At 67.9% G+C, this 55,338-nt stretch carries 57 protein-coding genes (2 of these 57 cut by a window edge); 29 read left to right on the forward strand and 28 right to left on the reverse strand.

What is annotated here, in order from left to right; genetic code table 11:
- Positions 1-196, forward strand: the end of a protein-coding gene (locus tag MTAB308_RS24710; RefSeq protein WP_077102991.1) for a phosphotransferase family protein. Its footprint begins 881 nt before the window's first position; 196 of the gene's 1,077 nt are visible here — the last part of the coding sequence; its start codon lies beyond the left edge, outside the window; the stop codon is at positions 194-196.
- Here MTAB308_RS24710 and MTAB308_RS24715 read toward each other — a convergent pair.
- Genes MTAB308_RS24715 through MTAB308_RS24725 form a run of 3 tightly spaced genes read right to left on the reverse strand, consistent with a single transcriptional unit; the run spans position 193 to position 2,657 of the window.
- Entirely contained in the window at positions 193-618 is a 426-nt protein-coding gene (locus MTAB308_RS24715; RefSeq protein WP_077102993.1) for a pyridoxamine 5'-phosphate oxidase family protein, read from the reverse strand. The genes MTAB308_RS24710 and MTAB308_RS24715 overlap by 4 nt on opposite strands.
- 48 nt (positions 619-666) lie before the next feature.
- A complete protein-coding gene (locus tag MTAB308_RS24720) occupies positions 667-1,488 on the reverse strand; it encodes a mycofactocin-coupled SDR family oxidoreductase (RefSeq protein ID WP_077102995.1) in 822 nt (273 codons plus the stop codon).
- Complete coding sequence (locus MTAB308_RS24725) at positions 1,485-2,657, reverse strand: acyl-CoA dehydrogenase family protein (protein WP_077102997.1); 1,173 nt, start codon at positions 2,655-2,657, stop codon at positions 1,485-1,487. The genes MTAB308_RS24720 and MTAB308_RS24725 overlap by 4 nt, the downstream gene beginning before the upstream one ends.
- A 122-nt stretch (positions 2,658-2,779) precedes the next feature.
- Between MTAB308_RS24725 and fabG the strand changes: the two genes are divergently transcribed.
- The 6 genes from fabG (at position 2,780) to MTAB308_RS24755 (ending at position 8,289) form a co-directional block, all read left to right on the forward strand.
- Entirely contained in the window at positions 2,780-3,529 is a 750-nt protein-coding gene (gene fabG / locus MTAB308_RS24730) for a 3-oxoacyl-ACP reductase FabG (protein ID WP_077102999.1), read from the forward strand.
- A 24-nt stretch (positions 3,530-3,553) separates the two neighbouring features.
- Complete coding sequence (locus MTAB308_RS24735; protein WP_077103001.1) at positions 3,554-4,771, forward strand: acetyl-CoA C-acetyltransferase; 1,218 nt, start codon at positions 3,554-3,556, stop codon at positions 4,769-4,771.
- The gene (locus tag MTAB308_RS24740) at positions 4,768-5,970 is read left to right on the forward strand and encodes a CoA transferase (protein ID WP_077103003.1); all 1,203 of its coding nucleotides are present in this window, start codon (positions 4,768-4,770) and stop codon (positions 5,968-5,970) included. The genes MTAB308_RS24735 and MTAB308_RS24740 overlap by 4 nt, the downstream gene beginning before the upstream one ends.
- Entirely contained in the window at positions 5,967-7,160 is a 1,194-nt protein-coding gene (locus MTAB308_RS24745; RefSeq protein WP_077103005.1) for an acyl-CoA dehydrogenase family protein, read from the forward strand. Before MTAB308_RS24740 ends, MTAB308_RS24745 begins: the two co-directional genes overlap by 4 nt.
- 4 nt (positions 7,161-7,164) lie before the next feature.
- Complete coding sequence (locus tag MTAB308_RS24750) at positions 7,165-7,857, forward strand: GntR family transcriptional regulator (protein WP_077103007.1); 693 nt, start codon at positions 7,165-7,167, stop codon at positions 7,855-7,857.
- A 69-nt stretch (positions 7,858-7,926) separates the two neighbouring features.
- Positions 7,927-8,289: an Rv1352/Rv1906c domain-containing protein gene (locus MTAB308_RS24755; protein WP_077103009.1), complete on the forward strand. Its 363-nt coding sequence runs from the start codon at positions 7,927-7,929 to the stop codon at positions 8,287-8,289.
- On the opposite strand, the gene MTAB308_RS24760 is transcribed toward MTAB308_RS24755, so the two are convergent.
- Genes MTAB308_RS24760 through MTAB308_RS24790 form a run of 7 tightly spaced genes read right to left on the reverse strand, consistent with a single transcriptional unit; the run spans position 8,286 to position 15,933 of the window.
- Positions 8,286-8,948 carry a class I SAM-dependent methyltransferase gene (locus tag MTAB308_RS24760; protein ID WP_077104760.1) on the reverse strand — a complete coding sequence of 221 codons (663 nt, stop codon included), beginning with the start codon at positions 8,946-8,948 and terminating at the stop codon, positions 8,286-8,288. The genes MTAB308_RS24755 and MTAB308_RS24760 overlap by 4 nt on opposite strands.
- An 11-nt stretch (positions 8,949-8,959) precedes the next feature.
- Positions 8,960-10,501 (reverse strand): class I adenylate-forming enzyme family protein, encoded by a 1,542-nt coding sequence (locus MTAB308_RS24765; RefSeq protein ID WP_077103011.1) that lies wholly within the window; start codon positions 10,499-10,501, stop codon positions 8,960-8,962.
- Complete coding sequence (locus MTAB308_RS24770; protein ID WP_077103013.1) at positions 10,494-12,047, reverse strand: class I adenylate-forming enzyme family protein; 1,554 nt, start codon at positions 12,045-12,047, stop codon at positions 10,494-10,496. Before MTAB308_RS24770 ends, MTAB308_RS24765 begins: the two co-directional genes overlap by 8 nt.
- Positions 12,037-13,512, reverse strand: coding sequence for a class I adenylate-forming enzyme family protein (locus MTAB308_RS24775; RefSeq protein WP_077103015.1), 1,476 nt, complete (start codon positions 13,510-13,512; stop codon positions 12,037-12,039). Before MTAB308_RS24775 ends, MTAB308_RS24770 begins: the two co-directional genes overlap by 11 nt.
- Positions 13,512-14,312 (reverse strand): enoyl-CoA hydratase/isomerase family protein, encoded by an 801-nt coding sequence (locus tag MTAB308_RS24780; RefSeq protein WP_077103017.1) that lies wholly within the window; start codon positions 14,310-14,312, stop codon positions 13,512-13,514. The genes MTAB308_RS24775 and MTAB308_RS24780 overlap by 1 nt, the downstream gene beginning before the upstream one ends.
- A complete protein-coding gene (locus MTAB308_RS24785; protein ID WP_077103019.1) occupies positions 14,303-15,115 on the reverse strand; it encodes an enoyl-CoA hydratase/isomerase family protein in 813 nt (270 codons plus the stop codon). The genes MTAB308_RS24780 and MTAB308_RS24785 overlap by 10 nt, the downstream gene beginning before the upstream one ends.
- Positions 15,112-15,933 carry an enoyl-CoA hydratase/isomerase family protein gene (locus MTAB308_RS24790; protein WP_077103021.1) on the reverse strand — a complete coding sequence of 274 codons (822 nt, stop codon included), beginning with the start codon at positions 15,931-15,933 and terminating at the stop codon, positions 15,112-15,114. The genes MTAB308_RS24785 and MTAB308_RS24790 overlap by 4 nt, the downstream gene beginning before the upstream one ends.
- A gap of 128 nt (positions 15,934-16,061) precedes the next feature.
- Between MTAB308_RS24790 and MTAB308_RS24795 the strand changes: the two genes are divergently transcribed.
- Positions 16,062-16,718, forward strand: coding sequence for a hypothetical protein (locus tag MTAB308_RS24795; protein ID WP_077104762.1), 657 nt, complete (start codon positions 16,062-16,064; stop codon positions 16,716-16,718).
- Positions 16,715-17,611, forward strand: a complete 897-nt coding sequence (locus tag MTAB308_RS24800) for an enoyl-CoA hydratase/isomerase family protein (protein WP_077103023.1) — start codon at positions 16,715-16,717, stop codon at positions 17,609-17,611. The genes MTAB308_RS24795 and MTAB308_RS24800 overlap by 4 nt, the downstream gene beginning before the upstream one ends.
- A gap of 124 nt (positions 17,612-17,735) precedes the next feature.
- On the opposite strand, the gene MTAB308_RS24805 is transcribed toward MTAB308_RS24800, so the two are convergent.
- A complete protein-coding gene (locus MTAB308_RS24805) occupies positions 17,736-18,500 on the reverse strand; it encodes a TetR/AcrR family transcriptional regulator (protein ID WP_077103025.1) in 765 nt (254 codons plus the stop codon).
- A gap of 139 nt (positions 18,501-18,639) precedes the next feature.
- On the opposite strand from MTAB308_RS24805, the gene MTAB308_RS24810 reads away from it, so the two are divergent.
- Entirely contained in the window at positions 18,640-19,437 is a 798-nt protein-coding gene (locus MTAB308_RS24810; protein ID WP_077103027.1) for an SDR family NAD(P)-dependent oxidoreductase, read from the forward strand.
- Positions 19,438-19,470: 33 nt separating this feature from the next.
- Positions 19,471-20,487, forward strand: a complete 1,017-nt coding sequence (locus MTAB308_RS24815; RefSeq protein ID WP_077103030.1) for a dihydrodipicolinate synthase family protein — start codon at positions 19,471-19,473, stop codon at positions 20,485-20,487.
- A 62-nt stretch (positions 20,488-20,549) separates the two neighbouring features.
- Here MTAB308_RS24815 and mbp1 read toward each other — a convergent pair whose 3' ends face one another.
- Positions 20,550-20,789, reverse strand: coding sequence for a microaggregate-binding protein 1 (mbp1, locus tag MTAB308_RS24820; RefSeq protein ID WP_077103032.1), 240 nt, complete (start codon positions 20,787-20,789; stop codon positions 20,550-20,552).
- Positions 20,790-20,882: 93 nt separating this feature from the next.
- Positions 20,883-21,095, reverse strand: a complete 213-nt coding sequence (locus tag MTAB308_RS29085) for a hypothetical protein (RefSeq protein WP_173842228.1) — start codon at positions 21,093-21,095, stop codon at positions 20,883-20,885.
- 62 nt (positions 21,096-21,157) lie between these two features.
- Between MTAB308_RS29085 and MTAB308_RS24825 the strand changes: the two genes are divergently transcribed.
- The 8 genes from MTAB308_RS24825 (at position 21,158) to MTAB308_RS24860 (ending at position 30,248) form a co-directional block, all read left to right on the forward strand.
- A complete protein-coding gene (locus MTAB308_RS24825; protein ID WP_077103036.1) occupies positions 21,158-21,430 on the forward strand; it encodes a GlsB/YeaQ/YmgE family stress response membrane protein in 273 nt (90 codons plus the stop codon).
- Positions 21,431-21,588: 158 nt separating this feature from the next.
- Positions 21,589-22,431: an enoyl-CoA hydratase gene (locus MTAB308_RS24830; RefSeq protein WP_077103038.1), complete on the forward strand. Its 843-nt coding sequence runs from the start codon at positions 21,589-21,591 to the stop codon at positions 22,429-22,431.
- 29 nt (positions 22,432-22,460) lie between these two features.
- The gene (locus MTAB308_RS24835) at positions 22,461-23,663 is read left to right on the forward strand and encodes an amidohydrolase family protein (protein WP_077104764.1); all 1,203 of its coding nucleotides are present in this window, start codon (positions 22,461-22,463) and stop codon (positions 23,661-23,663) included.
- Positions 23,664-23,674: 11 nt separating this feature from the next.
- A complete protein-coding gene (locus MTAB308_RS24840) occupies positions 23,675-25,294 on the forward strand; it encodes an acyl-CoA synthetase (RefSeq protein ID WP_077103040.1) in 1,620 nt (539 codons plus the stop codon).
- Positions 25,291-26,121, forward strand: coding sequence for an amidohydrolase family protein (locus MTAB308_RS24845; RefSeq protein ID WP_077103042.1), 831 nt, complete (start codon positions 25,291-25,293; stop codon positions 26,119-26,121). Before MTAB308_RS24840 ends, MTAB308_RS24845 begins: the two co-directional genes overlap by 4 nt.
- Positions 26,122-26,123: 2 nt before the next feature.
- Complete coding sequence (locus MTAB308_RS24850) at positions 26,124-27,182, forward strand: acyl-CoA dehydrogenase family protein (protein WP_077103044.1); 1,059 nt, start codon at positions 26,124-26,126, stop codon at positions 27,180-27,182.
- A 17-nt stretch (positions 27,183-27,199) separates the two neighbouring features.
- Positions 27,200-28,387, forward strand: a complete 1,188-nt coding sequence (locus tag MTAB308_RS24855; protein ID WP_077103046.1) for an acyl-CoA dehydrogenase family protein — start codon at positions 27,200-27,202, stop codon at positions 28,385-28,387.
- A gap of 103 nt (positions 28,388-28,490) precedes the next feature.
- Positions 28,491-30,248 (forward strand): SMP-30/gluconolactonase/LRE family protein, encoded by a 1,758-nt coding sequence (locus MTAB308_RS24860; protein WP_077103048.1) that lies wholly within the window; start codon positions 28,491-28,493, stop codon positions 30,246-30,248.
- Between the two features lie 152 nt (positions 30,249-30,400).
- Here the strand turns inward: MTAB308_RS24860 and MTAB308_RS24865 are convergent, their stop codons facing one another.
- The 11 genes from MTAB308_RS24865 to MTAB308_RS24915 all read right to left on the reverse strand — a co-directional run bounded on the left by MTAB308_RS24865 (position 30,401) and on the right by MTAB308_RS24915 (position 40,908).
- Positions 30,401-31,138 (reverse strand): NAD(P)-dependent oxidoreductase, encoded by a 738-nt coding sequence (locus MTAB308_RS24865; protein WP_077103050.1) that lies wholly within the window; start codon positions 31,136-31,138, stop codon positions 30,401-30,403.
- A gap of 65 nt (positions 31,139-31,203) precedes the next feature.
- The gene (locus MTAB308_RS24870) at positions 31,204-32,352 is read right to left on the reverse strand and encodes a thiolase family protein (protein WP_077103052.1); all 1,149 of its coding nucleotides are present in this window, start codon (positions 32,350-32,352) and stop codon (positions 31,204-31,206) included.
- 25 nt (positions 32,353-32,377) lie between these two features.
- The gene (locus tag MTAB308_RS24875; RefSeq protein WP_077103054.1) at positions 32,378-33,184 is read right to left on the reverse strand and encodes a thioesterase family protein; all 807 of its coding nucleotides are present in this window, start codon (positions 33,182-33,184) and stop codon (positions 32,378-32,380) included.
- Positions 33,181-34,395, reverse strand: a complete 1,215-nt coding sequence (locus tag MTAB308_RS24880) for a CaiB/BaiF CoA transferase family protein (RefSeq protein ID WP_077104766.1) — start codon at positions 34,393-34,395, stop codon at positions 33,181-33,183. Before MTAB308_RS24880 ends, MTAB308_RS24875 begins: the two co-directional genes overlap by 4 nt.
- Before the next feature lie 21 nt (positions 34,396-34,416).
- Positions 34,417-35,628, reverse strand: coding sequence for a cytochrome P450 (locus tag MTAB308_RS24885; protein ID WP_077104768.1), 1,212 nt, complete (start codon positions 35,626-35,628; stop codon positions 34,417-34,419).
- Positions 35,629-35,720: 92 nt separating this feature from the next.
- Complete coding sequence (locus tag MTAB308_RS24890; RefSeq protein WP_077103056.1) at positions 35,721-36,539, reverse strand: SDR family NAD(P)-dependent oxidoreductase; 819 nt, start codon at positions 36,537-36,539, stop codon at positions 35,721-35,723.
- On the reverse strand, positions 36,536-37,045 hold the full coding sequence (locus tag MTAB308_RS24895) for an SRPBCC family protein (RefSeq protein ID WP_245831485.1): 510 nt from the start codon (positions 37,043-37,045) through the stop codon (positions 36,536-36,538). The genes MTAB308_RS24890 and MTAB308_RS24895 overlap by 4 nt, the downstream gene beginning before the upstream one ends.
- Positions 37,015-38,667 carry an acyl-CoA synthetase gene (locus tag MTAB308_RS24900; RefSeq protein ID WP_077103061.1) on the reverse strand — a complete coding sequence of 551 codons (1,653 nt, stop codon included), beginning with the start codon at positions 38,665-38,667 and terminating at the stop codon, positions 37,015-37,017. Before MTAB308_RS24900 ends, MTAB308_RS24895 begins: the two co-directional genes overlap by 31 nt.
- A gap of 8 nt (positions 38,668-38,675) precedes the next feature.
- Positions 38,676-39,290, reverse strand: a complete 615-nt coding sequence (locus tag MTAB308_RS24905; RefSeq protein WP_077104770.1) for a PaaI family thioesterase — start codon at positions 39,288-39,290, stop codon at positions 38,676-38,678.
- The gene (locus tag MTAB308_RS24910) at positions 39,287-39,919 is read right to left on the reverse strand and encodes a cysteine hydrolase family protein (RefSeq protein WP_077103063.1); all 633 of its coding nucleotides are present in this window, start codon (positions 39,917-39,919) and stop codon (positions 39,287-39,289) included. Before MTAB308_RS24910 ends, MTAB308_RS24905 begins: the two co-directional genes overlap by 4 nt.
- On the reverse strand, positions 39,916-40,908 hold the full coding sequence (locus MTAB308_RS24915) for a Rieske 2Fe-2S domain-containing protein (protein WP_077103065.1): 993 nt from the start codon (positions 40,906-40,908) through the stop codon (positions 39,916-39,918). The genes MTAB308_RS24910 and MTAB308_RS24915 overlap by 4 nt, the downstream gene beginning before the upstream one ends.
- An 86-nt stretch (positions 40,909-40,994) precedes the next feature.
- Between MTAB308_RS24915 and MTAB308_RS24920 the strand changes: the two genes are divergently transcribed.
- From MTAB308_RS24920 to MTAB308_RS24935, 4 genes are read left to right on the forward strand one after another with little or no spacing between them, the layout of a single operon-like run.
- Positions 40,995-42,617 (forward strand): flavin-containing monooxygenase, encoded by a 1,623-nt coding sequence (locus MTAB308_RS24920; protein WP_077103067.1) that lies wholly within the window; start codon positions 40,995-40,997, stop codon positions 42,615-42,617.
- On the forward strand, positions 42,617-43,717 hold the full coding sequence (locus MTAB308_RS24925; protein WP_077103069.1) for an alpha/beta fold hydrolase: 1,101 nt from the start codon (positions 42,617-42,619) through the stop codon (positions 43,715-43,717). The genes MTAB308_RS24920 and MTAB308_RS24925 overlap by 1 nt, the downstream gene beginning before the upstream one ends.
- Complete coding sequence (locus MTAB308_RS24930; protein WP_077103071.1) at positions 43,714-44,097, forward strand: nuclear transport factor 2 family protein; 384 nt, start codon at positions 43,714-43,716, stop codon at positions 44,095-44,097. Before MTAB308_RS24925 ends, MTAB308_RS24930 begins: the two co-directional genes overlap by 4 nt.
- The gene (locus MTAB308_RS24935; RefSeq protein WP_077104773.1) at positions 44,094-45,137 is read left to right on the forward strand and encodes a TIGR03857 family LLM class F420-dependent oxidoreductase; all 1,044 of its coding nucleotides are present in this window, start codon (positions 44,094-44,096) and stop codon (positions 45,135-45,137) included. The genes MTAB308_RS24930 and MTAB308_RS24935 overlap by 4 nt, the downstream gene beginning before the upstream one ends.
- A 74-nt stretch (positions 45,138-45,211) precedes the next feature.
- Here the strand turns inward: MTAB308_RS24935 and MTAB308_RS24940 are convergent, their stop codons facing one another.
- Complete coding sequence (locus tag MTAB308_RS24940) at positions 45,212-46,708, reverse strand: acyl-CoA carboxylase subunit beta (protein ID WP_077103073.1); 1,497 nt, start codon at positions 46,706-46,708, stop codon at positions 45,212-45,214.
- A gap of 85 nt (positions 46,709-46,793) precedes the next feature.
- On the opposite strand from MTAB308_RS24940, the gene MTAB308_RS24945 reads away from it, so the two are divergent.
- The 4 genes from MTAB308_RS24945 (at position 46,794) to MTAB308_RS24960 (ending at position 50,264) form a co-directional block, all read left to right on the forward strand.
- A complete protein-coding gene (locus MTAB308_RS24945) occupies positions 46,794-47,816 on the forward strand; it encodes an LLM class F420-dependent oxidoreductase (protein ID WP_077103075.1) in 1,023 nt (340 codons plus the stop codon).
- Between the two features lie 11 nt (positions 47,817-47,827).
- Entirely contained in the window at positions 47,828-49,048 is a 1,221-nt protein-coding gene (locus MTAB308_RS24950; protein WP_077103077.1) for a cytochrome P450, read from the forward strand.
- Between the two features lie 18 nt (positions 49,049-49,066).
- A complete protein-coding gene (locus tag MTAB308_RS24955) occupies positions 49,067-49,894 on the forward strand; it encodes an SDR family NAD(P)-dependent oxidoreductase (RefSeq protein WP_077103079.1) in 828 nt (275 codons plus the stop codon).
- A gap of 106 nt (positions 49,895-50,000) precedes the next feature.
- Positions 50,001-50,264, forward strand: a complete 264-nt coding sequence (locus tag MTAB308_RS24960; protein ID WP_077103081.1) for a dsRBD fold-containing protein — start codon at positions 50,001-50,003, stop codon at positions 50,262-50,264.
- On the opposite strand, the gene MTAB308_RS24965 is transcribed toward MTAB308_RS24960, so the two are convergent.
- The 3 genes from MTAB308_RS24965 to MTAB308_RS24975 all read right to left on the reverse strand — a co-directional run bounded on the left by MTAB308_RS24965 (position 50,230) and on the right by MTAB308_RS24975 (position 54,390).
- The gene (locus tag MTAB308_RS24965; RefSeq protein ID WP_077103083.1) at positions 50,230-51,390 is read right to left on the reverse strand and encodes a PPE family protein; all 1,161 of its coding nucleotides are present in this window, start codon (positions 51,388-51,390) and stop codon (positions 50,230-50,232) included. The genes MTAB308_RS24960 and MTAB308_RS24965 overlap by 35 nt on opposite strands.
- 168 nt (positions 51,391-51,558) lie before the next feature.
- The gene (locus MTAB308_RS24970; RefSeq protein WP_077103085.1) at positions 51,559-52,899 is read right to left on the reverse strand and encodes an FAD-binding oxidoreductase; all 1,341 of its coding nucleotides are present in this window, start codon (positions 52,897-52,899) and stop codon (positions 51,559-51,561) included.
- Positions 52,900-52,917: 18 nt separating this feature from the next.
- Positions 52,918-54,390 carry an APC family permease gene (locus tag MTAB308_RS24975; protein WP_077103087.1) on the reverse strand — a complete coding sequence of 491 codons (1,473 nt, stop codon included), beginning with the start codon at positions 54,388-54,390 and terminating at the stop codon, positions 52,918-52,920.
- Between the two features lie 165 nt (positions 54,391-54,555).
- Between MTAB308_RS24975 and MTAB308_RS24980 the strand changes: the two genes are divergently transcribed.
- Entirely contained in the window at positions 54,556-55,098 is a 543-nt protein-coding gene (locus MTAB308_RS24980) for a TetR/AcrR family transcriptional regulator (protein ID WP_077103089.1), read from the forward strand.
- Positions 55,095-55,338, forward strand: partial view of an MFS transporter gene (locus tag MTAB308_RS24985; RefSeq protein WP_077103091.1) — the beginning only. 1,385 nt of this gene lie beyond the right edge of the window; 244 of the gene's 1,629 nt are visible here — the first part of the coding sequence; its start codon is at positions 55,095-55,097; its stop codon lies beyond the right edge, outside the window. Before MTAB308_RS24980 ends, MTAB308_RS24985 begins: the two co-directional genes overlap by 4 nt.

Genomic DNA, 55,338 nt, shown 5'->3' on the forward strand with positions numbered 1-55,338 from the left:
CTTCGGGGTCACCGGCTACGACCGGGAAACCTGTTGGCGTGACTACCGGCTCGGGGTCATGCAGGCGCCGCTGATCTCGGCGCTGGGGTTCGCGTTCGCGGCCGCCACCGAGCGCGGCGACGACATGGTGCTGGCCATGCTCGGCCGCGGCTGTCAGGCCATCCGCGAGCTGGGCACGCTGGAGCTCATCGCCTAGAGGTCGCCGGTGAAGTCGGCGGACAACCACCTGTCGGGCCGGATGGTGAAGAGCACCTCCTCGACGCCCTCCATGCTGCTGACGAACGCGCTGCCGCCTTCCTCGCCGAGGTAACGGATCGCGATGGCCTCCTGCAGTTCCGGCGGGGCGGGAGTGGTGGTGTCGACGACGCTCCCCTCGACCACCACGTACTGATACGGCGGCTCCTCGCGCTGGACCACCAGCGTCACCGCACCGGTCCGCTCGATGAGCCGGGCCTTGCGGCTGGAGGACCCGGTCATGATCCGGATGTTGCCGCCGGGTGTGTAGTCGTACCAGATCGGGACGCTGGCCGGCGGACGGCCCTCGGCGGCGACGGACAGGACGCCGACGTGCTTATCGCTGAGGAACTGCTGGCGTTCGGTTTCGCTGAAAGCTTTCATGCCGGCTAGAAACGCCGGTCGCTAAGGGCTATTCCCGCCGACGGCCGATCAGTATTGCGTCGAGCCCTGGTCCACCGGGATCCGGGCGGCGGTGATCTTGCGCGACTCGTCGCTGGCCAGCCAGCACACGGTATCGGCGATCTCCTCCGGCTCGGCGGCCCAGTCGGGCAGGAACGGCGTGAGCATGTTGGACAACTGCGGGTTGGTCTCCACCGCTTTGCCCACCGCGGCGACCATGTCGCCCGTGCCCATCGGCGTGTTCACCGGCCCCGGATGCACGCTGTTGACCCGGATCGAATGCTTGCCCAACTCGGCGGCGAAGGCGCGGGCCATCCCGGCGACGGCGTGCTTGCTGGCGGTGTAGTGCACCATGAACGGCTGCATCTTCATCCCGGCCGCGGAACTGATCAGGATGATCGACCCACCGCGGCCGCCTTCGATGATCTTGTCCGCGCCGGCCATCACGGTGTTCCAGGTGCCGGTCACGTTGATGTCCATGACGTCGCGGAAGTTCTCCGGCGTGATCTCGTTCCAGGCCTGCGGGGCGGCGACGCCGGCGTTGGCGACGATGATGTCCAATCGCCCGAGCGCGGCGACTCCCGCGTCGACCACCCGGCGAAGTTCGTCGAAGTCACGAACGTCGGTCGCCGTGGCCAAGATTCGACGGCCCGTCCCTTCGACCAGGCGGACGGTCTCGGCGAGGTCGTCGGGTGTGGCCGAATCGTAGGGGACGCACGACGGGAGCTTGCCCGCGATGTCGACGGCGATGATGTCGGCACCCTCCCAAGCCATCCGAACGGCGTGCGCCCGGCCCTGGCCGCGCGCCGCGCCCGTGATGAACGCGACCCTTCCTTCAAGCCGGCCGCTCATCGCTGCGCCGCCTTCACCAGATTCGACCCGATGATCAGGCGCTGGATCTCGCTGGTGCCCTCGTACAACCGCAGCAGGCGCACATCGCGGTAGATGCGCTCGACGGGGACGCCGTGCATGTAGCCGCTCCCGCCGTGGATCTGCACCGCGAGATCGGCGACCTTTCCGGCCATTTCGGTGCAAAACAGCTTGGCCGCCGACGGCGCCACCCGGCGGTCGGAATTGGTGACCCACAGCCGCGCGGCGTCGCGCACCAGCGCCCGACCGGCCAGCACCCCGGTCTGCTGGTCGGCGAGCATCGCCTGCACCAACTGAAAGCCGCCGATCGGCGTCCCGCCCTGGGTCGCCGTGGCGGCGTACGCCACGGACTCGTCGAGGGCGCGCTGGGCGGCGCCCACCGCGAGGGCGGCGATGTGAACCCGGCCGCGCGCGAGGGAGGTCATCGCCGCCCGGTAGCCGATGTCCTCGCTGCCGCCGATCAGCGCGTCGCTCCCGACGCGGACGTCGTTGAAGCCGACGTCGGCAGTCCACGCGCCCTCCTGGCCCATCTTCGCGTCCTTCGCGCCCACCTGAACGCCCGCGGCGTCCGCCGGCACCAAAAAGACGGCGATCCCCGGGCCCTGGTCGTCGGCCGGCCGGGTGCGCGCGAACACCACGAACAGGTCGGCGACGGGCGCGTTGGTGATGAAGCGCTTGTCACCGGAGATCACCCACTGGTCGCCGTCGCGGACGGCCTTGGTTCGCAGGCCGGCCGGGTTCGACCCCGCGCCGGGTTCGGTCAGCGCGAACGAGGCGACGACCTCGCCGGAGGCCATCGACTCCAGCCAGCGGCGCTTTTGCCCGTCGGTGCCGAACCCGACGAGGACCTGTCCGGCGATGCCGTTGTTGGTGCCGAACATCGACCGAACGGCCAGCGAGGTGTAGCCCAATTCCATTGCCAGCTCGACGTCTTGGACAAGGTTCAGGCCCAGCCCGCCCCACCGCTGCGGGATCGCGTACCCGAACAGGCCCATCTTCTTGGCCTGGTCGCGCAGATCGTCCGGCACCCGGTCGTCGGTCAGGATCTCCTGCTCGCGCGGGACGACGGCGGTCCGCACGAAGTGGCGGGTCTGGGCAAGGATGTCCCGGAAGTCCTCGTCGGGGACTTCCTGGACTTCGGCGGTGGTCATGCGGACGCTCCTCTGTGGCACTCATCGCTCGGGTTCACCCACCCGGCGCCGGAAGCGATCCTATATGAAATATGATATTCGACCGTCGGGTACCCCACGACGCAAGCGAACCCAAGGGAGGCGTGATTCAGGTGTCGTTGCTGAACGGTCAGACGGCGGTCGTCACGGGAGGTGCACAAGGGCTGGGCTTCGCCATCGCCCAGCGATTCGTCGCCGAGGGCGCGCGGGTGGTGCTCGGTGACCTCAACCTGGAGGCCACCGAGGTCGCGGCCAAAGAATTGGGCGGCAGCGAGGTCGCGCTGGCGCAGCGCTGCGACGTCACGCAGGCGGCCGAGGTCGAAGCCTTGATCCAGACCGCCATCGAGCGTTTCGGCGGCCTCGACATCATGGTCAACAACGCCGGAATCACCCGCGACGCGACGATGCGCAAGATGACCGAGGAGCAGTTCGATCAGGTCATCGACGTGCACCTGAAGGGAACCTGGAACGGCATCCGGTTGGCGGCGGCGGTCATGCGCGAAAACAAGCGCGGCGCCATCGTGAACATGTCGTCGGTGTCGGGCAAGGTCGGCATGATCGGCCAGACCAACTATTCGGCGGCCAAGGCCGGAATCGTCGGGATGACCAAGGCCGCGGCCAAAGAGCTTGCGTACCTGGGCGTCCGGGTCAACGCGATCGCCCCCGGCCTGATTCGCTCGGCCATGACGGAAGCCATGCCGCAACGCATTTGGGACGAGAAGGTGGCCGAGATCCCGATGGGTCGCGCCGGTGAGCCCAGCGAAGTCGCCGGCGTCGCGCTGTTCTTGGCCTCCGACCTGTCCTCCTACATGACCGGCACCGTGATGGAAGTTACCGGCGGCCGGCACATCTGACCGGATCTGAACGGAGAAGGGGCAATGCGCGAAACCGTCATCTGCGAGCCCGTACGCACGCCGATTGGCCGCTACGGCGGAATGTTCAAGTCGCTGACCGCCGTCGACCTCGGCGTTGCCGCCCTCCAGGGGCTGCTGGCGCGGACCGGCATTTCGCCCGAGGCGGTCGAGGACGTCATCCTCGGCCACTGCTACCCCAGCAGCGAGGCGCCCGCGATCGGGCGCGTCGTCGCGCTGGATTCCGGCCTGCCGGTGACGGTTCCGGGGATGCAGGTCGACCGGCGCTGCGGGTCGGGGCTGCAGGCGGTGATCCAGGCGTGCCTGCAAGTCGGCAACGGCGACAACGACGTCGTCATCGCCGGCGGCTGCGAAAGCATGAGCAACGTCGCCTTCTATTCCACCGACATGCGCTGGGGCGGAGCCCGTAGCGGCGTCCGGGTGCACGACGGGCTCGCGCGGGGCCGCACGACCGCCGGTGGCCGGCACTACCCGGTGCCGGGCGGGATGCTGGAGACCGCCGAGAATCTGCGCCGCCAGTACGGCATTTCGCGTCTCGAGCAAGACGAGCTCGCGGTGCGCTCGCATCAGCGCGCGGTGGCCGCGCAGAAGGACGGCATCATGGCCGAGGAGATCATCGGAGTCGCGGTGCGCACCCGCCAGGGCGAAGAACTGATCGACACCGACGAGCATCCGCGCGCCGACACCTCGGTGGAGTCGCTGAGCAAGCTCAAACCCGTTCTGCTGGGCGAGGATCCGGAGGCGACCGTCACGGCCGGCAACGCCAGCGGGCAGAACGACGCCGCGTCGATGTGCGTGGTGACCACGCCGGAGAAGGCAGGCGAATTGGGGCTGACGCCGTTGGTCCGCTTGGTGTCCTGGGGTTCGGCCGGCGTGGCCCCGAACATCATGGGCATCGGCCCGGTTCCCGCGACCGAGGTCGCGCTCGCCAAGGCTGGCCTGCGCCTTTCCGACGTCGACCTGATCGAGCTCAACGAAGCCTTCGCGGCACAGGCGCTTGCGGTGATGCGGGAATGGAATTTCGGCGCCGCCGACCATGACCGGACCAACGTGCACGGGTCGGGGATCTCGCTGGGGCATCCCGTCGGGGCGACCGGTGGGAGGATGCTGGCCACCCTGGCCCGCGAACTGGGCCGCCGCCAGGCGCGCTACGGGTTGGAGACCATGTGCATCGGCGGCGGCCAGGGGCTTGCCGCGATCTTCGAACGGGTTGCCCCGGCGTGACCGGCCCCCTGAGCGGCCTCACCGTCGTCGAGGTATCCAGCTTCGTCGCGGCACCGCTGTGCGGCATGACGCTGGGTCAGCTCGGCGCGCAGGTGATTCGCGTCGACCCGATCGGCGGGGCCTCCGACGTCCACCGATGGCCGCTGGCCGCGGGCGGTGGGTCGATCTACTGGACCGGGCTGAACAAGGGAAAGCGTTCGGCCACCATCGATCAGCGTTCGACCGAGGGCCAGCAGCTCGTCCAGCGCCTCATCGTCGAGGGCGACGGCGTCGTCGTCACCAACGCCGCCGGCCTGTCCTGGCTGAGCCATGACGTGCTGGCCGCCAAGCGTTCCGACGTCATCCACGTCCAGTTGCTCGGGCGCGGCGACGGATCCACGGCGGTGGATTACACCGTCAACGCCGGCGTCGGGTACCCGCTCGTCACCGGTCCGGCCGGGCATGCCGGCCCGATCAACCACGTGCTGCCCGCGTGGGACGTGTGTTGCGGCCTGTACGCGGCGCTCGCCGTGGTCACCGCCGTCCGCCACCGCGACCGGGCCGGCGTCGGCGCACGCGTCAGCCTGGCGCTGGAGGACGTGGCGCTGGCCACGGCGGGAAATCTCGGGCTGCTGACCGAGCCTCAGGTCAACGGGACGCAGCGACAACGGCTGGGCAATGCCATCTACGGCCAGTACGGCCAGGACTTCACCAGCCGGGACGGTGCCGCTTTCATGGTGGTCACCTTGACGCGCAGGCACTTTCGCGACCTCGTCGACGTGACCGGCACGGGCGCCGCGGTGTCGGCGCTCGAGGGGGCGCTGGGCGTGGACTTCGGGTCGGAGGGCGACCGCTATCGCTATCGCGACGCGCTGTCGGGACTGTTCGCCACCTGGTTCGCCGACCACACGGGCGACGAGGTCACCGCCGCGCTGTCGGGCACCACCGTGCTGTTCGAGCGGTACAGCACCTTCGCCGACGTCGCGGCGGGCCCGAAGGTGACCGCCAATCCGCTGTTCTCCCGGCTGCACCAGCCCGGCGTCGGGGAGTACTGGGCCCCCGGCTTGCCGGCGGCGTTCGACGGCGCCCACCCCGCCGGTGCGCCCGCGCCCGCGCTGGGGCAAGACACCGCCGACGTGCTCACCCAACGTCTGGGCCTGACGCCCGCGGACATCGCGCGCCTGACGAGCGCACGGACGATAGGAGAAGTCAGCGCATGACCAAACTCGCCCAGACCCTCGGCCTGACCGACTTCCAGACCGAGATCATCGCCACGGTGCGGCAATTCGTCGACAAGGAAGTCATCCCCAACGCGCCGGAACTCGAACGCGGCGACACCTACCCCCAGCACATCGTCGACCAGATGCGCGAAATGGGCTTGTTCGGCCTGATGATCCCCCAGGAGTACGGCGGGCTGGGGGAGTCGCTGTTGACCTACGCGCTGTGCGTCGAGGAGCTGGCGCGCGGGTGGATGAGCGTATCCGGGGTGCTCAACACGCATTTCATCGTGGCGTACATGCTGCGCCAGCACGGCACCGACGCCCAGAAGCAACGGTTCCTGCCGCGGATGGCGACCGGCGAGTCCCGCGGCGCGTTCTCCATGTCCGAGCCGGAGCTGGGCTCCGACGTCGCCGCGATCCGGACCCGGGCCGTGCGCGACCCGGATGGCAACTACACGATCAACGGCCAGAAGATGTGGCTGACCAACGGCGGCAGTTCGACGCTGATCGCCGTGTTGGTGCGCACCGACGAGGGCGCCGACAAGCCGCACCGCAACCTCACCGCGTTCCTCGTCGAAAAGCCGACCGGGTTCGGCGAAGTCGTGCCCGGCCTGGTGATACCCGGCAAGATCGACAAGCTGGGCTACAAGGGCATCGACACCACCGAGCTCATCTTCGACGGCTACCGGGCCGGCGCCGACGACGTCCTCGGCGGCACACCGGGTCAGGGCTTCTTCCAGATGATGGACGGCATCGAGGTCGGCCGGGTCAACGTCTCGGCCCGGGCGTGCGGCATCGGCGTCCGCGCCTTCGAGCTCGCCGTGCGGTACGCCCAGCAGCGGCACACCTTCGGCAAGCCGATCGCCGAGCACCAGGCCATCGCGTTCCAGTTGGCCGAGATGGCGACCAAAGTGGAAGCGGCGCATCTGATGATGGTGAATGCGGCGCGACTGAAAGATTCCGGTGAGCGCAACGACGTCGCCGCCGGAATGGCCAAATACCTTGCCAGTGAATATTGCTCCGAGGTCACCCAGCAGAGCTTCCGGATCCACGGCGGCTACGGCTACTCCAAGGAATACGAGATCGAACGGCTGATGCGCGACGCCCCATTCCTGCTCATCGGCGAGGGGACCAGCGAAATCCAGAAGTCGATCATCAGCAAGCGACTGCTCGCCGAGTATCAGGTGTGACGCGATGACCGTTCCGGATTTCGCCGCGCGAACCCAACTTTCCGACGACGTCGCGCGCCTGATCCGCACCAGGATCTTCGATGGCGGCTACGCCGCGGGGTCCTACATCCGGCTGGATCAACTGGCGGCGGAGCTGGGGATCAGCGTCACACCGGTGCGTGAGGCGCTGTTCGCGCTGCGCGCCGAAGGCTTGATCGCCCAGCAGCCGCACCGCGGCTTTGTGGTGTTGCCGGTGACCGGGCGCGACGTCGCCGACGTGGCGAACGTGCAGGGCTACGTTGGCGGGGAGCTCGCCGCACGGGCCGCGGTCAACATCACCGACGACCAACTGCGCGAACTCAAACAGATCCAGGCGGAGCTCGAAGAAGCCTATGCCGGCGCCGACAACGACAGGACCGTCCGCCTCAACCACGAGTTTCACCGGGCCATCAATGTCGCCGCGGATTCGCCCAAACTCGCGCAGCTGATGTCGCAGATCACCCGTTACGCACCGGAATCGGTGTTTCCCGCGATCGAAGGCTGGCCGGAGCAGTCGATGAGGGATCATCGGCGGATCCTGTCCGCGCTCAAAAAACACGACGACGAGCTCGCGCGGGCGGCGATGTCGCAGCACCTCGCCGCCGGCGCGGTGCCGCTGATCGAGCACCTCGCCGCGCGCGGGGTCGTGGTCGACGGGAGCCATCCGACCTCGGGTTAGCTGTTGTTGCCAGGGCACGTCTGGGCATAGGCTGCGATCGGAGGGGGCAACAACATAGAGCGAGGAAACGTGCCCCGAACTATTTGCGCATCGGCACTGTTCGTTGCATCCGTGGTGGCGATCGCCCTTGCGCCGCCGGCGGTCGCCGACCCGCTCGATCCGATTCCCGGCAACGGTGTTTTTGTGGTAGGGCCTGACATCGCGCCGGGCCTGTACCACACAGGCGGTTCGGGGTCGGCCTTCGGAGTGTGGATCAATAACGTGCCCACCCAGGATTCGATGTGTTCGTGGTTCACCTACAGCACGCCCGACGCGAACAAGGACCATGTGCTCCAGACGAACACCTCGATCGGCCCGATGTTCGCGAACATCAACTCTTCGGTCAAGGCCTTCGAGTCGCAGAACTGCCAACCCTGGACGCGGGTCCCCTAAGCCTGCCGACGGACGGCGCGATAGATGGAGATAGATCCGCTGAGCGTCTCGAAGACGCGCGTCTCCTGGACATCCTCAAACCCGACGTCGGTCATCAGCTCGGGCAGCACGCCTTGAGCGTTCGGCTCGGTGTTGTCGAAGCCGTCGCCCTTCTGGACCATTCGGAACCGACTGCGCATCTTCGGCGTGCGCTGCAAGCCATAGTCCGCGACATGCAAGCTGCCGCCCACCGCGAGCGCCGCGTACATCGACGCCAGTCCGGAGCGCTTCTCCGCCAGCGGGACTTGATGAAACATCAACGAGGACAGCACCTTTGTGACGCGACGACCGCGCAGCAAGTCGGCGCTGTCACGCGCGAAACCGGCCAGCAGCTCCACCGGCGTCCCCACCCCGGCAAGCTTCGCGCGAGCGCGCCGGCGGATCGCGTCGTCGGGATCGATTCCGATCAATCTAGCCGTTGGGCAGGCCCGCGCCAGCAATCGCAGTTGCGTGCCCGTTCCGCACCCGATGTCGGCGATGACGTCGCCCCGCGCGGGTGCCACTTGCTTCAGCAGCGCCGGGCGCCAGTGGCGCGCGCGGGTCAGCAGGAAGCTCAGGACGTCGTACGTCCATAGCTGTGGCGCTGCCGGTACGAAATCCTTGGCGGGTTGCTCGCCCATTCCGGCCATCGCTAAGCCCGCTCCCCGGTTCGATTCGCCGTCATCAACATCTCGCGCAGCCGCCGAACGTCGACCTTGCCAGTGGCGCCGCGCGGCACATCATCGTCGGAGTCCAGCACCAACCAGACCGCCGGGACCTTGAACGCACTCAACAACTTTCGGGCCGCCACACGCAGCTGGCCAGCGGTCAACGCGCCGTCGCATACCACCGCCGCGCCCACCCGCTCGCCCTGACGGCCCGGCACATTGGTGACGTAGGCATTGCCGACGCCATCGATGGTGCGCAGCGCCCGCTCCACCTCGCCGGGGTAGACGGTGGCGCCGCTGACCTTGAACATGTCGTCGCACCGGCCGTGGTAGAACAGGAACCCGTCGTGGTCGAGGTGACCGAGGTCGCCGGTGGGGTAGAAGCCGTCGGGGGTGAACAGCTCCTCGCGGCTGCGCCGGCAGATGCCGCGCAGCGTGTGTGGTCCCCGGATCTGGATCTCCCCAACGGATCCCGGGGGTGACGGTCGGCCGTCGGTGCCGACGATGCGGACCTCCATGCCGGAAAAGGGTTTCCCGCAGCTGCCCCACGCCGACGGCGGCATGTCGGTGTCGGCGGCGTACCCGCAGTACGGCCCGAAGGCCTCCGTCATGCCGAACAGCGTGGCCCGGGCGCCGGGTTGGGCCCGCTGTTCGGTCGGGAGCAGGGCCTCGAGGCTGCCCGGCCGCAACGCCGACAGGTCGGCGCCGACGGTGTCGGCGTGCCGCGCCAGCGCCTCGGCCTGGTCGGGCCAGCCGCGAAACAGCGTGACCCGCTCGGCTTCCAGTAGCCGCAGGGTGGTCTCGGACCGCGGTATTTCCTCCGTTACCAGGGTGGCGCCGGCCAGCAGTGCGGACAGGATCCCGCTGCCGTAGCCACCCACCCAGAAGAACGGCATCGGCAGATACAGGCGGGTGTCGGGCGTGATGCAGCGCGCGGCAAGGCCCGCGCGCACCGCGCCCAACGCGTTGCCGTGGGAGTGGATGACCCCCTTGGGGGTTCCGCTGCTGCCCGAGGTGAACATGACGACCAACGGGTCGGCGGGGGTGACCGTCTCGGCCAGGGCGTCGACGATCCGCCGGGCCTTCTCGCCGGGGGTGGCCCGCGCCAGCTCGTCGGCCGGCCAGACCCGGCGCAGGGCGGGAAAGTCCAGCGCCGGCACGGACTGCAGGTCGTCCAGGTAGCGGTGACCGCGGAACTCCTCGACGCTGAGCAGGAATTGGACGGACGCGGTCCGCAGCTGCGCCACCAGTTCGCCGGCTTGTAGCAGCGTGCTCAATGGGACCAGCACGGCGCCGATGCGGGCCAGCGCGATCGCCACCTGCACCCAGCGGGCGCCGTTGGGCATGATCAGCCCGACGCGGGTGCCCTTGCCGACGCCGGCGTCGACGAAGACCGTGGCCAGATCTCTTGTGGTGGTGTCGAGTTCGCGATAGCCGATTCGGGCCGCCGGGTCGATCACCATCGGCTTGGCGCCGTGCCGCGCGGCCCTGGAACGAACCAGTTCGTCGACGGTGCGCTCAGGCATCGAACAGCTTCCTCAGTCGCTGCAGGTCGACCTTTCCGCTGGACAGCAGCGGCACGTCGGCGGCGGGTAAAGCCACGATCCGCCTGGGAATCTTGTACGCGGACAGCGTCTCCCTGAGCCGCTCGCGCAACGCCGCCTCGTCGAACGCGCCCTGGTCGTCGGGCACCACCACGACGGCCGCCACCAGCTCCCCGCGCCGGGTGTCCGGAATCGCGACGACGTGGGCGACCACGCCGCCCGCCTTTGCGATGGCCTGCTCAACCTCGGCCGGCGAGACGTTGGCACCCGCCGTCTTGATCATCCCGCTGAGCCGGCCGACGAAGTAGAAGAACCCGTCGGCGTCCTCGCGCACCAAATCGCCGGTGTGAAACCAGCCGTCGGCGTCGAAGCACTCCTCGCGGCTGCGCTGGTAATACCCCTGCATCACGTACGGCCCGCGGATGCACAGCTCGCCGACGCCCGACTCGTCCCGGCCCACAATCATGGTGTCGAATCCCGGCGCCGGCCTGCCGAAGGAGCCGCGACGGCTTTCGGGTTGGTCGGATTCGTCGCCGCTGACCAGCACCACGCTGCCGGCCTCGGTCAGCCCCAGCATGTTGTGCCGCAGCTCCGGATCGGCCGGTCGCGCGCCGGGCGCCATGATCGGGTACAAATTACCCCGACGCATCGACGACAGGTCTCGCCCTGGAAAGCTCGGGTGGTCCGCCAGGTGAGCGATGCCGGCGGCGAAACCGTTGGTGATGGTGGGCCTTTCGCGTTCCAGCAGGTCGAGCGTGCGGCCCGCGTCGGTGGCGTTCGAGCACACCAGTGTCGACCCGGCGACCAACGTGGCGAGCAGGCCGAACGCGAAGCCGCCGATCCAGAAGAACGGTGAATTGCAGAACAACCTGTCGGATGCGGTCAGGCCGCGGATCTCGTTGAGGTTGCGCTGATGGGCGAGCAGCGCGGCGTGCGTGTGCACCACCCCCTTCGGGGTGCTGGTGGAGCCCGACGTGTAGACGATGGCCAGCGGATCACAACCGTCGACGTCGTCCTCCATCGCCGCCAGCAGTGCGGGATCGACGCCCGGCGCGAGCCGGCACGCCCGTTCGGCGTCGACGATGACGCGGCGCAATTGTGGTGTGGCGGTGACGAACAGTCGGTCGTCGCCATCCAGCTCGGCATGCTCCAGCACCTTCGCCAGTCGCCGCACGTAGTCGTGGGAGCGAAACGATGGCGTGGCCAACAGGATTTCGGTGTCGCTGTCCACCAGCTGCTGGCGCATCTCGGCGGCGGTGACGAACGTGGAGAACGGGATCACCACCGCGCCGATGCGCGCCGCCGCGAGCATCCCGACGACGAACCCGGCGCCGTTCGGGTAGAGCAACCCCACGTGGGTGCCCTTGCCCGCCCCGCGAGCGATCAGTGCGCGGGCCAGCTCCGCCGAACGCCGGTCCGCCTGGGCGTAGCCGAGGCGGTCGTCGTCGCAGACCAGCAGCGGGTGGTCGCCGCGCGAACGGGCTTGACATCGCAGGGTTTCCGCAACCGTGAGCGGGTCACCGGGCATGGTCGCGCTGGGCTGTGATTTCCGAGGCGCCGCCGAAGAAGAGCCGGACCGCTGCGAGATCGGGTTTGCCGGAGGGGCTCCGGGGGATGGCGTCGACGATCGCGATCTCGGCCGGGATTTCGTACCGGGCCAGTCGGGTTCGCAGGTAGTCCACCAGCGTGTCGACATCCGCGGAGGCGGCCTCGCGCAGCTGCACCATCGCGACGGGCGTCTCGCCGAGGCGTCGATCGGGCCGCCCGACCACGGCCGCGCCCGCCACCGCGGGGTGACCCTCCAGCGCCACGCGCACCTCGTCGGGCATCACCTTGAACCCGCCGCGGATGATCGCCTGGTCGGCCCGCCCGACGATCCAGACGAAGCCGTCGGCGTCGATGCGCGCCAGATCCGTGGTCCGCATCCAGTTCGCCGCCGGGCCGAGTTGTCCCGGCTTGACCTCGAGCAGGCCCACCCGGTCGGGCCCGAGGGTCGCGCCCTCGTCGTCGACCACCCGAAGCTGCGCGCCCGGGTTGGCCCGGCCGACGCTGCCGCGCTTGGCTTGCCAGTGTTCCCGGTGGTCCGCGAGGGTCCAGCCGGCGACACCGCCGCCGAATTCCGTTGCGGCATAGGAGGTCAGCACCGGGATGCCGAACTTGTCGGTGAAGGCGTCGGCATCGTCGGCCGAAAGCGGGGCCGTGCCGCACGTGACGGCGCGGATGCTTTCCAGGTCGGCCCGCGTGAGATCGGAGTGCAGCACCGTCCGCAGCGCGGCCGGCACCAGCGACACGGTGCGGGGCCGGTGCCTGCGCACCGCGTCGGCCCACGCCCCGAGCTCGAATCGCTCCAGCAGCACAAAGGGTCTGGCCTCGGCGATGCATTGCAGGACGCGGAACACGCCGCCGATATGCACCAGCGGCGAGTTGACGATCGCGACGCCGCGCCGCAGCTCCGTGGGCGCCGCCGCGACGCCGGGGTCGGGGCCCATGACGCTGCGGGCCAGCATGTCGTAGCTCAGGTCGATCCGTTTGGGCGGACCGGTCGTTCCGCTGGTCAGCATCCGCACCGCCACGCCCGGCTGTGCGGCGGATCCCTCGCTCCCGCAGGCGGGAACGCCGTCCAGGGACGCCGAAATCTCCAGCGTCGCGGTCCCCGGCGGAACCAGCGTGGCCAGGTCGTCGGCCTCGCCGATGATCAGCGGCAGCCGCAGCGCGGCGATGTCGGCCCGGGTGCGCTCGTCGCCGCGGGCGGGGTTGATGGCGACGACGGTTCCGCCGCCCAGCAGCACCCCGAGGAAGGCCGCCACCTGGCCGGGCCGGTTGCGCAGCAGCATCCCGACGCTGCCGCTTGCACCGGCCAGGGACGCGATGCTCCGGGCCGCGTCGCCCACCCGCCGCCACGAGATCCATTGCCCCTCATACTCGATCGCGTGCGCGTCCGGCCGCAGTTCGAGCACGTCCGCGATGCGCCGACCGAGCGGGTGCAGAGGCATCAGCGGATCTTCGGTTCGTGCGCACCGACCCCGCCTTGCCGGGCGGCCAGTTCGGCGGTGCCGAGCGGGTTGCCCAGCCGCGTATAGATGAGTCCCTGCTCCATGGCGGCGCGGTAGGGCTTGTCCAGCGATTCCCAGATCGCCTTCACGGTGCCCTGGGTCGCCGACGGCGGCTTGGCGGCGATCGTCGCGGCGATTTCGTGGGCGCGGTGCCACAGCCGGTCGGCGGGGACCACCTCCGTCACCAATCCGATCCGCAGCGCGGTGTCGGCGCACACCCGTTCGTCGTTGCCCATCAGCGCCATCCGCAACGTCTCGCCCAGCCCGACGCGCCGCATCAGGCCGATGGGCTCCAGCGCGCACACCAGCCCGGCCGAAACGTGGGAGTCGAAAAACGTCGCGTCCTGCGAGCAGATGACCACGTCCGATTCGTTGAGGAAATAGAACGCCCCGGCGGTGCACATGCCCTGAACGGCGCACACCACCGGCTTCCACATCTTCTGCCACTTGGGGCTGAGCGCTTCGCCCGGATCCTCGTGATTCCAGACGTTTTCGGGTTGGCCGTACGGCGTCTTGACGTCGAGCCCGGCGCAAAACGCTCGGTCGCCGGCCGCCCGCAGCACCACGGCGTGCACCGACTCGTCGAGTTTGACCGCCTGCCAGGCCCGGGCCATCTCCTCGCACATGGTGCGGTCGAACGCGTTGAGCCGCTCGGGCCGATTGAGCGTGATGGTCGCGACGTGATCGCCCGCGTCGACGTCGAGGAGGATCGTCTCGAAACGCGCTGCACTCACCGGCATTTCCAATTTGGTTGACGTTTTTCGACGAAGGCCCTCGGGCCTTCCTGAGCGTCCTCCGTCCGCAGCACGCGCTCGCGAAAGGTTTCGGCGAGTATCTCCGCCTCGTGCAGCGGCACGTTCAGGCCCTTGAGGATGGCCAGCCGGGTTCCCCGGACCGCCAGCGGTGCATTGGAGTTCACGACGTCGGCGATCTCGCGGGCCCGGTCCAGCAGGCGGTCGTGCTCGACGATTTCGCTGATCAACCCGAGCTCGTAGGCGCGTTGCGCGCTCATCCGTTCGTGCTTGCCCATCAGGGCCATCCGCAGGGCGATCGAGCGGGGCAACACCCGGGATATCCGCACCAGTTCCCGTCCGGCCACCAGCCCGATGCTGACGTGCGGATCGAAAAAGGTCGCCTGCTCGGAGGCGATGACGATGTCCGTGGTCGTGACCCAATCCATGCCGGCGCCGCAGCACAATCCGTTGACGGCGGTCAGCACCGGCTTGGCCATAGTGCGAAACGGGGGAGTGCCCTCCTGCGGGGCCTCCCACTGGTCATACGTCGACAGGTACGGCCGCTCGTAGATCACCTTGCCGTCTTCGGGGATCTCTTTGACGTCGGCGCCTGTGCAGAACGCGCGGCCGGTGCCGGTGACGATCAACAGCCACACCTTGTCGTCGTTCTCGGCCTCGTCGTAGGCGGCGCGGAGTTCGGTGATCATGTGCGGGCTGAGCGCGTTGAGGGCCTCCGGGCGGTTCAGCGTGATGGTGGCGGTATGGCCGTCGAGTTCGTATGTGATGGTGTCGAACGTCGGCATGGTCATCGGCCCTCAAATCTCGGTGCGCGTCGTTGCCGAAACGCTTCCAGTCCCTCTTTGAAATCGCCCGTCCGGCAAGAGAGTTCCAGATTGAACAGCTCCTGCGTCATGGCCTGGCCCAGCGTCGCGTGCTGGCCGAAACCCAGCGCCTGCTTGGCCAGCCCGATCGCCGCCGTGGGACCGCCCGCCAGCCGCTCCACCAGCTTCCCGGCGGTGTCGTTGAGGTCGGGCCCCGGGACCGCCTGGTGGATCAGGCCCCAGTCGGCCGCATCCGTCGCGCCCACTTTCTCGCCGAGCAACAGCATCCGCCTGGCCCGCGCCACACCGACCAGCCTCGGCAGCAACCAGGTGGAGCCCGAATCGGGACTGAAGCCGCGGTCCACGAACGGTTCCCAGAACACCGCATCCTCGGCGGCCACGGCGAAGTCGGCGGCCAGCGCGAGATTGCAGCCGAACCCCACCGCCCAGCCCCGCACGCTGCAGACCACCGGCAGCTGGACGCTCGTCACGAGTTCGATCACGCGGTGGGCGGCGAGGGGGATCCGCCGCACCAGATCGCCGGCGCGCGGACGTTGCCCGCCGGGATCGTTGGCGGCGACCCAATCGGCGCCGGCGCAGAAGTCGTCCCCGGCCCCGCCGATGTGAATCGCGCGCAGCGAATCGTCGGCGGCGGCACCGGTCAACGCGTCGACCAAAGCCTCGATCATCAAGTGGGTCAACGCGTTACGCCGGGCGGGGCGGTCGAGTGTGATCCGCAAGACCGCGCCATCCCGGCGCGCCGTCACCGAACCCTCGGCGCCGGCCGTATCGGCCTCGTGATTCACCGTGTACCCGGCCTTTCCCCGCCGATACGGTTACCCATACAGTAGGCAATACGATTGATACGGGTATAAGTTAGCAAGGAAACTCCAACGACGGAACAACCGGGAGAGCCCCGGTGAAAGCGGGCGGTATGGTCGGCGACGCAAAGTTCGGGGAGGCGCCGCTTGCCCAGACGGTTGCGGCCGCCGGCGCCATGCGTCGCCTCAGCTCGCTGCTGCTCTCCCTCGAACACCCGCACCCGACGGTGGACGCCATGCTCGCGAAGTTCGCCGAATGGGAGGGTGAGCTGACCCCCGCCGCCGCGCCGGACCCGGCGCCGCGCATCGGCGAGGTTCCCGGCGATCCCCGGCGGGTCTACCTCAACCACGCCACCGACATCGGCGCCTACAACCCGTGCTTTCCCGAATACCGGTTCGATCGGCTCGACGCCGAGAAGGCCGGCGGGGTGGTGTGCTTCCCGCTCGTCTACGAGGGGCCACCCGGCCTGGTGCACGGCGGCTTCCTCGGCGTCTTCTTCGACTGCGTGATCCAGCACCACAATTGCGTCACCGGTCTTTCCGGCAAGACGCGGTCGCTGCTGGTCAACTTCCGCCGGCCGACCCCGGTGCTCACCGAGCTGCGATTCGACATCGATCGGTCGCACGTCGAGCGGGGCATCGCCTCGAGCGCGCGGCTGCTGCTCGGCGACGAGGTGCTCTGCACGGGTGAGGTCACCACGTTGGCGTCGCCGCCGGAGAAGCTGACCGGATTCAAATTCGGCAGGCGGCGAAAGGAATCCGGCACATGAGCTCCTCCAACGTTTCCGACGACCGGGTGCTCTTCGAGGTCGAACCCGATCGGCGAATCGCGACCATCACTTTGAACAACCCCAAGCAGCGCAACTCGTATGACGCCGCGATGCGCGAGGCCATCGCGCGCTGCCTGGATCGGGTGGCCGACGACGACGACCTGACGGTGGTGCTGTTGCGCGGAGCACAGGGCGTCTTTTCCACCGGCGCCGACATGAACAACGCCTACGGCTGGTACGGCGACAAGGCCCAGCCGTCCGATGACGCCGCCGCCAAGCGCCGCCCCAGCCAGCGCCGCCGACTCACGGTGGACCGCAAGTCGTTTGGCTTCTACCACAACCTGCTGGGCTTCCCGAAGGTGACCGTGGGCGAGATCGCCGGCTATGCGCTGGGCGGTGGTTTCGAGATGGCGCTGATGACGGACATCTCCGTCATTGCGCGCGACACGAAGATCGGCATGCCGGCGACCCGCTTCCTCGGCCCCGCGCTCGGCAGCCTGCACATGTTCTTCCATCGGTTGGGCCCGGTGCTGGCCCGGCGTCTGCTGTTGACCGGCGACATCGTCGACGCCGGCGAGGTCGAGCACCTCGGAATCTTCACCGACACATGCGATCCCGGCTCGGTGACGGCGCGGGCGCGGTATTGGGCCGAGAAGGTGGCGAAGATGCCCGCCGACGGGGTCGTCATCGCCAAGGAAGCCTTCCGCCTCGTCGAGCAGACGCAGGCCTATAACGGCGAGGAAGTCGCGAGCTATCTGTTTCACGCCTTCGGGACCAACTTGCAGTTCGCCCCCGGCGAGTTCAACTTCGTCAAGACCCGCGCGCAGCACGGCGCCAAGGAGGCGTTCCGGCTGCGTGACGAGCACTTCCACGTGCCGGAGCCCGAGGCGTGACCACTTCCGCCACAACGCTTCCGGAGTGGCCGGGCGATCACGCCGAGCGTGCAGCCAGCGCGAAAAATTGGCCAAAAAGCCGCCGCAGGTTCACGCTCGGCGTTTCGCAGCGGCGAGGTCGGCCTTAACGCGCCTTGGTCGCCTTGCGTGGCCGGGACGGGGCCGAAGCTTTGGCGCCCTTCTTGATCAGGCTGCTGGCATGGTCGAGGATGCAGTCCAGCCCGAACTCGAAGTTCGCTTCGTCGGGCGCGGCGATGCGGTGTCCCTGCCCGGTCACCTGAGCGATCAGCGGAGTGGTGGCCGGATCGATCGCCACCGCATCCTCGATGGCGCGCGGTCCGCTGTCCGGCGTCTGATTCTTGTCGTAAAGCCGTTGCAGCACCACCGAACCGCGGACGTGGAGCGAGACCGCCGAGTAAGTGTCGAAGGCATCCTCGGGCGACAGGCCGGCCTCCACCAGGTTGGCGATCGCGCGCTCCATCTCCTGAGCGCCCACCCGCGCCGCCTTCGGACTCAGGGCGGCGCGAATCAGGATCAGGTCGCACAGGATTGGGTTGCCCATGAATGTCTTGCGCATCAGGCGGGCATGGTTGCGCAGCGTCTCGCGCCAATCGCTGGCTTCGACATAGGGCGTGGCGAAGACGTACTTGCTCAGGGCGCGGTCGGTCATGGCGTTGAGCAGGTCGTCCTTCTTGCGGAAGTACCAGTAGATGCTGGTGACGCCCACGCCGAGGTGTTTGCCCAGCAGCGGCATGCTCAGGTTGTCGATCGACACTTGCTCCGCGAGTTCGAATGCGCCACTGATGATGTCGTCGGGATTGATGGACCCGCGTTCACGCCGTTGACGCTTCTCGGCGGTTGCCTGCTTTGCCACTACGGGCACCTCCATCAGGATTTGGCCGTGCCACCGGTAGAATGGAATCTACCGGTGGTTCCTCTCTGACCTGCGTATATGCGTGCGTGTCGTCGGGTTTTCCGTTTGCTACTGTAATACCTATCGTAGGCTTTTTGGTAAAACGGCTGGACACATGGATCTAGGGCTGGCGAATGCCACGGCGGTGGTGGTCGGTGGTGGTCGCGGGATGGGGTTGGCGACGGCACGCTGCCTGGCCGACGAAGGGGCCCGGGTGGCGGTGGTCGGCCGCAGCCGCGACGCGCTCGATTCCGCGGTGGCCGATTTGACCGGACGCGGCAGCGCGGACGCCCTCGGCCTGGTGGCCGACATCGGTGACGCCGCCGCGGTCGACGAGGTGTTCGCCGACCTCGCCGCGCGATGGGACGGCGAGCTCAACGTGCTCATCAACACGGTCGGCCCGGGCGCGGCGGGCGGCTTCGAGGATCTGACCGACGAACAGTGGCACCGGGCCGTTGAGGACGGGGTCATGGGCATGGTGCGCTGCGTCCGTTCGGCACTTCCCCTGCTGCGCAAGGCGCAATGGGCGCGGATCGTCAACTTCTCGGCGCACTCCACCCAGCGACAAAGCGTCATGCTGCCCGCCTACACCGCCGCCAAGTCGATGCTGACGAGCGTCTCCAAAAACCTGTCCCTGCTGCTGGCCAAGGACGAGATCCTGGTCAACGTGGTGTCGCCGGGCAGCATCGCGTCCGAATCCCTGGTCGGCTGGGCGAAGTCCGTCGGTGTGGACGGCAACGACCCGTACGCGCTGATGGGCGCGATCGCCGAGCATTTCGGGCATCCCGCGCAGATGCCGCGGGCCGGCCTGCCGGAAGAAATAGGACCGGTCGCCGCCTTCCTTGCGTCGCGGCGCAATTCCTACATGACCGGTGCCAACATCAACGTCGACGGTGGTTCGGACTTCACCTGACCGAAATCGTTTGGCCGACAAAAGGAGTCGATTGTGGCGACGGCGACCGAGGCGCGCACCTGGGCGCGCGGGGCACTGCGGGGAATCGGCGACTCCCTCTACACGCCGTTCTGCGGCACCGACGGCGATGACATCGACTGGGACGCCTACCGGACCCTGGTGCGCTACTGCGTCGGCGATCTCGGGCACCCGATGCTGTGGTGTACCAGCGGGATCGCCGAGTTCTGGTCACTCACCCTGGATGAGCGCAAGCGCCTACTCGAGGTGGCAATCGAGGAGGCACGCGCGCTGAACCCCGATGTCGTCGTGCAGGCCTGTACGGCGGCGATGTCGGCGAAGGACTGCTTGGAACTGACCCGCCACGCCCAGGAGGCGGGTGCCGACATCGCCTACATCCAAACGCCGATGATGGAGGCGCACGGCGGCGAGGGCGTATTGAGGTTCTTCTCCTACATCGCCGCGCGCACCGATATCGCCTTGGGCATGTTCAACTCTCCGTCTTCCGGCTACGTGCTGACCCCGGCGGAAAGCGCGCGAATCTATGACGAGGTGCCCGCGGTGTGCGCCACCAAGGAGGGCGCGTTCCGGCCTGAGGCGAGCCGGCGACTGCACGAATTGGCGCCCGACCTCGCGGTCTGGGAATGCGACCGGACCGTGTACCGCGCGGGGTGGCTGCGCGCCGGTATCGTCTGCCCGGCGCAATTGGGCACGGCCGGCTATCTATTCGAGACGCCGCAACGGCGCTTGTTCTCCGAATACTGGGAGCTGGTGCTGGGCGACAAGCTCCTCGAGGCGATGGACTATGGGCGGGAATCCGGGATGGACCAGTTCGACCTCGACATCGGGTCGTGGTGGACCTGCTACCCGGGGCGGCCGGACTACTTCACCCACTGGGGTGGGGCCTTCAAGTACGCCGCGTCGCTGCTGGGACTGCCGATTGGCGACTATCCGCATTCGCGGCCCCCGCAGGCCGAACTGCCGCCGGAGGCAAAGGCCCAGATCGAAAACGCCTACCGGCGGGGCGGTCTCCTCGAAACGGCGTTGCAGTAGAACGGCTTTCACAGCGAAGCGGGCCCGGTATCTGACCGGGCCCGCTCGCCAGGCTGGGCCGTCTAGTTCTGCTCGGCCCGCTCACGCGCCTCATACGCCTTGGCCTTGCTACGCGCCTTCTCGGCGGCGGCTTCCTTCTTCCCGGCGCTGCGCTGCGCGTCGGCCTTGTCCTGCTGCGCCTGGCCCTCGTTGATCAGGTCATTACGGCCGATGATGATGCCGATGACCTGCTTGGTCTTGCCGAAAACATCCTCGATGATGCCCCGGACCAGCTCGATCGGACCGCTCTTGGCGTCAACCATTGCATTCCCTCCCGTTGATAAATGCCTTGACTTCTAGGCTTCCCGGTCAGGTGGCTGGGGTAAACCTGCGCCACCGTGGCGCCCGCCACAGCCCTAGTTCGCGGCCACGACGGGCGCGGTGTCGGCCGGAGTGGCCTGTTGAGCGGGGATTCGGCGCCGTCGCACCCGTAACGCGAGGCCGGCCAGCACGCCGATCAGCGCCACCCAGAACAGGATCTGCGCGCCCGTCAGTGCCAGCTCGGCCCGCAATGCCACCGTGCGCGCCTGGCGCATGCGGTGAGCAAGCGCGTTCCACGTCGTCTTCATCAGTCATCGGTAACCCCCGCATCGCCATCCCAAACCCGATCGCCCGCGGTTACGATCGGGCGGTGCTCACGCTGGGTGTCATCGGCTGGATCGTCATCGGGGGCCTGGCCGGCTGGCTGGGCAGCAAAATCACTGGGACCGACGCGCAATTGGGGCTGCTCCTCAACATCGCGGTCGGCGTCGTCGGCGGGTTGATCGGTGGTTTTCTGCTGCGCGCCATGGGCGTCAGCGTCGACGGCCGAGGGCTGTTGTTCTCGTTTCTGACGTGTCTGCTGGGGGCGCTGATCCTGCTGGCGATCGTCAAGCTGATCACCCGCGGACGGGCGTCCCGCTAGCGGTCGCCGTGGGCAGCCCGGCGCGCCGAAAATCGCTGTTTAGTTGCGGTTCACCCGGGCGTGGCGGCGGTTGTGGAATGCGCTACCGATAGGTATACAGTATGCGTACAAAGACGGGGTGATTTCCGTAGGTCGAGGGTGAGGAGGTGCCGCGGCAGATGTCCGGCAGCGACGGTGCTTCCGAAGGCGCCGTGCTCTACGAGGCCACGGCGAGCGGCGTCGCAATCCTCACCTTCAATCGTCCGGATCGCCTCAACGCCTGGGGCCCCGACATCGCCGCCGCGTTCTATGCCGGGATCGACCGCGCCGAAAAAGACCCCGACATCCGGGTGATCGTGGTGACCGGTCGGGGCAAGGGATTCTGCGCCGGGGCGTACCTGGGCGCGCCGAGTTCGGCGGCCAGCTATGGCAAGACGATGGAGAAGGCGGGTCAGACCGACCTGGCCGAGTTGGTCGGCGAGCGCCCACCGCATTTCGTGACCGCGCTTCGCAAGCCCGTCGTCGCGGCGATCAACGGCGCCTGCGTCGGCATCGGCCTGACCCAGGCCCTGATGTGCGACGTCCGCTTCGCGGCCGCCGGGGCCAAGTTCGCCGCGGTGTTCGCTCGCCGGGGACTGATCGCCGAATTCGGCATCTCCTGGATACTTCCGCGGTTGACCACCTGGGGGGTTGCGCTCGACCTGTTGCTCAGCGGCCGCACCTTTCTCGCCGAGGAGGCGGCCGAGCTGGGCCTCGTCAAAGAAGTCGTCGACCCCGAACACCTGATGACCCGCGCCCTCGAGTACGCGGAGGACATCGCACGAAACTGCTCGCCCGCCTCGATGGCAGTGATCAAACAGCAGGTCTACGGCGACGCCACCCGCGACGTCGCCGACGCCACGGCGCGCGCCGAGGTCCTGCTGCACGAGGCGATGCCCCGACCGGACGTCATCGAAGGGATCACCAGCTTCCTCGAGAAGCGCCCGCCCCAATTCCCTTCGCTCACTTCAACCGAAGCTTAATTGTGCCGGTGGCACCGGAAAGGATGATCATGGCTGACTTGGATTACCGGCCGATCGACGTCGACAACCACTATTACGAGCCGCTGGACGCCTTTACTCGCCACTTGGACAAGACGTTCAAGCGCCGCGGCGTGCAGATGGTCAGCGACGGCAAGCGCACCTGGGCCGTGATCGGGGACCGCGTCAACCATTTCATTCCCAACGTCACCTTCGACCCGATCATCGTGCCGGGCTGCCTCGACCTGTTGTTCCGCGGTGAGATCCCCGAGGGCGTGGATCCGGCCTCGCTGATGAAAGTCGAGCGGCTGGGCGACCACCCCGAATATCAGAACCGCGATGCGCGGGTCGCGGTGATGGACACCCAGGACATCGAAACGGTATTCATGCTGCCGACTTTCGGATGCGGCGTCGAGGAGGCGCTCAAGCACGACATCGAGGCGACGATGGCGTCGGTGCACGCGTTCAATCTCTGGCTCGACGAGGACTGGGGCTTCGACCGGCCCGATCACCGCATCATTGCCGCGCCGATCATCTCGCTGGCCGATCCGGCCGAGGCGCTGCGAGAGGTCGATTTCGTGTTGGCCCGCGGCGCCAAGCTGGTGTTGGTTCGGCCGGCGCCGGTGCCCGGCGTGGTCAAGCCGAGGTCGCTGGGCCACCCCAGCCACGACCCTGTGTGGGCCCGGCTGGCCGAGGCGGGCGTACCGGTGGGCTTTCACCTCAGCGACAGCGGCTATCTGCACATCGCGGCGCAGTGGGGCGGCAAGGCGACCTTCGAGGGGTTCGGCGAAAAGGACCCGCTGGATCAGGTGCTCCTCGACGACCGCGCCATCCACGACACGATGGCCTCGATGATCGTGCACGGAGTTTTCACCCGCCACCCCAAACTCAAGGCGGTCAGCATCGAAAACGGCTCGTACTTTGTGCACCGGCTGATCAAGCGCCTCAAGAAGGTGGCCAACAATTACCCGCGGCATTTTCCCGAGGATCCGGTCGAGCAGCTGCGCAACAACGTCTGGATCGCGCCGTATTACGAGGACGACCTGCCGGAGCTGTCCAACGCGATCGGCATCGACAAGATCCTGTTCGGATCCGACTGGCCGCACGGTGAAGGCCTCGAGTCGCCGGTGTCCTTTGTCGAAGAGCTCGTCGGTTTCAGCGATTCCGACATCCGAAAGATCATGCGCGACAACGCCCTCGACCTGCTCGGTGTCCAGGTCGGATCGTCTGCCTAGCCGCTGACGCCATGAGCGAATGGACCGTGGGCGCCGTTCTCGACGCCATCGCCGACGTCATCGGAGACCGTCTGATGACCGTCTGCGGTGACCGCCGGAGCACGTTCGCCGAATCGGCGAGCCGCACCACCAGGCTGGCGAACTTCCTCAGCGGCAAGGGATTCGGGGCCCACGCCGAGCGTGAGGAGCTCGAACCGTGGGAGTGCGGTCAGGATCGGGTCGCGCTGCTGATGTACAACGACCTGTACCCCGACATGGTGATCGGATGCCTCAAGGCGCGCACCGTTCCGGTCAACGTCAACCACCACTACTCGCCGCGCGAAATCGCCGACCTGCTCGCCTACGTGCGCCCCCGCGCAATCATCTACCACCGCGCCCTGGGCGCCCGGTTCGCCGACGTGCTGCCCCCCGACGGGACCGAGCTGCTGGTGTCCATCGACGACGGCAGCGGCGCACCGGAACTGCCCGGCGCCGTGTCGCTGGACGACGCGCTGGCCGCCGGGGACCCGCACGCGCGCCCGGTGGGGTCGCCGGACGACCTGATCATGATGTGCACCGGCGGAACGACGGGGCGCCCCAAGGGGGTGCTGTGGCGCCAGAGCGACATGTACGTGTCCTCGATGGTCGGCGCCGATCACGACAGCGTCACCGAGATCCACGACAAGGTGCGCGGCGGCGGCCCGCCCTGGTTCGCGGTCTCCCCCCTGATGCACGCGGCGGGCATGTGGACCGCGTTCGCGGCGCTGTGCGCCGGGCTGCCGGTCGTGCTCTATGACGACCGCAACAAGCTCGACGTGCGTTCGGTGTGGAAGACCGCCGAGCGGGAGAAGGTGGGCATGATGACCATGGTCGGCGACGCGTACGCCGGGCCGCTGATCGCCGAACTCCGCGCGGGTCGATACGACCTGTCCTCGCTGAACGCCATCGGGACGGGCGGGGCCGCCACCAACGCGAAATACAAACGGGCACTGATGGAATGCCTGCCACACATCACCATCATCGAGGGCTACGGGTCGTCCGAGAGCGGCAACATGGCGTTCGGGCACAGCCGCGAGGGGACGGCCAGCGAGACCTTCCAGCCCAGGGAGGGGGCCACCGTCGTCTCCGCCGACCGCAAGCGGTTCCTGCGCCCCGGCGAACAGGAGGTCGGCTGGGCCGCCAGGACGGGCCGGATTCCGCTCGGGTACTTCGGCGACGCCGAGGCCACCCGGCTGACCTTCCCGCAGATCGACGGGCAGCGCGTGGTGATACCCGGTGACCGGGCGGCCCTGGAAAAGGACGGCACCATTCGGCTTTTCGGCCGCGACTCGCTGGTGGTCAACACCGGCGGCGAAAAGGTGTTCGTCGAAGAGGTCGAAGAGGTGCTCCGGGCGCATCCGAGCGTCGCCGACGCCCTCGTGGTGGGGCGGCCGAGCGAGCGGTGGGGCCAGGAAGTCGTCGCGCTCGTCGCCGCGCACCCGGGCGCCGACCTGAGCGCCGACGGGCGGGCGCTCTACACCTTCTGCACCTCGCAGCTGGCGCATTTCAAGGCGCCCAAGGCGTTCATCTTCGTCGAGCAGATCCAGCGCCTCGGCAACGGCAAGCCCAACTACCGGTGGGCCCGAGAGCAAGCCGAAGAGAAGGTGTCATGAACACCCAAGCGATCGACTGCCTGATCAACGTGCACTTCGGGGAAGCCGACTCCCAGCCGACCTGGATGCTCAAGGTCCGGGACGACTACTTCAAGGGCCCGGAGTCGATGTTCGCGCCGGTGGATCTGTCCGAGTTGCTCGACGAGATGGATGAGCAGGGCGTGCAGAAGGCCGTCCTGATGGACTCGATCGCCAGCCCGTCGACGACCGCCCGCAAGTTCGTCGATGCCAGGCCGGACCGGTTTGCCCTGGCGATGGGTGGGGTCAACCTCCTGCGCCCGGTGCGGTCGTTGCGCGAGTTGACCGCGGTCGCCGGCGACCTGCCGGTCGCGTATGCCGTAGTGGGACCGAGCTTTTGGGGTGACGGGCAGTACCCGCCCAGCGACGCCGTGTACTACCCGCTCTACGCGAAATGCGCGGAACTGGAGCTGCCGCTGTGCATCAACACCGGCATCCCGGGCCCGCCGATTCCCGGAGAGGTGCAGCACCCGATGCACCTGGACCGCGTCTGCGTGCGGTTCCCCGAGCTCAAGCTGTGCATGATCCATGGGGCCGACCCGTGGTGGGACGTCGCCATCCGGCTGCTGCTCAAGTACGCCAACCTGCGGCTGATGACCTCGGCGTGGTCGCCCAAGCGGCTGCCGGAGAGCCTGCTGCACTACATGCGAACGCGCGGTCCCGACAAGGTGATCTATGCGTCGGACTGGCCGGTGCTGCGCATGCGCCGGGTGATCCCCGAAGCCCGGGCGCTGGACCTGCCGCCCGAGGTGCTGGACAACTACCTGTACAACAACGCGCGGGCATTCTTCTTCGGGAAGGAACATTGACGATGGACCGCTTCGAGCTGCGCAGACTCGACTACAGCCTGTCCGACGACCACCTGGCTCTGCAGGACGCGTACAAGCAATTCTTCAAGACCCACTGCTCGATCGAAACGGTGCGCGCGGCAGAGCAATCCGGGTTCGACAAGAGCCTGTGGGAGCGGCTGTGCGCGATGGGCGCGACCACGATGGCGCTGCCGGAGTCCTGCGGCGGCGACGGCGCGACGCTGGTCGACCTCACCCTGGTTGCCGAGGAGATCGGCCGGTCGTTGGCGCCGGTCCCGTGGATCGACCACGTGTGCGCCGCCCGGCTGCTGGGACGCCTGGGCGCGCTGGGCGCCGACACCGCGGGTGTGGGGAGTGGTGAACAGCTCGCCGCGCTCGACGCGCGCGTCGACGCCGCGCCGGGTGTCCGCCTGATTCCGACGGGGTCGATCGCCGACCACATCATCGTTCGCGACGGCGACGAAGTCGTGCGCCTGACCTTCGGCACCCGGCCGGCGAAGGTGGACAACATCGGCCGGTTGCCGATGGCCTGGGTGGATCCGGCCGCCGCGGACACCCGCACGGTCGTGGCCGAAGGACCCGACGCGGTGGCGAACTACCAACGGGCGCTGGATGAATGGCGGCTCCTGACCGCGTCCGCCCTGGTGGGTTTGGTCGAGGAGACGATGACGATCGCCGCGGAGTTCGCCAAGACCCGCTATACGCTGGGCGTGCCGATCTCGACCCTGCAGGCCATCTCGCATCCCCTGGCGAACATGGCCATCACCGTTCAGGGCGGGCGTAACCTCGCCCGGCGGGCCGCCTGGTTCCTGGACAACGAGCCCGGCGAACGCCCCGACCTGGCGCCGTCGGCCTTCGTCTTCATGGCCGAGGAGGCCGCCAAGGCGGCGACGATGGCGGTGCACATCCAGGGCGGCCTCGGGGTGTCCTCCGAAGCCGCGGCCTCGGCGTACCTGGTGCGAGCCAGGGGATGGCCGCTGGCCGGCGGCGATCCCGGCGCCACCGCCCTGCGGGTCGCGGAGATCGTCGCGGCGCGGGAGAGCACACCCCAGCCCGTTTAGGACAGGAGCGAAAAACAATGGACTTCTCCCGGGTCGAGCTGTCGGCGGAAGACGAGGCCTTCCGCGAAGAGGCGCGGAATTTCTTGAGCACCCACATGACCGACGAGGTCAGGCGTCGCGACCGTGAGACGGGCGACAACTTCGACGAAGGCCTGCACCTGAAGTTCGGCGCCGCGGGCTATCTGGAGGCCGAGTGGAAGCCGGAATCCGAGGGTGGATTCAGCCGGCTCCGGCGCCGCATCTGGGAACTGGAAAAGCGGCGGGTGCACGTGCCCTGGGTGACCTGGGGGACCACCGCCATGGTGGCGCGCTCGGTCCAGAAGTTCGGGTCACCGGAGGTGCGCGACGAGGTGTTGCCGAGGGTTTTCAGCGGCGAGGTGCGGCTGTGCCTCGGCTACACCGAGCCCGAGGGTGGCTCCGACATCGCCACTTGCAAGACCCGCGCGGTGCGCGACGGTGACGCGTGGATTATCAACGGCTCCAAGATGTTCACCACCGGGGCGCACAACTGCCAGTACGTGTTTCTGATCACCAACACCGCCCCGGATGCGCCGAAGCACAAGAGCCTGACCATGTTTCTGGTCCCGCTGGATTCGCCGGGCATCGAAATCCAGGGGCTTCGCACGGTGGACGGCGACCGGACCAACATCGTCTACTACAGCGACGTTCGCGTCGACGACAAGTACCGGCTGGGCGACGTGAACGCCGGCTGGACGGTGTTGCGCGAGCCGCTCAACGTCGAGCACGGTGCGGTTGCGGCGGCCCCCGACGGGCTCCAGGACACGTCAATCATGATGCACCAGGCCGGATCCCTGGCCGCGGCCGTCGACAACGCGGCGGCGTCCGTGACCCGGCCCGGCCCCGACGGGCGCCGGCTGATCGACGACAACTCGGTCGCATACCGGCTGGGCCGCAGCGCCGCCCGGTTGGAAGCCGCGCTGTCGTCGCCGAGCATCTACGGCCGGGTCGCGATCGCGCAAACGATGCGGGACATCTCCCCGGACCTGATGGACATCCTCGGGGCCGCGTCGACGCTGCCGTATGGCACCGAGGGCGCCGCCGACGACGGCAGCTCCGAGTATGCCTTCCGGTTCGCTCCGCTGGTGGGCATCTACGGCGGCACGCTGGAGGTGTTCCGCAACATGATCGGCCAGTACACCCTTGGGCTTGGGAAGCCGAATTACTCACCACCGAAAGCCTCCTGACGAGCCGTTGGCGGCGCTTTCGTTCCGGTAGCCGGGCCACACAAGAATCGCGCAAGGATTCGGCGATAACGTTCGGCCCGACCGGGCACGAAAGGACATCGCCATGACCGAGACTTCGCCACCCGTTCGGCGGTTGAGCCGACGGAGGAGGATCGCGCTCGCCGCGGGCCTGCTGGTCGTCGTCGGCATCGCCGCGGCGGTAAGCATTTTCGCCGTAACGGCGCACCGGCCAGCGCAGACGCACACCGTGTCCTACTCGGCTCAGGTCGCACTGCCCTTCGTCCGGCTGCACATCCCTGTCGCGGTGACCGTGGACACCGCGGGCAACTCTTACGTCGCCGATTACGACACCGACACGGTGTGGAAGCTGGCTGCGGGCGCGACCGTCCCAACCCCCCTGCCGTTCAACGACATCAAGCACCCCGGCGGGGTGGCAGTCGGCACCGGGGGCAACCTGTACGTCACCGACGGAGGCAACGGCCGTGTCCTGGAGCTGACGGCGGGTTCGAGCACCCCGATCGTGCTGCCGTTTACCGGGCTCAAGGACCCCATGGGCGTGGCGGTGGATGCCGCGGGGAACCTCTACGTCGCGGACTACAACGGCGGCCGGGTGCTGGAACTGGCGGCGGGAGCGAACGCGCCGACCGAGCTACCCCTCTCCGGCCCGACGCACCCCATGGGCGTGGCGGTGGACACCGCAGGCGACCTCTACGTCGCCGACGACCATCACGGCACCCGGGTGCTGAAACTTGTGGCGGGGCAGAGCGTCCCGGACGTGTTGCCCTTCACCGGCCTCAGGGGACCGAGCGGTGTCGCGGTCGACGCCAAGGGCACCGTCTACGTCTCGGACAAAACCGGCCAAAAGGTGTGGGCGCTGCCCGCGGGTTCGAGCACACAAGTCGAGTTGCCATCCCCGCATCTCGGCGGCCCGTTCGGCCTGGCGGTGGATGCCGCCGGCGCGTTGTACGTGACGGACGCCAGCAATGGTCCGGTGATCAAGCTGGCGGCGGGGGATGGCAGCCGAACCATCATGCCCTTCAGCAATGTAAGTCGCCCGCGGGGCGCGGCGGTGGACGCCGCGGGCACCCTCTACGTCGTCGACGGCACGCACGTGCTGAGGTTGGCGCCCGGGGCGAGCGCCCCGACCGAGCTGCGTTTCCCCGGTCTCCAGTCCGCCGACGCGGTGGCGGTGGACGCCGCGGGCAACCTCTACGTCACCGAAGAGGACAACCATAAACTCGCCGTCGAGAACGACCCGCGGGTGTGGAAAATGCCGCCCGGCGCGAGCGCCCCGATCCGCCTGCCGTTTCCCGACCTGAAGGAACCAGCGGCGGTGGCCGTCGACACCGCGGGCAACGTCTACGTCACCGATCACCACCAAAACCGGGTGTGGAAACTGGCGGCCGGGGCAAGCGCGCCGGTCGCGCTGCCGTTGGCCCATTTCGAGAATGTCGCCGGTATCGCGGTGGACAACGGGGGCAACGTGTACGTCGTCGACCGCGGCGCCAAGCAGGTCGTGGAGCTCGCGGCGGGGGCGAACGGCCCGACGGTGCGGGCGGTGCCCGGACTCGAGGCGCCGGATGGCGTGGCCGTCGACACCTCGGGCAACGTCTACGTCACCGACTTCCACGATCAATGCGAACCGCGCGAGGGGCCGTGCGCCTTCCTCATGACGACGGGGCGGGCCGGCGACGGCCGGGTGCTGAAGCTGGCCGCGCATTCGAACACCGTTACGGTGCTGCCGTTCAACGGCCTCGACCGCTCGTGGGGTGTGGCGGTGGACCACCGCGGCAATGTCTTTGCCGTCGACGGCGCCGACCGGGTGCTCGAGGTCGCGGTGCGGGAATCGGGCGAGCGATGAGGGTGGCCGCCGGGCCGGGCACCGGTACCTGCTGCTGCGGAAATTCGTGTGTGGCCAACGCAACTCCTGCTCTCGGCTCGTGAGCCCGGCTTTCCGCGATAGCGCTACGAGCGCAGCCGACGAGATTCGGAGTCTCGTTTCCCTCGGGGAGGTTAAATGTTACCGGCCGCTGTTCGATTGTTCGCCGAACGAGGTTCGGCGTCGCCCTGGAACGCCTCGCGCCGGATCATTTCCCACACCGTCGGTGTGTGCTCCGTTGTCGAGACGACAACGGTCTTTCGGTGCGCCGCACCGTCCTGGACGATCTTGACGAGGTAGTCCGCCAGGTCGATGCGGGCCGTGAACGCGCCCACCGGTTCGACCTCTCCCGCAACATAATTCGTCACCCGAGGCAGGTCGAACAGGCCCGACGGCCGCACGATCGTCCAGGCCAGGCCGCTTTCTCGGACCACCGCCTCCATCCGCCGGATGTCGTCATAGACGGTCTTGCCGATGGTGCGGGCGATGATCGGCTCGAACAGCCGCAGCGCCGCCGGTGTGTGCCGTCGCCCGCGGGCGGGGTGGGCGCCGGTGCTGCTTACCACGACAAGCCGGTTGGCGGCCGCCTCCCGCATCGCGTTGACGATGTTGCGGGTGCCGACCGAATACGTGTCGACCGGCCCGCGGGTGAACGGCACCCCGAGCGTGGACAGCACGGCGTCGGCGCCGGCGACAATGCCGGCGAGGCCGCCGCGGCGCACGTCCGCGCCGACGACCCTCAGCCCCGGATCGGTGCCGGGGAACTCGTCGGGTCGCCGGGTCACCGCGACGGCCGAGTGGCCCGAGTCGAGGACGCGACGGGTGAGCAGCCGCCCGGTCGATCCGTTCGCACCGAAGATCACGATGTGCATGAGAACTCCTCCCGTTCGCCGCTACGACGAGACGGGCCGGACGAAAGTTACAGCGGCGCCGAACCTCAGGTCGTCAGGATCGTCGCGGCGGCGGTGCCGGGCGCCCCGTACAGCTGGGTGAAGCCGACCTTCGGATCGCCGGGCACCTGCCGGTCGCCCGCCTCGCCGCGGAGCTGGCGGACGATTTCGTGAATCTGGCGCAGTCCCGAGGCGCCGATCGGCTCGCCGTTGGCGATCAGCCCGCCATCGGTGTTGACCGGCATGGCGCCGCCGATCTCGGTGGCGCCGTCGGCCAGCAGCTTCTGCTGATCACCGTGCGCGCAGAACCCGCACTCGGCCATGTGGATGATCTCGGCGCCCGCGTCGGTGTCCTGCAGCTGGATCACGTCGACGTCGTCGGGCGCCACGCCGGCCTTCTCGAAGGCGGCCCGCGCGGCGTACACGGTCGGCGCGACGTCCTCGTCGACCGGCGCGAAGGTGGTGTTCACCTCGTACGCGCCGTAGCGGCGGGTGCGGACCTCCACCGCCCGCAGGTAGACGGGCTTGGCGGTGTAGCGGTGCGCGATATCGGCCCTGCACATCACCGCGGCCGCGGCGCCCTCGTCGGGCGCGCAGAACATGTACTGGGTCAGCGGGTAGTTGAGCACCGGCGAACTCAGGATCTGGTCCTCCGGAATTGCCTTGCGCCGGAATGCGTTCGGGTTCAGCGAACCGTTACGGAAGTTCTTCGCGGCGACCTTGGCGAGCGTCTCGGCAGGGATGTTGTGCTCGTGCAGATACCGGTTCGCCTTCATGCCGAAGAACTTGGTGGTGAGGTACTGCCCGTTCTCGGCATACCAGCTCGGCATGCCCACCAGCGCCGGGTCTTCGGTGAAAGCCCCGCGCGGGTGCTTGTCCAGGCCGATGGCGATGCCGACGTCGTAGTCGCCCAGGCGGATTCCGTCGGCACAGGCCTTGACCGCGCTGGCCGCGGTCGCGCACGCGTTGAACACGTTGGTGAACGGGATGCCGGTGAGGCCGACCATGCCGACGATCGCGTCGGGGTTGGCCACCGTCCAGCTGCCACCGGTGGCGAATTGGATGTCCTGCCACGCGACGCCGGCGTCGGCGATGGCGGCGAAGATCGCGTCGACGCCCATCTGCATCGCCGACTTGCCCTCGAAGCGGCCGAACGGGTGCAGACCCACCCCGATGATCGCGACGTCGTTCGTCATCTGTCTCTCCTTGTCTCGGGCGGCGCTAACGGCGGCGCACCAGCTGTGCCTGCTGAAGGGCGGCCACCGCCCCGTGCTCGTCGAAAAGCGTGGCGATGGAGACGCCGACTCCGTCTCGGCCGTAGTGGTTTTCGGCTCTGACGCCGACCCATTCCCCGTCCGGGACGCGGTGTATGTGCACGGTGAGGTCGGTGTTGAGGAACAACCATTCGGCGACGCTGAGGCGGCTGCCCATGCCGTTGGCGATGTCGGCCACCGCGAACAGGCGCTGCATCGGGGTCATCGACTCGCCCTGGACGAGGTCGACGATCGGTCTGGCCCAGCACTCCCCGGGCACATCGTTGAGAATGTCGTTCAGCCAGCGCCAATCCAGGCTCTGGATGTAGGTCTGGTTCGCGTCGTTGTCGGGATGGCGGACCCGCCCTTCGCCGAGGGGTCGCAGCGGGGGAGATGGGGTGAAGAACAGCTCGGCCGCGTCACCCGCCTGGAATCGCCACGCTATCGCGGTGGCGACCGGTCGGGGCCGCCCGTCGGGGCCGGGCGCCCGCAGCTGCGCGTTCAGCAGCTCGATCTTGGTGCCCGGGCGCTCGATGCGGGCGCGCACCCACAGCGGCCCGGCCACCGGGACCGGGCCGAGGAGGTCGACGACGACGCGGCTCAGCCGGGCGTCGTGCCGTGGCGAGCAGCGTTCCAGGGCGCGCACCAGCAGGGCCGACACGGGTGCGGCGTTCTGCATCGTCGGCGACCAGGTACTGATGACGTGATCCGAAGCGCTGAACCTCTCGCCGAGTGGATCGTCTGGATCGGCAAGCTCGTAGTAGGCGTCGGTCAAGCGATGGCCCCCGCGTCCTTGAGTTCGGCGATACGGTCCCAGTCCATGCCGAGCTCCATCAGGACGATTTCGGTGTGCTCGGAGGCCTGCGGGGCACGGGTTGTCACCAGCGGCTCGTGGTTGAACTGGACCGGGCCGCGGACGACCCGGAACGGCTTCCCGCCGCTGGCGACCTCGACCTCGGCGATCATGTCGTTGGCGAGGGCCTGTTCGTCGTCGACCAGATCGAGGAGGCTCTGGAAGGGCGCCCACTGGCCTTTCATCGTCTTGAGGTGCTGGCGCCAGTACTCAAAGGGCTTGCCGGCGAAGGCCTTCGCGATCAGCTCGGCGGCGGCGTCGGCGTTTTGGATCAAGGGGAGCACGTCGGAGAAGCGCGGATCGTCGGCGGCCTCGGGGATGCCGAGGTGCTCGAAGGTGTCGCGGATCAAGCCGGTCGGGCTGATGATGCACAGGTTGATGGTGCCGCCGTCGGAGGTCTCGTAGTTGCCCATGAAGGGATTCACCGACGGCGCGCCGGAACCGGGCATGGGCGTTCGCATCACCTCGCCGGTCTCCATGCCCTGCGTCACGCTGGCGCCCGCCGCCCACCAGGCCGTGCTCAGCAGCGACACATCCATTTCGACGGCCTCGCCGGTGCGCTCGCGGTGCAGCAACGCGGCCGAGATGCCGCCGGCGATGAACATGCCACCGATGGAATCGCCGAACGCGGGAATGCCCTGTCCCAGTGCGCCGCCCAACTCCTCCGGCGTCAGCGCGTAACCGATGCCGCTGCGCGTCCAGAACACGGTCCCGTCGTAGCCACCGACGTCGCGTTCGGGTCCCTTGTCGCCGTACGCCGAACCGCGGGCATAGACGATGTTCGGGTTCACCGCGCGGATGTGTTCCACGTCGAACTTGTGCTTCTGCCGCACCGCGGGCATGTAGTTGGTCAGGAACACGTCGGAGGCCTTGGCCAGTTCGTAGATCACTTCCTGCCCACCGGGCGTGGACACGTCGATCCCGACGCTGCGCTTGCCGCGGTTGGGATGCTCCATCAGCGGGTGCCGCTCCGGATCGACCTGAATGCCACCCATATTGAGGAAGCCGCGTTGGGTGTCGCCGCGCACCGGGTGTTCGACCTTGATGACGTCCGCGCCCCAATCGGCGAGGATCGCGCCCGCCGCCGGGACGAATGTGAACTGGGCAAGCTCGAGGACCCGAAAGCCCGCCATTACCTTGATCATTCCCGGACCCTACTGTGCGTCGAACGTCACCGGAAGCGCGGTGGGCGAACGGAAGGGCTGCCCGTGAATGTGTGGGTCATCGTCGGTCAGCAGCCTGAGGTTGGTCAGGCGGTTCAGCAGGCATTCGAGCGCGACCCGGGTTTCCAGCCGCGCCAGGTGAAGACCCAAACACGTGTGCTCACCGGCGGCGAAGGAGATGTGCGGCAGGTGCTTGCGGAAGATGTCGAATTCCTCCGGGCGTTCCCAGCGGCGCTCGTCGCGATTCGCCGAACCGATGCACACCCCGATGACGGCGCGCGCCGGAATCTCGACCCCCTCGAGTGCGGTGTCCTCCGTGGTGAACCGCTGCACGGTCGTCAGCGGCGTCTCGTAGCGCAGCCCCTCCTCGATCGCCTGGCCGATCAGCTGTCGGTCGGACCGCACCGCCGCGAACTGTTCGGGATGGGTGAGCAGCAGAAACAGCAGGTTTCCCGACGACCGGTACGTGGTCTCCAAACCGGCGGGCAGCAGCAGGCGCAGGAAGGAGTAAATCGCCTCGTCGCTGAGCTTTTCGCCATCGATCTCGGCGCTGACCAGGTCGCCGATGATGTCCTCGGTGGGCTTGGACTTGCGTTGCTCGATCTGCTCGACGAAGTAATCCTTCAGCGCGGCCGACGCCTCGAAGGCCCGCTCGTAGTTGACGTGGTAGCTGATCAATTCCACGGCGCGCTGGCGGAACATCGGCAGGTCTGCGGCCGGCAGCCCCAGCAGTTCGGCGATGACCCGAGTGGGAAATTCGAAGGTGAACTGGCGGACCAGATCGGCCTCGCCGGTGTCGACGAACTCGTCGATCAACGCGTTGCAGATCGGCCGCACGACGGCGGGCTCCCACCGGGCCAGCGCCTTGGACTTGAACGCCGCCGACACCAGGTTGCGGTGGTCGCGGTGCTTCTTGCCCTCCATCGCCAGAATGGTCGGCCCCATGAACAAGCCGATCGTTTTGTCGTACGGTGCGGAGCTGAATACCCGGCCATCGCGGAACACCGTGTTCACCGCGTCGAACGACACCGCGGAGTACTCGCGCTTGGGCATCAGCGACTCCGGCGTCTTCGAGTAATCCATGACGGTGCCGGGGAACACACCGGCCTGCCGGCGCTTATGGGCGAAGAAAGGGTAGGGGTCGCGAAGGCTGACGGTCTCGTGGCCGGTGTGGACGTTGGTCGTCACCTGGATCTCCAGCATCTTCAGCAGGAACGTGCGGTCCTTGCGCAAGATCGTACTGTAATTCTTACAGTAGACAATATGGGCACGGCCGAGGGCGGTTCAACCGGCGGCTAGCGCGTCAGCCTTGCGGCGCGGGCCAGCAGGGCGGCGTATCCCACACCCAGCACGCGGGGCATCGCCGCCATGGCGCGCCCGTCGGGCCCGATGAGGATCCTGGCCCGGTTCTTCTCGGCTCCCCGGAGGATTACCCGGGCGGCCTTTTCGGGAGAAGTGAGCGCCGCGCGTCCGAAAAGTTTCGCCGCCAGGTCGGGATCCTCGGTGGCCGCGGTGCGCATGTTCGCCCCGAAGTTGGTGCGCACCACACCGGGGTGGACACAATGCACCGTCACCGGATGGCGTTCGATGATCATCTCCTGGCGCAGCGCCTCGGTGAAGCCGCGCACCGCGAAGTTCGAAGTGCTGTAGGCCCCCTGGTACGGAATCGCGATGAGACCGAAGGCGCTGGACAGGTTGACCAACCGCGCCGGGCGCCCGGGTAAACCCGACTCGATGAGCTGCGGCAGGAAGGCCTTGGTCCCGTTGACGACGCCGCCGATGTTGATGCCGACGAGCCAGTCAAAGTCCGCCCAGGACATGTCCACAACGCTGGCGAACAGGTCGACGCCGGCGTTGTTGAACACCATCGAGGCCGACCCCAAGTCGCGGCGCACCTGGCTGGCGTAGGCGAGCATCGCGTCCCGGTCGGCGACGTCGACGTGGTACGTCGTCACCGTGCCGGGCGGGCAGACCGTTTGGGTTTCGGCCAGATTCTTCGGGTCGATGTCGGACGCCGCGACGTGTGCGCCGGCGTGGCTCAACGCGAGCGTCAAGGCGCGCCCGATGCCGGAGCCGGCGCCGGTGACGACGGCGACACGGTCTTGGTATCTCACGCGTCCGCTCCCGCCTCGACGATCGCCCGGATCCGGTCCACCGAGGCATCGATGTTCCGCTGCAGATCCGCGCGGCGGTCCCGGACGAACAAGCAGAGATGTTCGAAAACCACGACGCCGAACGGCAGCGGAACGCACATCCGGAAAGTTTCCGTGAGGCGCGTGGTGCCGGCGGCGCTGCCGGGTTCGATGAGGTACGTCCACTGCGTCCAGTCGCCTCCCATCGCCTGGACGACGAACGAGAACCTGTGTCCGGGCTCCGCTTCGACCACGTTGGCCACGGTCTTCCAGCGGCCGAGCCGCCGGCGATTCCACGCCCGAAAACGGTCCGCCGCCAACCACTCCGCGCGCGTTGTTTCCGGGCTCCACTCGGGGCTTCGCGTGACGTCGGAGACGACGGCGTAGACCTGCTCCGGCGACGCCCGAACCTCGGTCGAGGCCGTCAGCGTCTCGTCCTTCTGCAGCACCGGCATCCTCAGCCGTTCACCGCCTGCTCGCGCGCCCACCGGTAGTCGGCCTTGCCCGACGGGCTGCGCTCGATCACCGGACGGAAGACGACCGCCTTGGGAAGCTTGTAGCGCGCCAACGACTTTGCGGCGTGGGTGACCAGCTCCTCGGCGTCGGCACTCGCGCCCTCGGCGAACGCGACGATGGCCACCACCTCCTGGCCCCAGCGTTCGCTGGGCCGCCCGGCGACCACGACGTCGGCAACCGCGGGATGCGACGCGATCGCGGTCTCGACCTCCTCGACGAAGATCTTTTCCCCACCGGAATTGATCGTCACCGAATCGCGGCCCAGCAATTCGATGGCGCCGTCGGCGCGGTGGCGCGCGCGGTCGCCGGGGACGGCGTACCGCACGCCGTCGATCACCGGAAAAGTCTTGGCCGTCTTGGCCGCATCGCCCTTGTAGCCCAACGGAACATAGCCGCGCTGCGCGAGCCACCCCATGCCCTCGTGGCCCGGTGCCAGGATCGCGCTCATGTCCTCGGCCGCCACGAAGGTGTCAGGTCCGGCGTTGAAGGTGCCGGTCGACACCGCGCCCGGGGCGGACATGTGATGCATCTGCGCCCCCGTCTCCGACGATCCGACACCGTCGACGACGACGGCGTTCGGCAGCACCTCGATCAGGCGTTGCTTGACGAACGGGGTCAGCAGGGCGCCGCCGTTGGCGACCACGGCCAACGACGACACGTCGGCGATACCCTTCTCGATGGCGGCGACCAGCGGTCGCGCCATCGCGTCCCCGACCACCGTCACCACCGGCACCCGCTCACGTTCGATGGTGCGCACGACGTCGTCGGCGTCCAAATGATCGACGACCGAAGGGAAGACGATGGACTGCCCCGTGGTGATCGCGGTCATCACGCTCCACTGCGCCGCCCCGTGGATCAGTGGCGGCAGGATGAGCAACTTGGCGCCGGGCCCCGCGCTCACCCTGGCCACGATCTCGTCGACCGACGCGGACGGCTCACCGGTCATGAGGTTTCGCCCGCCGAAGGACGTCATGAAGATGTCGTGCTGGCGCCACAGCACCCCCTTCGGCATCCCCGTCGTGCCGCCCGTGTAGAGCACGTAGAGGTCGTCGGGCGAGTGCTCCACGGGCGGTGGTTGCGGCGGGCTGGATGCCAGGGCGGCCTCGTAATCCACCGCGCCGTAGATCAAGTCGTTGCCCGAGTCGTCGGCGATCTGAATCAGGACGCGCAGCTGCGGCAGGTCCGGCAGGATTTCGGCGACGCGCGGCGCAAACGCCGCGTGGTAGATCAGGGCGGTGGCCCCGGAATCCGCCAGCAGGTATTGCAGCTCACTTTTGACATAGCGGAAGTTGACGTTGAACGGCGCGACCCGCGCCTGGAAGCTGCCCAGCAACCCCTCCACGAACTCGTTGCCGTTGTAGGCGTACAGGCCGAGCAGGTCCTGGCCGACCTCGTGGCCGGCGAGGCCCGAACGCTCGGTGTGGCAACCCAGCCCCCGCTTGTGCAGGTAGGCGGCGAGCCGGTGCGCCCGCTCGAGGATCTGCGCGTAGCTGTAGCGCCGGTCGCCCTGGATCACCAGGTCGCGGTCGGGAATCGCGGCGGTGACGGCCTTGGCGACCTCGGGCACGGTGAATTGCGTTGTGGTTTCGGACATCGTGCCTCTCACGGCTGGTGGGGTAGCAAGCGGACCATCAGGCCGTTGGCTTCGCTGAGCAGTGTGCCGTCGGCAGCGGTCATGCTAGCGGCAACAAAGAATTTCCTGCCGTCGACGCCTGCGATTCGGCCCCGGGCGGTCAACGGCTCGTCGATCGGGGTGACGTTGCGGTAGTCGACGTGTAGGAAGGCGGTGCGGGTTGGCGGGCAGCCCGCGGTCGAGACGACCATCCCGAACAGCCAGTCGTAGAAGAGGGGGATCATCCCGCCGTGCACGGCGTTGTTCCCGCCCACGTGGGCGCGGGAGAAGTACCCATCCATGTTGACGCCGTCCGGCCCGGAGTCGGTGACCAGCCATGGCGGGAGCAACGGGTGCCCCAGCCCGGGCAGCTCGAGGACCCGCCCGCCCGGCGCGACGCCTTCGGGAACCTGATGCCCGTCCAGCACCGCGCACGCCCGTTCGACGTGTTCGGCCGCGGCGTCCCAGCTCGAGCTGTCGGTGCAGACGGCGAGATCCTGCAGGCGGCGCATCGCGGCGACGAATCGGCCCAGCCCGGCGGGTGCGTGCTCGGCCGGCTTGATCTGGGGGAAGCCGCCGCGGACTCCGGGCGCTGTCTCGCTCATGGGCGCGCCCACGCCCGAAGCAGGTCGTCGGTGGTGGTGATGGTCGCGAGCAACGACAGCGTGTTGGCGATGACGGCGGCGCCGTAGTCGGCGGGCACGCCGGCGACGGCGTCGTTGGGCACGACGACGCGGTAGGCCGCGTTGACCGCATCCATGACGACGTTGGGGATCGCGATATTCAGCGAAACGCCCACCACGACGATGGTGGACACCCCGAGGTTGCGCAGCACGGCGTCCAGGTCGGTGCCCCCCATCGGCCCGACGCCGTGCCAGCGGCTCAGGACCAAATCGGTTGGCTCGGGGCCCAATTCGGGCAGCAGCGCGGCTCCGGGAGTGCCGGGGGTGATGTCGACCAGACCTTTTTCGGGGCCCCGGCCCAGGCTGAAGATCTTGGCGTTGTGGTTGGAGCCGAGCCCGTCGGGGCGTCGCCGCACCAGGCAGTGCACGACGTGCACCCCGGCCGCCCGGGCCGCGGGCAACAGCCGCACGATGTTCGGCAGGGCGACTCGGCGCGCCTCGGCGGCCAGCATCCCCAGGCCGGCGTTCGGGCCCATCACCGCGCCCTGGCACTCCTGGGTGACGATCGCGGTGTGCTTGGGGGCCGCGAGGTCCTCGAGTGGCGCGGTCATGCCGGTACTTCGTAAAACTGGGTCGCCCATTTGCGCAGTGCCATATACCCTTTCGCGTCCACCTTGGACAGCGCCGGATGCTCGACGTACTTCTGGTAGCGCCAGATTCGCAGATCGTCGAAGACGGTGGACAGGAACTGCTTTTCGATGAGCTCGCGCAGCTCACCCTGCGGCACGTCGGAAGAGTCGCCGGGGACGCGCGGCCACCAAATCGAATAGAACAGGTCCGAACACTCGTCGTCGACCGGCGTGCAGGCAAAGATCAGCCGATGGTTCTGCGCGCCCTCGAAGACGCTGATCGCCCCGCCGAGGCCAAACAGGTGGCTGTGGAAGCGCAACGCCAGGTCCTCGGGGTTGTCGCTGCGCGCGTCCGGCCAGCCCGCGACGAATCGCCATTCGCGGTCGACGATCTTCCAGTCCAGCACCCGCGGCGTCACGGTGGCGTGGTGCACGTACTCGAAATGGGCGCTGTCGGGGGCGTTCTCCGCCACGATCTGGGGATGCACCGGCTCGCGCTCCGCGCGCCGGGAGAACTCCGGGTACGCGCGGTAATAGGCCGCCGGGTCCGTCTCGAATTGCGGGAACTTCCTGAAGATGTCCGGCATCTCCCACTGCGGCTCCTTGCCGTCCGGCTGGTGCCAGACGAACACGCAGTCGTACTGCTCGCGCACCGGGTACACCCGCATCCGCAGCGCGCGGTTGGGGCGCTCGGGCTGGTAGGGGATGAAGCGATTGCTGCCGTCGGGACCCCAGCGCCACCCGTGGAACGGGCACTCGACGCAGTCGCCCACCACCTTGCCGCCGTGGCCGATGTGGGCGCCGAGGTGTTTGCAGTGCGCTTCCAGGACGTGCAACTCGCCCCGCTCGTCGCGGTAGGCCACCAGATCCTCGCCGAAATAGTGCAGCGGCCGCGCCTCGCCGATCGGGAATTCCGGCGACCATCCGACCATGAACCACCCGGTTACCTTCCAGGTAAAGGGCACTTTCACGCCGTCGCCTCCCGCACTCATTGATACTAAATCGGTTACAGTATAGATTTCAGCAGTTCGGCCGGTTCGGGGCAAGGAGCTGCTCTATGCGTGGACGGGACGCGCACTTCGACGCCCTGGTCATCGGCGCCGGCTTGTCCGGCCTGTACATGCTGCACCGGCTGCGGCAGCTGGGCGTGAGGGCCCGGGTGCTCGAGAGGGCCGAAAACGTCGGCGGCACCTGGCTGTTCAACCGATACCCGGGCGCGCGATGTGACATCGAAAGCATCGAGTACTCCTACAGCTTCTCCGACGAGATTCAGCGGGAATGGGTGTGGACGGAGTCGATGCCGGCTCAGCCCGAAATCGAGGCCTACCTGAACTTCGTCGCCGACCGGCTGGAGCTTCGCCGCGACATCCAGTTCCACACCGAGGTCGTCGCGATGACCTTCGACGAGGATGCCGGGGCCTGGGTGGTGCGGACCGCGGCGGGCGAGTCGTTGCGGGCCCCATTCGTCATCGCCGCGACCGGCATCCTCTCGGTGCCGCTGGAACCCGACATCCCCGGAATGGACACCTTTACGGGAACGTCGCTGTTCACCAGCCGCTGGCCCAAGGAGGGCTGCGATCTGACCGGCAAGCGCGTCGGCGTCATCGGCACCGGCTCGACCGGTGTCCAGCTGATACCCGTCGTGGCGCGGGAGGCTTTGCGGCTCTGTGTGTTCCAGCGTTCGCCGGCATACACCTTGCCCTGGGAGGTGCGGCAGTTCGAGCCAGGCGAACTGGACGAGATGAAGGCTCGCTACGACGAGATCAGGGCGGCGCAACGGGCCCACCCGATCGGCGCGGCGCGGCTGAGCGCCTTCTCGGTGCTGTTCGAGATGCTGGGCAGGCCGCCACTGAAGTCGGCGACCCGCGACGAGCAACTGCGCGCCATCGAGCACAGCGGGGTGATGGGCGCGCTGAACTGGGGCGACGTCTTCTTCGATATCGACGCCAACCGAATGGCCGCCAAACTCTACGGGGAGGCGGTGGCCCGCATCGTCGAGGACCCGGACACGGCCGCCGCCCTGGTGCCGGAGCATCCCTTCGCCTGCAAGCGCCCCATCATCGACTACGGCTACTACCAGACCTTCAACCGCGACAACGTCACGCTCGTGGACTTGCGCAAGTCCCCGATCCGCGAGGTCACGGCGACCGGCATCCGCACCGAGCACGGGTCGTACGACCTCGACGTGATCGTCTATGCCACCGGCTTTGACGCCATGACGGGCGCGCTCAGCCGCATCGATGTCCGGGGCCGTGACGCGATGTCGCTCGCCGAGTTCTGGGCCACCGAGGGCCCGCTGTCGTACCTCGGTCTGGCGGTGGCGGGATTTCCGAACCTGTTCATGATCCAGGGCCCGGGCAGCCCGAGCGCGACCACCAACTTCGTGGCCGCGCTCGAGCAACACGTGGAGTGGATCGGCGACTGCATTAGCTACCTGCGCGGCAACGGGATCCGCACCATCGAGGCGCTGGGCGCGGCTCAGCAGGAGTGGATCGACCACGCCACCGCGCTCGTCGCGCCGACGGTGCTGATGCACCCGTCGTGCAACTCCTGGTACAACGGTGGCAACGTGCCCGGCAAGAAACGGATGTATATGGGCTATACCGGCGGAATCCCCGAATACCGCCGCCGCTGCGACGAAATCGCGGCCGGCGGCTACACCGGCTTCAAGCTGGCGTAATGCTGCGTCGCGCACTCGACATCAGCCGCGAGCTGGGCATGCTGCTGCCGCGCACCGTGGCCGGCCTCAACGAATCGACCGGCTGGGCCCCGGTGTCGCCGCGGGGGGTGCGGCAATTCGGTGAGGTTCTGCTGGACGAGCTTGTGCTGAGCGGCTTTTCGCTGTTGAACGCGAGCCCCCCTGCGGTGCGGCCGCTGGACGGGTGCATCGCGGCGGCCGAGGAATTATCGGCGCTGGGCATCGACGGGGCACACGCCGAACCCGAACCGTTGCGCCCAACCTCGGTGCGGCGGCGGCGGATCGCCGGCCTGGCATACGAGCGGATGAAGTTCGAACACGATCCGAACCTGCCGGCCACGCTGGAGGCCGACGGGCTGGGCGGCCCGGCGCGCGCGGTGGTGCACGTGTGCCGGCACCGGGGCGCCCCGCGGCCGTGGCTGGTCTGGGTCCACGGCGCCGGTCAGGGCGGCACCGAGGACCTGTTGTTGTCCCGCATCGGCCGGATCCATCACGGCCTGGGGTTCAACGTCGCCATGCCGGTGCAGCCCGGCCACGGCTGCCGGCGCGGCGAATGGCCGGCCTACCCGGACGTGGATCCGCTGGGCAACGTCGCGGGCATGATGCGGGCGGTGTCGGAGGTCCGCGCGGTGGTGCGCTGGGTTCAGCCGCAGGCCACCGCCGTTGTGGTCGCAGGGATTTCGATGGGCACCCCGGTGGCCGCGCTGGTTTCCCACCTCGAGCGGGAGGTCGACGCGGTGGCGCTGTACACCCCGATCCTGGGGCTCAACGCGATGATCGCACGACACCTCGGGCGCTTTGGGCACTCCCGCGCGGGGTTCCGCGAGCTGCTCGGTTCGCCGGAGGTCTCGAAGCTGACCTCGGTGATCGATCCGCTGCGCGTCGAGCCGGCCCCGCCCCCGCAGCGCCGGCTCATCGTCGGGGCCTGGCATGACCGCATGGCGATGCGCGAGCCCGCCGAAGCGTTGCAGGAACGCTGGGGCGGGCAGCTGTATTGGTACGACGGCGGCCACGTCGGACACATCTTCTCCCGGCGCGTGCTCCAGGTGACCGAGCGCTTCCTGGGTGAGGTGGCGGGGTGACGGCGGCCACGCGGAGCGCTCGCGAGGTGGTGGAGCTCTACAACCTGGTGGTCTGGAACGAGCGCGACCTCGAGCTGGCCGGGGAGTTGTTCGCCGACACCGTGATTCGGCACGAGGTCGGCCAGGCGCACACGCTGACCCACGCGCAGGCGGTGCAGCGGATCGCCGACGTGTGGAAACTGTTTGACACGTTGCGCTTCGACCTGAACGTCGTGGTCTCCGGCGACGACGGCGAGCACGTCGCGATCGTCTACGACTCGACCATGACCACCAAGGACGGCACGAAACTCAACGTGGCGAGCATCGAGGTGTTCCGCGTGGTCGCCGGCAAGATCATCGAGGTCTGGAATTGCGGTTACAAGCAAGGGGTTTGGAATTGAGCGAGCGCGCACTTGACGAGCTGGGGTACTACCTGCTGGCCGGCGCCGGCGGCGAGGGGCCGGCGACCCTGATGGACGAGGCCCGCCGCGGCGAGGAATTGGGCCTCGGCACCGCTTTCATCTCCGAGCGCTGGAACGTCAAGGAAGCGTCCTCGCTCGTCGGGGCGGCGTGCGCGGTGACCACCCGGATGCAGATCGCCACGGCCGCAACCAATCACAACACCCGCCATCCGCTGATCACGGGATCGTGGGCGACTACCATGCATCGGTTGTCGGGCGGGCGGTTCACGCTCGGCATCGGCCGCGGCATCGCCGCCATCTACGGCGCGTTCGGCATCCCGGCCGTGACGACCGCGCAGATGGAGGACTGGGCCCAGGTCATGCGCCGGCTCTGGCACGGCGAGCTGATCTTCAACCACGACGGCCCGATGGGCAAATACCCCATCCTGTTCCTCGACCCGGACTTCGACGAGGACATTCGCCTGGCGTTGGTCGCCTTCGGGCCCAACACGCTGGCGCTCGGCGGCAGGGTTTTCGACGACGTCATCTTGCACACCTACTTCACCCCCGAGACGTTGCAGCGCAGCGTCAAGGCGGTCAAGTCGGCCGCGGAAAAGGCCGGCCGCGACCCCGACGGCGTGCGGGTGTGGTCATGCTTCGCCACCGTCGGCGATCACCTTCCCGAACGGCTGCGGCTGAAGAAGACCGTCGCGCGCCTGGCCACCTACCTGCAGGGGTACGGCGACCTGCTGGTGCGCACCAACGACTGGGATCCCGCCGTGCTGCAACGCTTTCGGGAAGACCCGGTGGTGACGTCGATCGCGGGCGGGATCGATCACAAGGCCACGCCGGAGCAGATCGAGCACATCGCGACCCTGATTCCCGACGAATGGCTGGAGCCCTCGGCCACGGGCTCGGCCGACCAGTGCGCCGAGCGCATCCGCAAAGAATTCGACTTTGGGGCCGACGCGGTGATCATGCACGGCGCGACGCCCGACGAGCTCGAGCCCGTGGTGGCGGCGTATCGGGCGAGCGCCTAACCCCGCGAGCGTGCGCAAAATGACGCGCTACCCCGGCGTGTCGTGCGCAAACACGCACGCTCGCGCCAAGGGGCTTAGGGCATGATGACGGTGCGCGCCACCGGTTCCGCGGCGGCCTGCCGGCTGGACAGGCCGCGCTGCAAGGAGGCCAGCAGCGCGTCGCGCGTCTCGCGGGGATCGATCAGCTCGTCGAAACCCATGTGTTCGGCCGAGCGATACGACGCCTGCAATTCGGCGTTGCGCAGCTTGGCGGAGAGGTCCTCGCCGGCGTGCGACGCGCGGCTCAGCGCCGCGGCGCTCATCGCGCCCATCGTCGCGCCCGGATAGGCGAACGTCGCGACCTGGTGGTCGAAACCCAGCAGCGACATGACCATGGAGCCGAACCCGTACGCCTTGCGCAGCGTGAGGTGCAGCTTCAACGTGGTGGCCGCCGTCTGGGCCGCGAACATCCGCGCGCCGGCACGCAGCACGCCGCTGCGTTCCGACCGGCTGCCCGGGAGCATGCCGGGGTTGTCGGCGAGGAAGACGATCGGCAGGTGGAACGAGTCGGCCACCGTGATGAAGTGGGCGGCCTTGTCGGCGGCGTCGGCGTCGATGGAGCCGGCCAGCACCTTCGGTTGGTTGGCCACCACCGCCACCGGGTGACCGCCGAGATGGGCCAGCGCGCAGATCACCGCCTTGCCGTAGTGCGGTTGCACCTCGAACCAGTCGGGGCTGTCGAAGACCACGTCGAGCACCGCTCGCATGTCGTACACCCGGCGGTTGTCGCGCGAGACGATGTCGAGCAGCTCCGGCGTCGCCCGCGGCGCGGCCGCCTCGCCGGTTGGCAGCGACGGCGGGTACGACCACGCGCTCGGCGGAAAATACGACAGGTAGCGCCGGACGTCGTCGAGCACGGCCTCGTCGTCGTCGGCGACATTGTGGATGACCCCGCTGGGTATGGCGACATCCGGCCCGCCGAGGTCCTCCTTCGAGATGTCTTCTCCCGTGGACTCTTTGACGACGGGCGGTCCGGCGGTGAAGATCGCGCCCTGGGCGCTCATGATCCGGAAGTCGCAGACCGGGGCCACCAGCGCGCCATGCCCGGCGGACGGGCCGAGCACGGCGGCGACGGTCGGGACACGTCCCGAGCACTGCGTCTGGGCGAGCAGATCGGTTGGGCTGCGGCCGTAATGCCCTCCGGTGGGCCGAAACCCGGCGCCCTCCAGCATCATCACCAGCGGAATCTTGTCGCGCAGGGCCAGTTCGGCGATCCGGTACCGCTTGGAGTTGCCGCCGGGGCCGATGCTGCCGGCCATGGTGGTGAAGTCCTCGGCGCCCAGCATCACCGGCGCGCCGTTGATCAAACCGGAGCCGACGATCAGTGCGTCGGCCGCGACGTCGCCGCCGACCAGGGTGCCGAACTCGCGGAAGGTGCCCGGGTCGAGGAGTCGCTCGATTCGCGCGCGGGCGTCCAGCTTGCCCTTCTTGCGGTGCTTGTCGAGGCGTTCCGGGCCGCCCATTGCCCGCGCGTGCTCACGGCGACGCTCGAGATCGTCGAGCGATTCCTCCCAGTCCTGGGCTTTGGTCATGCCTATGTCCTACCTCACGGGGGATTCGTCGCGCTGACAGATAAGCAGGGTCACATACTGGATTGCTTACTGTAAAGTTGCCCGCATGGGTAGCACCCCCCGCCTCAAGCTCGACGGGGGCATTCCCAATCAGCTCGCCCGGGTGCCCGCCGCCGCCGGCGCCCTGGAACACGACGGGTATGACGGCGGCTGGACCGCCGAAACCAACCACGACCCGTTTCTGCCGGTGCTGCTGGCCGCTGAACACACGTCGCGACTCGAGGTGGGCACCAACATCGCCGTCGCGTTCGCCCGCAACCCGATGATCGTCGCCAACATCGGCTGGGACCTGCAGGCCTATTCGCAGGGCCGGTTCATCCTGGGGCTGGGCACCCAGATCCAGCCCCATATCGAGAAGCGGTTCAGCATGCCGTGGAGCCATCCGGCGCCCCGGATGCGCGAGTTCGTCGCCGCGCTGCACGCGATCTGGTCGGCCTGGACGGACGGCACGAAGCTTCGTTTCGAGGGCGACTTCTACACCCACAAGATCATGACGCCGATGTTTACGCCCGAGCCGCAGCCGCATTCGGCGCCGAAGGTGTTCCTGGCCGCCGTCGGTGAAACGATGACCGAGATGTGCGGCGAGGTCGCCGACGGGCACCTCGGCCACCCGATGGTCTCGAAGCGCTACCTCGAGGAGGTGACGCTGCCGGCCCTGCTGCGCGGGATGCAGCGCTCCGGACGGGATCGCGGTGTCTTCGAGGTGTCCTGCGAGGTGCTGGTCGCGACCGGCGAAAGCGACGACGAACTGGCGCTCGCCTGCGCCGCCGTGCGCAAGCAGATCGCCTTCTACGGCTCGACGCCGGCCTACCGCAAGGTCCTCGAGCTGCATGGCTGGGGCGACCTGCACACCGAACTGCACCGCCTCTCCCTGGCAGGGGAGTGGGACACCATGGGCTCGCTCATCGACGACGAGATGCTCGCGGCTTTCGCCGTCGTCGGTCCGGTCGACTCGATCGCGGCGGGTCTGAAGGGTCGCTGCGAGGGCGCCGTCGATCGCGTCCTGCCCATCTTTTTGACCGCTTCCCAACCCTGTATCACCGCCGTAGTGAAGGAGTTTCGCGAGTGAGCACGTCGACGATGGACGAGGCCGCCAAGCTATTGACGGACCCGCTGGCGTACACCGACGAGCGGCGGCTGCACGCGGCGCTGACCCACCTGCGCGCCAAGGCGCCGGTGTCGTGGGTCGACGTGCCCAACTACAAGCCGTTCTGGGCGATCACCAAGCACGCCGACATCATGGACATCGAACGCGACAACGTGCTGTTCACCAACTGGCCGCGGCCCGTGCTGACCACCGTGGAGGGGGACGAGCAAGCGGTCGCCGCCGGGGTTCGCACGCTGATCCACCTGGACGACCCGCAGCACCGGGTGGTGCGCGCGATCGGCTCCGACTGGTTTCGCCCGAAGGCGATGCGGGCGTTGAAGGTTCGCGTCGACGAACTCGCCAAGATCTACGTCGACAAGATGATGGCGGTGGGCCCCGAATGTGACTTCGTCCAGCAGGTCGCCGTCAATTACCCGCTGTACGTGATCATGTCGCTCCTCGGGCTGCCCGAGGCCGACTTCCCGCGCATGCTCAAGCTGACCCAGGAGCTCTTCGGCAGCGACGACGCGGAATTCAAACGTGGCACCACCAACGAGGACCAGCTGCCCGCGCTGTTCGACATGTTCCAGTATTTCAACGGGGTGACCGCCTCGCGCCGCGAGCATCCGACCGAAGACCTGGCCTCGGCGATCGCCAACGCCCGCATCGACGGCGAGCCGTTGTCGGACATCGACACCGTGTCGTATTACCTCATCGTGGCCACCGCGGGCCACGACACGACCAGCGCGACGATCTCCGGCGGCATGCAGGCGCTCATCGAGAACCCGGACCAGCTGGCGCGCCTGCGCGACAACCTCGACCTGATGCCGCTGGCCACCGACGAGATGATCCGCTGGGTCACCCCGGTCAAGGAGTTCATGCGCACCGCCGCCAGGGACACCACCGTGCGCGGGATACCTATCGCCGCGGGCGATTCCGTGTTGCTGTCCTACGTGTCGGCCAACCGCGACGAGGACGTCTTCGTCGACCCGTTCCGCTTCGACGTCGGGCGTGACCCCAACAAGCACCTGGCCTTCGGCTATGGCGTGCACTTCTGCATGGGGGCGGCGCTGGCCCGCATGGAGGTCAACAGCTTCTTCTCCGAGCTGCTGCCGAGGCTGAAATCCATCGAGCTGACCGGCGATCCCGAACTCATCGCCACCACCTTCGTGGGAGGGCTCAAGCACCTGCCGGTGCGCTACTCGCTGGCCTGATTCCCTAGCCTCTAGGCCATGGCGCGCAGGACGATCGTCATCACCGGTGCCAGCGACGGACTCGGCGCCGCGGCGGCCCGTCGGCTGCGCCGGGGTGGCGCAAACGTCGTGGTGGTCGGCCGATCGCACAGCAAGACCGCCGCCGTGGCCGCCGAATTGGACGCCGACCATTTCGTGGCGGACTTCGCCGACCTGTCCGCGGTGCGGGCCCTGGCGGACGAGATCGGCTCCCGGTACCCGCGCATCGATGTCCTGGCCAACAACGCCGGCGGCCTGTTCACCAAGTCCCAGCGGACCGGGGACGGCCATGAGATGACCCTCCAGGTCAACTACCTGGCGCCGTTCCTGCTCACCACGCGGCTGATGGACCTGCTCGTCGATTCCCGCGCCACCGTCGTCAACACCACCAGCTCGTCGCACCGGCTGGTTCCGCGCGTCTCGATCACCGACCTGGAGGACACGACCGGGCGCCGGCCCAGCTCCGCCTATGCCCTCACCAAACTCGCTATCGTCTTGTTCACCAGGGAATTGCATCGGCGATACCACGCCCGTGGACTGTCAGCGGCGACGTTTCACCCCGGCTATGTCAACTCCAACTTCGGCGATGCCTCGGGCTCGCGCTTTCTCGTCTTCATGAAGTACCGCGTGCCGCTGGCGGTCCGGTTCACCGCCACCGTCGACGAGGCGGCCGACCAGCTGGTCTGGCTGGCGTCGAGCGCGCCGGGCGTCGACTGGACCTCCGGCGAGTACTACTCGAAAGGCAAGGTCGCCAGGGCCAACCGGGCGACCTACGATCCCGCGCTGGCGCGTGAGCTGTGGGATCGCACCCTGGCGAAAATCGGTTGACCGCGCAAGGTGTCCATCGGCAGTCGCCGTGGGACCAAAGTCACCAGAATGCGCCACGCCGCCCCATGAGCGCGACAGCGCTGCTGTCCCGCAGCATGATTCGTACATGCACCACATCAGCGTCGCGGCGCCCCCCACGCATCCGATGGTCACCATAGCGATCGACGAGCACCGCGGAAGAACCTACGCCAAGGCCGAGTTGCGCTGGGGCGGTGCGCAGTTGGCCGGGATGGGGATCGCCTACCGCCACCCGGCCGACGCTTTCACGGGCGACGCGGGCCGGAAGCTGGCGACGGCGCGGGCGCTCTCGGACGTGGCGGACGAACTGAGGCGCTTCAGCCGGCCGCGGGCGGGTGAGCCATCACCGTGAGGCGAACGCCGTAGCGCGGGAGGACGCCGGAGCCGCGCGCCAACGCCCCCACCGGCACCCCGGGCACGCCCGGCATGCCGGGACCCGCCGCCTCCTCGGTCCCCGTGAACGTGGTCAGGCCGGCGGGCGCCAACGCCGAAACATGTCCGGTCGCAGGGGCGGTCCAGCTCGTCGGCACCGACAACGGCCCGATCGAACCGGCCTTTCCCACCGCCGCGGATATCGCGCTGCCAACGCTTCCCGTCTTCAGCGCGTTGACCACCGGTGCGAGCCCCTCCACAAGCGCAGGCGCCATCCCCGAAAAGTCGAACGCGGCCTGTCCCGCCTGTTGCGCAGCGGCCTGGGCCGCTGACTGGATAATCGCTATGAACGCGGTCGCTGCCGTAAGAGGGCTGGTCAAGGCGCTAGTGGCGGCGCTTGCGAAGGGCGTAAAGTCCTCCAACCCAATCTGATCCTCCAAGTAATTCAGCGATGACAAGATGTCCCCGATGATCGGGATTTGCCCCAGCAAGTTGGCGAGCTGCTCGAGCGGGCTGAGGGGGGCGGCACTGGCTTCTGCCTGGGTGACGGCGGCGCCCTGCGCGGTCAGCCCGGCCGGATTGGTGTTCTGCTGCGCGGATGCGAATGGCGTCAACATCGTCGTCGCCGCCGCCGAGCTGGCGGCGTAGGCGTACATCGCCGCCGCGTCCTGAGCCCACATCTCGGCATATTGCGCCTCGGTTGCCGCGATCGCTGCGGTGTTCTGGCCGAAGAAGTTCGTCGCAATCAGCGCCATCAGCTGCGCGCGGTTGGCCGCGATCAGCGGCGGGGGCACGGTCATCACAAATGCCTGCTCGAAGGCCCCAGCCGCTGCCCTGGCTTGCATGGCCGTCTGCTGTGTCCGTTCGGCGGTCGCGTACAGCCAACCCACGTAGGGGACGACCGCGGCCGTCATGGCATCCGACGCGGTGCCGCGCCACTGCATGGAGTTCAGGCCCGACACCACCGATTCGTAGGTCTCGGCCGTCGTGGCCAATTCGGCGGCCAGCATGTCCCAGCTTGTCGCGGCGGCCATCATCGAGCCCGATCCGGGGCCCGTGTACATCCTGGCGGAGTTGATCTCCGGCGGTAAAAGTGCGTAATCCATTGATTCACAGCTCCTAATTGGTTGACGTGATGAGCCGCCACTTTGACGGCGCACAGTTTCGCGGGGCGCGGTCGTGTCAGGTGAGTCTCGGCGGGCCATGCGCACAGGGCATATCCGGCCACCTTTGGTGAGGGCGTGCCCTAGAGCACTAAGACACGATGGGCGCTGTCATGACGCCTTCGGCGGCACGCTCTGTTCGAAGCTGAACACGTTGAACGGGTCGTAGGTGGCCTTCACCTGACGCAACCGATCGACGTGCGGGCCGTAGTACTGCGCCTGCCAATCGGCTGCGCTTACGTTGGGCACGTTGACATAAGCGCCGTCGACATAGGGGCGCAACGCGCGCGCGAAATCGGCGACCCAGCCGAGCGCAGTTGCGGTCAAGTCGGACCCGTTCCAGCCTGCGCCGGGTTCGCAATAGAAGAGGGCATCACGGTGCGGGAATGCCGAACCGCCGGGCGGCTCGTTGCGTACCGCTCCGCCGAAGCCGGACAAGAAGTAGTTGCTCGCCGGGCTCGGACTGTGTGCCATGAAGTGACAGATCAGGTCGATTGCGTCCTCCGGAAATGGGCTTTTGACGAACTGGGAGAAGAACTTCCAGTTGTAGACATCCTGGGGGGCCTTATCGACGTCGGCGTATACGGCCGGCCAGGAATCTTCGGAGACCGTCACCTCCGGTGCACCGATCTCGAGCAGGGGCTCGAGCGCCGAGGTGACGTCCTTGCGACTACCGCCGTACCAGAGCGCGGCCAATGTCGGCCCGCTCTGGTAGATCTCGATGGCGCTAGTCAGCCGCTCGTCGGCGACGGGGGCGTCGCGCTGCCACGTCCGCAGGATGGCGGAAAGGTGATCGAGGCCCGACCACGTCGCATACAGGAACGCGACATCGGCGAGCTTCTCGAGCTTGACGGTGTAGGCCGTCGCGATCCCGAAGTTGTTGCCGCCACCGCCGCGGCAGGCCCACAGCAGATCGGCGTGGTTGTTGGCGTCGACGTGAATGGCCCTCGCGGAATCGGTACCTTCAGCCACCACGATCTCGGCGGCGATCAGCTTGTCGCAGGCCAAACCCATTCTGCGGGTGAGTAGTCCGAACCCACCGCCGAGCACCACCCCGCCGAGGCCGACCTGGCCCTCCGAACCGGTAGGAATGGCGTAGCCGCGTTCCCCCAGCGCCGCGACGGCCTCTTTCTGTACGAGCCCGGTTCCGATGGTGGCCGTCCCCGATGCCTCGTCGACGTGGATGTTCTTCATCCGGCTGACATCGATGACCAGTCCGCCGTCGACGGAAGACCAGCCTTCCAGGCAGTGCCGACCGCTGCGAGCGCGGAACGCGATGCCCGCCGTACGCGCCCAGCGGACGGCGTTGACGACGTCGTCGGTGTTGCGGCAGAAAACGATCGACTCGGGGTAGCGCTGATACAGCCGGTTCCAGCCCTGTCGAGCAGCCTCATATCCGGGATCACCCGCGTGCAGCACGTCACCGGTGAGTTCCGTTGTTGTGGTGACCATTTCGTTGACCTCGCGACGTCAGTGGGAAAAGACGGCCAGATCGCCAGGTTCGTGGTCGAGTACTTCGCGGTTGAAGATCATCATGTACGCGAAGTACAGGGCGCCGACCGCGAGTAGGCCGGCCACGATCTCGATCGGGACGAGCGCGTTGGCGGGTGAGAGCAGAATGACCAGCGCGCAGATCGACCAGACAAGCGCGGCGATCGAGACGGGCATCTCGAATCGGCCGATATCAAAGGCGCCGTCCTGACGGTCGAGCCGTTTTCGCACCGACAGGTAGAGAACCACGATCATGCCGTACGTCAGCGCCGGGAAGACCGTCCCAGAGGTGATCAACTCCAACAGGGCGCTACCCGGCAGCACGGCCAGCACCGCGGCGCCGATCACGACTGGCACGATGCTGGCGGGGATCGGGGTCTGCGTGCGCACATTGACCCGCCGCATCAGCCGGTGTCCGGGGAATCGGTCATCGCGCGACATCGCGAAGATCATGCGCGAGCACGTCGTCAGCGTCACCATTCCGCCGCCGAAGAAGGCAATCGCTATGGCGACGAGGAAGATTCGTTCGGTGACCGTGCCGAGTTGGTCATGCATGATCATCGCGACCGGCGATGCGGCCGTCGAGACTTTGGGGACGTTGTCGATGGCGATGGTGAGGGCTATCAGGAACGCCATGCCCAGGACACTGGCCGCCGCCACCGATCCCACGATGGCGCGCGGGACGCTGCGAAACGGGTTCTTGGCCTCTTCGGCCATATTCGCCGCGGAGTCGAAGCCCACGAGCGTGCCCAAGCCGACGATCATGACGGCCATCAGCCCGCCACCGAATGCGAAGTAGTTCGTCGCGCCCTCGGTGACGCCTCGCGAGGTGAGATTGTCGGTCGAGCCATGTCCGGTCACCGCCGCGGCCACGACGAGTGCGACCGCGAGCACCACGACGATGGTCAGCTCGATCGCGACCGCCGTCGAGTTGACCAGTGCGACGATCCGCGTCGAGGCGATGGCGAGTACCGCCTGGATCACCATCACCACGGCGGTGATGATTCGTGCGGTGCCCTCGTCGGGCGCCATGTTGAACAACGGCATCAGGCAGGTGCTCGACATCGCGCTGTCGATAGCCATCAGGCCGGTGATCAGATAGCAAAAGGTGATCCACCCGAAGAACCAGCCGATCTTGGGGTTGGCCAGTCGCGATCCCCACTGGTAGGAGGAGCCGCTGAGGGGGATGCGGCCCGCGAACTGTGCGACCACCATGGCGACCAGCAGCTGGCCCGCCGCCGCGATGATCCAGGTCCAGATGCCCACCGGCCCGGAGTTGCGCAGCAGGTCGTCGTAGGTTCCGAAAATGCCGACGGCGACCGAGATGAACGCAAACGAGACGGCGAACACTTGGAACGAGCTCAGCGTCCGCTTGAGCTCCGGCTCGTAACCGCACTCTTCGCAGAACTCGTCGAAGGAGTCCGCATCCGGTAGCGGCAACGCTTCGGTCATGTCAGCCACCTGGCCTTCGTGCGTGTGAGCAAACTGTACAGCCGCTCACAGTCTTTTCTGGAGGGGAAATTGAACAGGAGTCGAATATCGCGCGCTTCGCCGACCGCCTGAGATTTAGATGTCTCATCTAAGACGTATTAGTCTCAGATGAGGTAGGATCGTAGCATGCCCATCGACCGTGAAAAAGCGTTGCGCGACGCCGCGGACTTCCTGGGTAGGCGGCCCAACGCCACCCAGGACGAGATCGCCGCGGCCGTCGGCATCAGTCGTGCGACCCTGCATCGCTACTTCTCGGGACGCGCGGCGCTCCTCGAGGCCCTCGACGAGTTCGCGGTCGCCCACTTGCGAGAGGCCCTGCAAACTGCCCGCTGGCGGGAAGGCTCGGCCGCGGCCGCGCTACGGCGCTTGGTGACGGCGTGCGAACCGGTGTCCGGATACCTCAACTTGCTCTATACGCAGAGTCAGGACGTCGAGGCCAATCAGCCCAAGGAGGCGTGGGCGGAAATCGACGCCGAGGTCAGGGAATTGTTCCTGCGCGGTCAGCGGGAAGGCGAATTTCGCGCCGAGTTGAACGCCTTCTGGCTAACCGAAGCGTTCTTCAACCTGATGGCCGGTGCGGCGTGGGTGGTCCAGGTCGGCGGCGCCGGACGGCGCGAATTTACCGACATGGTGACCGACCTGCTGCTGCATGGCGTGAGCAAGTCATGACGCGCGCCTGGCTGGCGCTGGGTGTGCTCGCCGTCGCGGTGCTGCTGATCGGCGTCGACGGCACCGTGCTCGCCCTCGCCATGCCGTTCATCGCTACGGATCTCAAAACGGCTGCAACGCAGGTGTTATGGATTGGCGACATCTACTCGTTCGTGTTGGCCGGACTCCTGGTCACGATGGGCGGCCTCGGCGATCGCATCGGTCACAAGAAGCTTTTGCTCGCGGGTGCGACGGCTTTCG

Origin of the sequence: Mycobacterium terramassiliense (assembly GCF_900157385.1) — a bacterium.
GTDB classification, from domain to species: Bacteria; Actinomycetota; Actinomycetes; order Mycobacteriales; family Mycobacteriaceae; genus Mycobacterium; species Mycobacterium terramassiliense.

What these genes read in the sequence shown, in the direction of transcription:
- MTAB308_RS24715 (WP_077102993.1), bottom strand. Translation starts at nt 618, where the DNA reads ATGAAAGCTTTCAGCGAAACCGAACGCCAGCAGTTCCTCAGCGATAAG.
- MTAB308_RS24720 (WP_077102995.1), bottom strand. Translation starts at nt 1,488, where the DNA reads ATGAGCGGCCGGCTTGAAGGAAGGGTCGCGTTCATCACGGGCGCGGCG.
- MTAB308_RS24725 (WP_077102997.1), bottom strand. Translation starts at nt 2,657, where the DNA reads ATGACCACCGCCGAAGTCCAGGAAGTCCCCGACGAGGACTTCCGGGAC.
- MTAB308_RS24735 (WP_077103001.1), top strand. Translation starts at nt 3,554, where the DNA reads ATGCGCGAAACCGTCATCTGCGAGCCCGTACGCACGCCGATTGGCCGC.
- MTAB308_RS24745 (WP_077103005.1), top strand. Translation starts at nt 5,967, where the DNA reads ATGACCAAACTCGCCCAGACCCTCGGCCTGACCGACTTCCAGACCGAG.
- MTAB308_RS24750 (WP_077103007.1), top strand. Translation starts at nt 7,165, where the DNA reads ATGACCGTTCCGGATTTCGCCGCGCGAACCCAACTTTCCGACGACGTC.
- MTAB308_RS24760 (WP_077104760.1), bottom strand. Translation starts at nt 8,948, where the DNA reads ATGGGCGAGCAACCCGCCAAGGATTTCGTACCGGCAGCGCCACAGCTA.
- MTAB308_RS24765 (WP_077103011.1), bottom strand. Translation starts at nt 10,501, where the DNA reads ATGCCTGAGCGCACCGTCGACGAACTGGTTCGTTCCAGGGCCGCGCGG.
- MTAB308_RS24770 (WP_077103013.1), bottom strand. Translation starts at nt 12,047, where the DNA reads ATGCCCGGTGACCCGCTCACGGTTGCGGAAACCCTGCGATGTCAAGCC.
- MTAB308_RS24775 (WP_077103015.1), bottom strand. Translation starts at nt 13,512, where the DNA reads ATGCCTCTGCACCCGCTCGGTCGGCGCATCGCGGACGTGCTCGAACTG.
- MTAB308_RS24780 (WP_077103017.1), bottom strand. Translation starts at nt 14,312, where the DNA reads ATGCCGGTGAGTGCAGCGCGTTTCGAGACGATCCTCCTCGACGTCGAC.
- MTAB308_RS24785 (WP_077103019.1), bottom strand. Translation starts at nt 15,115, where the DNA reads ATGACCATGCCGACGTTCGACACCATCACATACGAACTCGACGGCCAT.
- MTAB308_RS24795 (WP_077104762.1), top strand. Translation starts at nt 16,062, where the DNA reads ATGGTCGGCGACGCAAAGTTCGGGGAGGCGCCGCTTGCCCAGACGGTT.
- MTAB308_RS24800 (WP_077103023.1), top strand. Translation starts at nt 16,715, where the DNA reads ATGAGCTCCTCCAACGTTTCCGACGACCGGGTGCTCTTCGAGGTCGAA.
- MTAB308_RS24805 (WP_077103025.1), bottom strand. Translation starts at nt 18,500, where the DNA reads ATGGAGGTGCCCGTAGTGGCAAAGCAGGCAACCGCCGAGAAGCGTCAA.
- MTAB308_RS24810 (WP_077103027.1), top strand. Translation starts at nt 18,640, where the DNA reads ATGGATCTAGGGCTGGCGAATGCCACGGCGGTGGTGGTCGGTGGTGGT.
- mbp1 (WP_077103032.1), bottom strand. Translation starts at nt 20,789, where the DNA reads ATGGTTGACGCCAAGAGCGGTCCGATCGAGCTGGTCCGGGGCATCATC.
- MTAB308_RS29085 (WP_173842228.1), bottom strand. Translation starts at nt 21,095, where the DNA reads ATGAAGACGACGTGGAACGCGCTTGCTCACCGCATGCGCCAGGCGCGC.
- MTAB308_RS24830 (WP_077103038.1), top strand. Translation starts at nt 21,589, where the DNA reads ATGTCCGGCAGCGACGGTGCTTCCGAAGGCGCCGTGCTCTACGAGGCC.
- MTAB308_RS24835 (WP_077104764.1), top strand. Translation starts at nt 22,461, where the DNA reads ATGGCTGACTTGGATTACCGGCCGATCGACGTCGACAACCACTATTAC.
- MTAB308_RS24840 (WP_077103040.1), top strand. Translation starts at nt 23,675, where the DNA reads ATGAGCGAATGGACCGTGGGCGCCGTTCTCGACGCCATCGCCGACGTC.
- MTAB308_RS24845 (WP_077103042.1), top strand. Translation starts at nt 25,291, where the DNA reads ATGAACACCCAAGCGATCGACTGCCTGATCAACGTGCACTTCGGGGAA.
- MTAB308_RS24850 (WP_077103044.1), top strand. Translation starts at nt 26,124, where the DNA reads ATGGACCGCTTCGAGCTGCGCAGACTCGACTACAGCCTGTCCGACGAC.
- MTAB308_RS24855 (WP_077103046.1), top strand. Translation starts at nt 27,200, where the DNA reads ATGGACTTCTCCCGGGTCGAGCTGTCGGCGGAAGACGAGGCCTTCCGC.
- MTAB308_RS24860 (WP_077103048.1), top strand. Translation starts at nt 28,491, where the DNA reads ATGACCGAGACTTCGCCACCCGTTCGGCGGTTGAGCCGACGGAGGAGG.
- MTAB308_RS24865 (WP_077103050.1), bottom strand. Translation starts at nt 31,138, where the DNA reads ATGCACATCGTGATCTTCGGTGCGAACGGATCGACCGGGCGGCTGCTC.
- MTAB308_RS24870 (WP_077103052.1), bottom strand. Translation starts at nt 32,352, where the DNA reads ATGACGAACGACGTCGCGATCATCGGGGTGGGTCTGCACCCGTTCGGC.
- MTAB308_RS24880 (WP_077104766.1), bottom strand. Translation starts at nt 34,395, where the DNA reads ATGGCGGGCTTTCGGGTCCTCGAGCTTGCCCAGTTCACATTCGTCCCG.
- MTAB308_RS24885 (WP_077104768.1), bottom strand. Translation starts at nt 35,628, where the DNA reads ATGCTGGAGATCCAGGTGACGACCAACGTCCACACCGGCCACGAGACC.
- MTAB308_RS24900 (WP_077103061.1), bottom strand. Translation starts at nt 38,667, where the DNA reads ATGTCCGAAACCACAACGCAATTCACCGTGCCCGAGGTCGCCAAGGCC.
- MTAB308_RS24905 (WP_077104770.1), bottom strand. Translation starts at nt 39,290, where the DNA reads ATGAGCGAGACAGCGCCCGGAGTCCGCGGCGGCTTCCCCCAGATCAAG.
- MTAB308_RS24910 (WP_077103063.1), bottom strand. Translation starts at nt 39,919, where the DNA reads ATGACCGCGCCACTCGAGGACCTCGCGGCCCCCAAGCACACCGCGATC.
- MTAB308_RS24920 (WP_077103067.1), top strand. Translation starts at nt 40,995, where the DNA reads ATGCGTGGACGGGACGCGCACTTCGACGCCCTGGTCATCGGCGCCGGC.
- MTAB308_RS24925 (WP_077103069.1), top strand. Translation starts at nt 42,617, where the DNA reads ATGCTGCGTCGCGCACTCGACATCAGCCGCGAGCTGGGCATGCTGCTG.
- MTAB308_RS24940 (WP_077103073.1), bottom strand. Translation starts at nt 46,708, where the DNA reads ATGACCAAAGCCCAGGACTGGGAGGAATCGCTCGACGATCTCGAGCGT.
- MTAB308_RS24945 (WP_077103075.1), top strand. Translation starts at nt 46,794, where the DNA reads ATGGGTAGCACCCCCCGCCTCAAGCTCGACGGGGGCATTCCCAATCAG.
- MTAB308_RS24950 (WP_077103077.1), top strand. Translation starts at nt 47,828, where the DNA reads ATGGACGAGGCCGCCAAGCTATTGACGGACCCGCTGGCGTACACCGAC.
- MTAB308_RS24955 (WP_077103079.1), top strand. Translation starts at nt 49,067, where the DNA reads ATGGCGCGCAGGACGATCGTCATCACCGGTGCCAGCGACGGACTCGGC.
- MTAB308_RS24960 (WP_077103081.1), top strand. Translation starts at nt 50,001, where the DNA reads ATGCACCACATCAGCGTCGCGGCGCCCCCCACGCATCCGATGGTCACC.
- MTAB308_RS24965 (WP_077103083.1), bottom strand. Translation starts at nt 51,390, where the DNA reads ATGGATTACGCACTTTTACCGCCGGAGATCAACTCCGCCAGGATGTAC.
- MTAB308_RS24970 (WP_077103085.1), bottom strand. Translation starts at nt 52,899, where the DNA reads ATGGTCACCACAACAACGGAACTCACCGGTGACGTGCTGCACGCGGGT.
- MTAB308_RS24975 (WP_077103087.1), bottom strand. Translation starts at nt 54,390, where the DNA reads ATGACCGAAGCGTTGCCGCTACCGGATGCGGACTCCTTCGACGAGTTC.
- MTAB308_RS24980 (WP_077103089.1), top strand. Translation starts at nt 54,556, where the DNA reads ATGCCCATCGACCGTGAAAAAGCGTTGCGCGACGCCGCGGACTTCCTG.